Origin of the sequence: Geminicoccus sp. (assembly GCF_036263595.1) — a bacterium.
Classification (GTDB): Bacteria; Pseudomonadota; Alphaproteobacteria; order Geminicoccales; family Geminicoccaceae; genus Geminicoccus.
The window spans coordinates 57,672-103,747 of record NZ_DATAGQ010000129.1; the positions used below are offsets into that span (position 1 = coordinate 57,672).

Below are 46,076 nucleotides of genomic sequence, written 5' to 3' on the forward strand. Positions count from 1 at the left end.
TTGCGGGGCGCGCTCGAGATCGGCTGGAACGGTGCCGACGACTACGGCCTCGTGTCCGTGGCGCTCGAGGTGGAGCCGGTCGATGGCAGCCGCCCGGCAGAGCGGATCGCGCTGAAGTCCTTGCCCGACCAGCCCAGGCAGACCAAGGGCCGCTCCTATCTCGACACGACTCCTCACCCGCTGGCGGGAGCGGAGGTCCGCATGGTGCTGGTCGCGGTCGACGCGCTGGGCCAGGAGGGACGGTCAGAGCCGCTGACGATGGTCCTGCCGGAGCGCTCGTTCGAGCATCCCGTGGCCAAGGCAATCATCGACCAGCGCAAGGATCTCGCCTCCACGCCGGAGGAGCGCGAGACCGTGGCCGACATCCTGGACCAGCTGGCCGGCTCGGAGATGATGGAGGAGCTTCCCTCCTCCGTGCCGCTGTCCCTGAACAGCGCAGCCGAGCGGCTCCGCCGCAACGAGCTTTCCGAGCAGGACATGGCGTCCGTGATGGAGCAGCTCTGGGACACGGCCCTGTTCGTGGAGGAAGGGCGGATGGCGTCCGCGGAGCGCGATATGCGCCGACTGCAGGAGGAACTGGAGCGGGCGCTGGCCGAGGGGCGCGAGGATGCCGAGATCGAGCGGCTGATGGACGAACTCCAGGAGGCCATGAACCGCTACCTGGACGAGCTGAGCCGGCAGGCCCTGGCGGAGGCGATGCGTGACCCGCAGGCCCTGGAGCGGGCCATGCGCCAGCCGCAGCAGCCGGGCCAGCAGAACGAGAACATGGTCGAGCGGCAGGATCTGCAGGAGATGCTCGACAAGGCGCGGGAGATGCTCAAGAGCGGCTCGCGCGACGCGGCCGAGGAGATGCTGGCGCAGCTGCGCCAGATGATGGAGAACCTGCAGGCTCAGCTCCCGACCGAGATGGCGCCGCAGGCCCCAGGCGAGCAGGCGCTGTCCGACCTTCAGGAGGCGATCCGCCGCCAGCAGATGCTGCAGGACGAGGCCTTCAGCATGGAGCGCCGGATGAACGGCATGCCGCAGCAAGGTCAACAAGGCCAGCAGGGGCAACAAGGCCAGCAGGGGCAACAAGGTCAGCAGGGGCAACAAGGTCAGCAGGGTCAGCAGGGCGATCAGCAGCAGATGACGCCCGAGCAGCTGGCGCAGCTCCAGGAGATGCTGCGCCGCCAGCTCGGCGACATCATGGCGGGCCTGGCGGAGCAGGGGATGGAGATTCCGGACCAGCTGGGCCAGGCCGAGCTCCAGATGCGCGGCGCCGAGGGGCAGCTCCAGCAGGGCAGCCCCGGTGCGGCGACCGACCCGCAGGGCCAGGCCATGGCCCTGATGCAGGAAGCCGGGCGCGGCATCATGGACCAGATGCGCCAGCAGATGGGCCAGGAGGAAGGGCAGGGGCCGGGCCGTCCAGGCGGTACCCAGCCCGGCCAGCAGCCCGGCCGCACGCAGACCGGCTGGCAGCGCGATCCCTTGGGTCGCAACCCCGAAGGCATGGGCGGGCCGGATTCCGACAGCACTGCGGTGCCCGACGAGGCGGCGCTCGGGCGGGCGCGGGCGGTGCTGGAGGAACTCTACCGGCGGGCCGGCGATCCGAACCGGCCGCGCATGGAGCTGGACTATTACGACCGACTCCTCGAGCGGTTCTGAGCCCAGCGTCCGTCCGTCGCCGAACCAGGACGATCGCCCGGCCGGCTCGGTCGTCGACACGCTCGTGCTGCACTATACCGGCATGTCCAGCGCCCAGGCGGCGCTGGACCGCCTTCGCGACCCGGAGGCGGCGGTCAGCGCGCATTGGCTGGTCGACGAGGATGGGCAGATGGTGGCGCTGGTGCCGGAGCGGCGGCGTGCCTGGCATGCCGGGGTGAGCGGCTGGCAGGGCAGGATCGGGCTGAATGCATGCTCGATCGGCGTGGAGATCGTGAACCCTGGCCATGAGTGGGGCTACCGGCCGTTTCCGGACGTTCAGCTGCGCTCCGTCGAACGGCTGTGCCAGGGCATCCTGCAAAGGTGGCCGATCCCGGCCACGCGGGTCCTGGGACATGCCGAGATTGCCCCGCACCGCAAGCAGGATCCGGGGGAGCTGTTTCCCTGGCAGCGTCTGGCCCGGGCGGGCATCGGGCTCTGGCCCGACGAGGCCGCCATCGGCCGCGACCCGGAGCATTCCCTGCGCACGATCGGCTACCCACTGGACCTGGACGGTGTCACGCCGGCGCTTGCGGTGACGGCATTCCAGCGCCGCTATCGCTTCTGGAGGGTGGACGGCGTGGTGGACGATGAAACTGCGAGGTTGATCGCGGGAGTCGAAAGGCTTCAAGTCACCGGACGGTCATGATACGGGTTTGCCTGCATCAGGCGACTGGACGGCCGCACTTTCGCCAGCGATGGCGCAGGTGAGGAAAGTCCGGGCTCCACGGAAGCACGGTGCCGGGTAATGCCCGGCGGAGGTGACTCCAGGGAAAGTGCCACAGAGATCGGTCAGCCCGCCCGGGCCCTCTCGGGGGTCTGCGGGTCAAGGTGAAAAGGTGCGGTAAGGGCGCACCGCGTTTCCGGTAACGGAGGCGGCATGGCAAACCCCACCGGGAGCAAGACCAAATAGGGACGACGGCGAGCCTTCATGGCTGGCAGGCCCGTTTCCGGGCTGGTCGTCCGGGTCGGTCGCGCGAGGCGACACGCGAGTGTCGTCCCAGAGGAATGGCCGTCGCCCGTGGCAACACGGGGACAGAACCCGGCTTACAGGCCGCCTGGTGCAACTTCGCCAAATGGTAGAATTGCTTGACCCGTGGAAAAGGTCCGCGTTAAGGGCTTTCCCACGGTTCCTGGAACTTTCCTCAGCTTTGTCCACAGGATGTATGGGGTGGTACGTCAAATCCTTCCACAGTTTGTGGCTGGTTATCCACAAACCTGCTGGGGTTTGCGGCTTGACCGTCCCCAGCGCATCGATCATAAGTTTGAGCTGCGGCACGCGTGTAGGTTGAACCGGTGCTGTCGCTTTCTGGTGGAGAGGTTTCTTCGCCGTATCAGCGTTGACCCGCTGCTCCTGATCGTATCCAAGTAAAATTACAATACCATTCGTGTGTGGTTGTGGTCGACTATTTGCGCCGCAGAGCAAATAGCCGGTATTTTCTTCGCGAAACGATCTTGACGACTGGCGACTGGCTGTGAAAGCCGCAGGACTCTGCTACGCAGGCTCAGAAATGCATTGGTGCGCTACTGGTAGCGTGCTAACCCAGCTGCATCGCCCATCTTCATCGATCGAGGACATCGTGCCTTTGGTCCCGACCGACGCGCCCATGGCCATCACGCCCCCGGCGAGCATGAGTGGGCACGCGCCGGTCATGCTGGCCGAGGTGCTGAAGGCGCTGGCGCCGCAGCCGGACCAGGTCGTGCTCGATGCCACCTTCGGCGGTGGCGGCTATACACGTGCTCTGCTCGATACCGGCCTGCGCCAGGTCCTGGCGCTGGACCGCGATCCCGATGCAGTGGCGCGGGGACAGGCGATCGTTGATCGGGATCCGCGGCTGCGCCTGATCCATGCGCGGTTCGGGGAGCTGGACCGGGTCGTGGCCGATCAGGGCCTGGAATCGGTCGACGCGGTCGTGTTCGACCTGGGCGTGTCGTCCTTCCAGCTGGACCAGGCCGAGCGGGGCTTCTCCTTCCGCTATGACGCGCCCTTGGACATGCGGATGGACAGGGAAGGCCAGACCGCCGCGGAGCTGATCGCGGAGATCGCGGAGATCGATCTCGCCCGCCTCCTGTGGAACTACGGTGACGAGCGAGAGGCGCGGCGGATCGCCCGGTCGGTTGTGGCCGAGCGCCAGAAGGCGCCCATCGAGACGACGCGGCAGCTGGCCGACATCGTCGCGCGTGCCAAGGGCCCGTCGAGGGAGCTGATCGAACCGGCCACGCGGACCTTCCAGGCCTTGCGCATCGCGGTGAACGACGAGCTGGCCGAGCTGCGCGCCGGCCTGGATGCTGCCGAGCGGGTGCTGCGGCCGGGAGGACGGCTCGTCACCGTGGCCTTCCATTCCGGCGAAGATTCGATTGTGAAGGACTTCGTCAACGAGCGGGGCGGCCGTACCCGCCGGGCCAACCGGCACCTGCCGGCGCTGCCCGACGAGGAGCCGCGCTGGGGTTGGCTGATCGACCGCCCGCTCCGGCCGGAGGCGGCCGAGACGGAGCAAAATCCTCGTGCCCGTTCCGCGCGGCTGCGCTGCGCGGTGCGGCTGGGACCGGGCGTGACCTATCGAGGCCCCGTGCGGGGCCTGACCGACATGATGGAGGGCGAGCGATGACCGGGCGCAAGGTCTTGTTTCTCGTGCTGCTGCTCCTGGGCACGGCCTGGGGGACCTTCCACCTCAAATACGAGGTGGTGCAGCTGGAGAACCATGCTCGTGCCCTGGAGCGCCAGATCGTGGCCTCGGTCGACGAGATCCGCACGCTGGAAGCCGATCTGGCCCTGCGCACCCATCCCGACCGGATGGTCGCCGTCGCGCCGAAGCTCGACATGGTGCCGGTCTATGTGACGAGCCTGGCGAGCGTCGGCGACATGCCCGACCATGCGCGCATCGCCTATGCCGACCGCGTGCTGGCCGTGCTTCTCCCATCCGGTGCCGAGGTGCCGACGCGGATGAAGCCACTGGTCCTCGGGGGCATCGCGCGATGAGGACCAGCGGTGGGGAAGGTGGCGTAGCCCTGGCGAGGCGCCGGATCGGCGTTCTGCTCGCCACGTTCGGGCTCCTGTTCTCCACCCTGGCCTTCCGCCTGGTCGACATCACCCAGCTTGCCGGAGCCCAGGAAGAGGCCTCGCGCTACGTGCGGCCCCAGGACGGGATCAGCCGCCGGGATGTGGTCGATCGCCACGGCGTGCCGCTGGCGACCGACGTGACCGTGTCCGGCGTCGGCGCCGATCCTCGCGACGTGCCCAAGGACCAGACGACCATCGGGAGCATCGCGGCGGTGCTCGGCCGCGACCCGAGGATCATCGAGCGGATCTTGGACAGCGACCGCCACTTCGTCTGGCTGGAGCGGCGGATCAGCCCCAGGCAGCAGGCAGCTCTCCTGAGCCTGGGGGTGCCCGGCCTGGAGTTTCGCGAGCAGCCCCGCCGGGTCTATCCGCAGGCAAGCCTCGTCGCGCACCTGATCGGGCAGACTGGGGTCGACAATGGCGGGCTGAGCGGCATCGAGCAGCGCTTCGACCGCACGATCCGCACCGACGTCTCCAGCCGCGACCGCGAGCCCTTCGCCTTGTCGATCGACCTGCGCATCCAGCAGGTGCTGCGCGAGGAGCTGATGGCCGGCATCCGGACCTACGAGGCCCGCGCCGCCAACGGCATGATCATGGACGTGCGCACCGGCGAGATGCTGGCCATGGTCAGCCTGCCGGACTTCGACGCGAACCGCCCGATCGGGCCTGAGGACCTGCGCCGCAGCAACCGCAACACGGAAGGCGTCTACGAGGTCGGCTCACTGTTCAAGACGCTGACTTTGGCCACCTTGATGGATGCCGGCGTCGTCAAGATGAACGACATGTGGGATGCCACCAAGCGCCTGCAGATCGGCCGGCGCTCGATCGGCGACTCCCATCCGCTCAAGCGCTGGGCATCCACCACCGACGTCTTCATCAACAGCTCCAACATCGGCACGGCACGGATGGCGCTGGCCGGCGGGGCGGACCTGCAGCGCGAATATCTGGAGAAGCTCCGCCTCCTGGAGAAGCCGCAGCTCGAAGTGCCCGGCGTCAGCAGCCCGCTCATTCCGAGGCGCTGGCCCGACATCACCGTGGCGGTGGTCTCCTACGGACAGACCCTGGCCATCACGCCGCTCAGCTTCCTCAATGCCTTCTCCGCCGTGGTGAATGGCGGCGTCCTGCGTCCTGCCACCCTGCTGCGCCGCGACTCCTCGCAGCCGCTCCCGGGCGAGCGGGTGATCTCGGAAAAGGCATCCGCGCAGATCCGCGAACTGCTCTGGCTGAATGTCGTCGACGGCACGGGTACGAAGGCGCGGGTGCCCGGGATGATGGTCGGCGGCAAGACCGGCACGGCCGACAAGCCGATCAACGGCCGCTACATCAAGGGCAATGTCATCGCGAGCTTCGTGGCGGCCTTCCCGATGAACGAGCCGCGCTACGCGATCCTGGTCATGCTGGACAACCCGACCGCGAATGCCGCCTCGATGGGCTTTCGCTACGGTAGCTGGAACGCAGCCCCCGTCACCGGCCGGGTCATCAGCCGCACTGCCCCGCTCCTGGGCGTACCGCTGGTGCCGCAGACGGTCGAGGACGAGTTCCTGGCCGCGGCACCGGCGGAGATCCGCGAGAAGGAACTGACGCGCCGCATCAAGGAGGCTCGCGTTGCTGCTCTCGAGCCTATGTGAACCGGCGCAGCTGCTTCGCCCGCTGCCCGATCGCGCCCAGGACATCGAGGTCCTGGGCCTGGCGCTCGATTCGCGCAACGTAAAGCCGGGTGGCCTGTTCGCAGCGTTGCCGGGCTCGAAGCTGGATGGCGCCGCCTTCGCGCCAGCGGCCGTCCGGGCCGGCGCCGTCGCGGTGCTGGGTGGACCCTCCCTCGACGCCGTCGACCTGCCGGTGCCGAAACTGGTCGCCGCCGACCCGAGCGCGCTGCTGGCTCGCATGGCGGCCCGCTTCTTCGGCCGGCAGCCCGCCTGCGTCGCCGCCGTCACCGGCACCAACGGCAAGACCTCCGTCGCCAGTTTCACCCGCCAGCTCTGGGCCATGTCCGGCCTGCCGGCGGCCTCGATCGGCACGCTCGGCGTCCAGTCCACGACCGGCGACCTGCCGGGCAACCTGACCACGCCGGACGTCCTCACGCTGCAGCGCCTGGCCGCCGAACTGGCAGCCAAGGGCGTGGACCACTTGGTGATCGAGGCATCCAGCCACGGCCTGGAGCAAAAGCGGGTCGACGGGCTGCATGTCGCCGCCGCCGCCTTCACCAACCTCACCCGCGACCATCTCGACCACCATGTCACCATGGAGGCCTACTTCGCCGCCAAGGCCCGCCTGTTCGACGAGGTGTTGGCCGAGGACGGCACGGCGGTGCTGAACGCGGACGTGCCGGCGTTCCCGGTCCTGCGCGAGCGCTGCGCCCGTCGCGGCATCCGCGTGCTCGATTTCGGGCGCAGCGCGGAAGCCCTCCGCCTGGTCGAGCAACTGCCGGCACCGGCAGGTCAGACCCTGACGCTGGCCCTGGGCGGCGTCGAGCACCGGATCAGCTCGCCGCTGGTCGGCGCCTTCCAGGCCGAGAACCTGCTGGCGGCACTGGGCCTTTGGCATGCCAGCGGTGGCGAACTGGAGCAGGGGGCACGGCTGCTGGGCCAGGTCCAGGGCGCGCCTGGCCGCATGCAGCTGGCCGGGACGACGCGCAGCGGGGCTGCCGTCTATGTCGACTATGCCCACACGCCGGATGCCCTGGAGAAGGCGCTGCTGGCCGCAAGGCCCCATGCCAGCGGACGGCTCGTCGTCGTGTTCGGGTGCGGCGGCGATCGTGATCCGGGCAAGCGGCCGCTGATGGGCCAGGCCGCGGCGGCGTTCGCCGACCTGGCGATCGTGACCGACGACAATCCACGCAGCGAGGATCCGGCGGCGATCCGCGATGCCGCCCTGGCCGCCATGCCTGAAGGCTCGCGCGAGATCGGCGACCGTGGCCGCGCGATCCGGAGCGCGGTGGCCGAGCTGCGCGGGGGCGACGTGCTGCTGATCGCAGGCAAGGGCCACGAGCGTGGCCAGACGATCGCGGGCGTCGTGCATCCGTTCGACGATGTCGCGGTGGCGGCTGAGGCCTTGGCCGAAGGTGTCGCGGCTTGAAGCCGCTCTGGACGGCTGAGGAGGCTGCTGAGGCCACCGGCGGGACCATCCAGGGTGGTCCCTGGAGCGTCGGCGGCATCGCCATCGACACGCGCGAGCTTGGCCGGGGCGACCTGTTCGTGGCTCTGGCCGGCGAGCACCGGGACGGCCATGCCTTCGTGCCGGATGCGCTGGCCGAGGGGGCGGGAGCGGTGCTGGTGGCACGGGCCGACGCCGTGCCCTACGGCCAGCCGGCCCTGATCGTCACCGACACGCTGCGGGGCCTGGAGGGGCTCGCCACCTACCGGCGCCTGTCCACGAAGGCCAGGATCGTCGGGATTACCGGCAGTGCCGGCAAGACGACGGCGAAGAGCGCCATCGCGACCCTCCTGCAGGGTTCCGGCCTGGTTCATGCCAGTGCGAAGAGCCACAACAACCATTGGGGCGTGCCGCTGAGCCTGGCCCGGATGCCGCACGACGCCGCCTTTGGCGTGTTCGAGCTCGGCATGAACCATGCGGGCGAGATCCGTGCCCTCGTCTCCCAGGTCCGCCCGCATGTGGCCCTGATCACCACGATCGCCCCCGCTCATCTCGGGCATTTTGCCAACGAGGAGGGGATCGCGCGGGCGAAGGCGGAGATCCTGGAGAAGGTCGAGCCGGGCGGCAGCGCGGTGCTGCCGGCGGACAGTCCCTGGCACGACCTCCTGGCGAGCCTCGCCCGGTCCACACCCGGCATCCGCACCTTGAGCTTCGGCCGCGCTGCCGGCGCGGATGTCCGGCTGGTCGGCGAGGAGGGCGATCATCTGGGCAGCGACGTCATCGCCGAGCTTGCCGGCAGGACCGTCGCCTATCGTCTCCACCTGCCGGGCCGGCATCAGGTCGACAACAGCCTGGGTTGGCTGGCGGTGATCCATGCGCTGGGCCTGGACGTCGATCAGGCAGCGCAAGCCATGGCGGCCATTCGGCCGGTCGACGGGCGGGGCGTCCGCCGCGAGCTGACGCTGGCCTCGGGTGGGCGGGTCATGCTGCTCGACGAGAGCTACAACGCCAACCCCGCTTCGATGCGCGCCGCCCTGGACGTGCTGGCCCGCCAGCCGGGCCGCCGGGTGGCCGTGCTCGGTGACATGCTGGAACTGGGCGCGGGCTCGGTCGCACTGCACGAGGCACTGGCGCCCGCGGTGGAAGAAGCCGGGGCAGAGGCCGCCTATCTCTGCGGGCCGGCCATGGCCCGCCTCGCCGACCGGCTGCCCTGCGCCGTCGCCGTCCATCATGCTCCGTCCAGCACGGAGCTCCTCCAGCTGCTGCGCGCCGACCTGAAGGACGGCGACGTGGTGCTCGTAAAAGGGTCGTTGGGAAGCCGCATGCGTGTCATCGTCGACGGGCTCGCCACAGCCGGCACGGGTGGTTCCTGATGCTCTACCACCTGCTCGTGCCGCTCTCGGACGACGTGACCCTGTTCAACGTGTTCCGCTACATCACCTTCCGCGCGGGCGGTGCGGTGATGACGGCCCTGTTCCTGTCGTTCTGGCTGGGCCCCAAGGTCATCCGCTGGCTAAAGAGCAAGCAGCCGGGCGGCCAGCCGATCCGGCTGGACGGGCCAGAAAGCCACCTGCTGACCAAGAAGGGCACGCCCACCATGGGCGGCGTGCTGATCCTCCTGGCCCTGACGCTCTCGACCCTGCTCTGGGCGGATCTCTCCAACGGCTATACCTGGGTCGTCCTGTTCGTGACGCTGGGCTACGGCCTGATCGGCTTCGGCGACGATTATCTCAAGCTCACCAAGCGCAACAGCAAGGGCCTGTCCGGCCGCCTGAAGCTGGCGGCCCAGACTGCGATCGGCCTCCTCGCCGCCTTCTATCTGGTGCTCGCGGTCGACGGACCGCTCGCCACCTCCGTGGCCCTGCCGTTCTTCAAGGACGCGGCGATCCCGCTGGGCTTCATGTTCCCGGTCTTCGCGACGCTGGTCATGATGGGCAGCTCGAACGCGGTCAATCTCACCGATGGCCTGGATGGGCTGGCGATCGTGCCGGTGATGATCGCGGCAGGATGCTTTGGCATGATCGCCTATCTCGGCGGCAACGCGATCTTCGCCAACTATCTGGGCATCCCCCACGTGCCGGGGGCCGGCGAGATCTCGGTGTTCCTGGCGGCCCTGGTCGGCGCGTCGATGGGCTTTCTCTGGTTCAACGCGCCGCCTGCCATGGTGTTCATGGGCGACACCGGCTCGCTCTCCGCGGGCGGTGCGCTCGGCATCACCGCGGTCATCGTCAAGCACGAGCTCGTGCTCATGGTGATCGGCGGGCTGTTCGTGCTGGAGGCGGTCTCGGTGATCGTGCAGGTCGCCAGCTTCAAGATGACCGGCCGGCGGGTCTTCCGGATGGCGCCGCTCCACCACCATTTCGAGAAGCTCGGCTGGCAGGAGTCCACCATCGTGATCCGCTTCTGGATCATCGCCTCCATCCTGGCGCTGGTCGGCCTCTCCACCCTGAAGCTGCGGTGACCGCCATGAACTGGACCGATCGCATCGCCGGCCGCGACCTGGGCGTCCTGGGTCTCGGCCGCACCGGGCTCGCCGTCGTGCGGGCGCTGGCCGGCGGCCGGTCCCGGATCGTCGCGTTCGACGACAAGGAGCAGGCGATCGAACAGGCGCTGGCACTGGGTGCCGTGCGGCCGGATGCGTCGGCCCTGCCGGGGCTGGCGGCCCTCGTCGTGAGCCCTGGCATCCCGCTCACCCACCCGGCGCCGCATCCCGTGATCTCGGCCGCCCGCGCGTCCGGTGTCCCGCTGATCTCCGACCTGGACCTGCTGGCAGGCCGGCTGGGCGAGCGGCGGGTCGTGGGCATCACCGGCACCAACGGCAAGTCGACGACCACCGCCCTTGTTCACCACCTCCTGACGACGTCCGGGCGGCCTGCCGTCATCGGCGGCAATATCGGCATCCCGGTCCTGGACCTGGATCTCGGCCCTGCCGACACGACGCTCGTGCTGGAACTCTCCTCCTACCAGCTGGACCTGCTCCGCGACCTGCCCGTCGACATCGCCGTATGGACCAACCTGTCCCCCGACCATCTGGATCGGCACGGCAACCTGGAGAACTACACGGCGGTCAAGGAGCGGATCTTCCGGCACGGCCGCAGCCATGCCTGCGCGGTGATCGGGGTGGACGATCCGGCCAGCCGGGCGGCGCTGGCGCGGCTGACCGCTCGGGACACCCACCGCATCATCCCGATCTCCGGCACGTCCATGCCCGGCGTCGGCGTCGGCGTGGTGGACGGCCGGCTGATCGACGCCAGCGACAAGACCTCGCGCTTCGTCACGAGCATGGACAACGCGCCAGCCTTGCGCGGCGCCCATAACCATCAGAACGCGGCCGCAGCCTATGCGGCCGTCCGGGCTCTGGGTCTTGCGCCGAAGGCGATCGCGTCGGCCATGGCCAGCTTCCCCGGCCTGCCGCACCGCATGGAACGCGTGGCCGAGCATGACGGGGTTGCCTGGGTCAACGACAGCAAGGCCACCAACCCGGACGCCGCCGCGAAGAGCCTGGCCGCCTTCGACAGGATCGTCTGGATCGCCGGCGGCAAGCCCAAGCCTGGCGGGTTCAAGAGCCTTGTTCCCGTCATGCGCCATGTCTCCCTAGCCCTGCTGATCGGTGAGGCGGCCGAGGAGATCGCGGCCGACCTGGGTGACGTGGTGACGCATCGCAAGGTCGGCACGCTGGAGGCGGCCGTGGCCGAGGCCCGCAAGGCTGCTGTACCCGGGGATACCGTGCTGCTGGCGCCGGCCTGCGCCAGCTTCGACCAGTTCAAGGATTACGAGGCCAGGGGCGACCGGTTTCGCGCCCTCGCATCGACTGGAGGCCAGGCGGCATGATCGTCGTTGCGCGCAGCAACCGCAGCGTCCTCGGCTATTGGTGGTGGACGGTCGACCGGGTCCTGATGGTGGGCCTGGCGATCCTGGCCCTGGTCGGCCTGATCCTGGTGTTCGCGGCGAGCGGGCCGATCGGGATCCGCCAGTACAGCTCGGCCACCTACTTCATCGAGCGTCAGGCGATCTTCCTGGTGATGTCGCTCACCCTGATGCTGTTCACCTCGATGCTGTCGCCGCGCGGGGTGCTCCGGCTCTCGTTCCTGCTGCTGGTCGTCTTCCTGGTGCTGACCGCGCTCACGCCCTACGGCCCGGAAGTGAAGGGTGCGCATCGCTGGCTGGACTTCGGCAGCTTCCGCCTGCAGCCCTCCGAGTTCGTCAAGCCGACGCTTGCCATCGCCATCGCCTGGACTCTGGCGCGCTCGCCGGGCCTGCAGGGGCTGCTGCCGGCCCTGCTGCCGGTCGGCCTGGCCCTGGCGATGCTCGCCCGCCAGCCGGACATCGGCATGGCCTTCGTCGTGGCGGCCGTGTTCGGCATCCAACTCTTCCTGGCCGGGCTCGGCTGGTTCTGGATCGTGGCGGCGGCCGGGGCCGGCATCGGCGGCCTTTGGGGCGCCTACCAGTTCTTCCCGCACTTTACCCAGCGGGTGGACGGCTTCCTCGATCCCTCCAAGGAGGTCTACCAGGTCGACAAGGCCATGAACGCGGTGGCGTCGGGCGGCTTCTTCGGCCGCGGGCCGGGCGAGGGCGAGGTGAAGTTCAAGCTGCCCGATGCCCATTCCGACTTCATCTTCGCGGCCACCGCTGAGGAATTCGGCATCATTACCTGCCTGCTCCTGGTGGCCCTGTTCTTCTTCCTGCTCTACCGGGCGCTCACCCGCGTCTCGAGCCTGTCCGACCGCTTCTGCCTCCTGGCAGCCGGTGGGCTTGCCGCCCAGTTCGGCCTGCAGGCCTTCATCAACATAGCCGTCAACCTGAACCTGATGCCCACCAAGGGCATGACGCTGCCCTTCGTCTCCTATGGCGGCTCGTCCCTGCTCGCCTTCGGCCTGAGCATGGGCCTGCTCCTGGCGCTCACCCGGCGCGGAGCGCGCCTGGACGTCCATCGATGAGCGGACGGGTGGTCATCGCTTCGGGCGGCACCGGCGGGCACATGTTCCCCGCCCTGGCCCTGGCGGACGAGATCATCCGCCGCGGCCATCGCGTCGCCCTGGTGGTGGATGAACGCGGCCGCCGCTGGGTCAAGGGCGACTACGAGGTCCATGTCGTGGCAGCGGCCCGTCCCGGGCTGGGCGTGGTCGGCCGCGGCCTGGGTGTCGTGCAGGGCTTCGTGCAGTGCCTGGGTCTGTTCCGGCGCTGGCAGCCCCAGGTCGCGGCCTGCTTTGGCGGCTATGCCTCCTTCCCGCCGGCCATGGCGGCGCGTGCGCTGGGCCGCCCGGTCGTAGTGCACGAGCAGAACGCGGTGCTGGGCAAGGCGAACCGGGTGCTTGCCGCCTTCGCCCGCAAGCTGGCGCTGAGCTTTGCCCGTACCGACCACGCGCCGCCCCTTTCCGCCGACACGCTCGTCACCGGCAATCCGCTCCGCACCGGCTTCGAAGCCCAGCCGGACCCGCCGCCTGCCGATGGCCCCATCCGCCTGTTCGTCATGGGCGGCTCGCAGGGTGCGCGGATCTTCTCGGCCGTGCTGCCTGAGGCCTTGGCCCTGCTGGCGCCGGAGCTGCGCGGTCGCCTCCATGTGGTCCAGCAGGCGAGGCCGGAAGACGTCGAGCAGCTTCGGGCGCGCTACGAAGCGATGGGCGTTCCCGCCGAGATCGCGTCCTTCTTCGACGACGTGGCCCGAAGGCTTGCCGACTGCCACTTGGTCGTCGCGCGCAGCGGGGCCTCCACCGTCGCCGAGGTGAGCGCCTGCGGACGGCCGGCCCTCTATGTCCCCTATGCCCATGCGGCCGACGACCACCAGTATGCCAACGCCATGCGGGTGGCCGATGCCGGCGCGGGCCACGTGCTGCGCGAGGCGGACGCGACACCAGCGCGTCTGGCCGCCGCCATCGGTGATCTTCTAGGCCATCCGGCAGGGCTCGCCGCCATGGCACAGGCCGCGCGCGGTTTTGCCCGGCCGGATGCCACCGTGGCGCTTGCCGACCTCGTCCTTTCGTTTGCGGAGAAGAACCCTTGAACGTCCTGCCGCTGGATGTCGGCACCATCCACTTCATCGGGATCGGCGGCATCGGCATGTCCGGCATCGCCGAGGTGCTGCACCATCTGGGCTACCGCGTGCAGGGTTCCGACCAGGCCGCCAGCGCCAATGTCCGGCGGCTGCAGGACAAGGGCATCGAGGTGTTCATCGGCCATCGCGCCGAGAACCTGGGCGATGCGCAGGTGGTCGTGTTCAGCTCGGCGGTGAAGGGCGACAACCCGGAGATGGTCGACGCCCGCGCCCGCCGCCTGCCGGTGGTGCGCCGTGCCGAGATGCTGGGGGAGCTGATGCGCCTGAAGTCGTCGATCGCGATCGCGGGTACCCACGGCAAGACCACCACCACCTCGCTGGTGGCAGCCCTGCTCGATGAAGCCGGCTACGATCCGACCGTCGTCAATGGCGGCATCATCAACGCCTACGGCACCAATGCTCGGGTCGGCTCGGGCGACTGGATGGTGGTCGAGAGCGACGAGAGCGACGGCAGCTTCCTGCGCCTGCCCGCGACCGTCGGTGTCGTCACCAACATCGATCCCGAGCACATGGAGCATTACGGCACCTTCGATGCGGTGCGCGACGCCTATTACCGCTTCGTCGAGCGGCTGCCGTTCTACGGCTTCGCCGTGCTCTGCCTCGATCATCCCGAGGTGCAGGCCCTGGTCGCGAGGATCACCGACCGCAAGGTCCTGACCTACGGCTTCAGCCCCCAGGCCGACGTGCGGGCCACCACGCTGCAGATCGACCCGGACAGCTCCACCTTCGACGTGGCGCTGAACCCGCGTGGCGGCGGGGAGCCGATCCTGCTGCAGGGCATCCGCCTGGCCATGCCCGGTCGCCACAACGTGCAGAACGCGCTGGCGGTGATCGCGATCGCCGAGCAGCTGGGTATCGACCATGCCGCAACGCGCAAGGCGCTGGCCTCGTTCGGCGGGGTGAAGCGGCGGTTCACGATTACCGGGAAGGTCGGCGGCGTTACCGTCGTCGACGATTACGGCCACCACCCGGTCGAGATCCGCGCGGTGCTGGCAACGGCCCGGCAGGCGACGAAGGGCAGGGTGGTGGCGGTGGTCCAGCCGCACCGCTTCTCCCGCCTAGCCGATCTGTTCGACGAGTTCTGCGGCTGCTTCCACGATGCCGATACCGTGCTGATCGCACCGGTCTATGCCGCCGGCGAGGCGCCGATCCAGGGGGCCGACCGCGACCGCCTGGTCGAGGGCGTCCGTGCGCGCGGCCATCGCGACTGCCGGCCGATCGAGGGCCAGGAAGGGCTGGCCGCCATCGTCCGGGACTCCACGGCACCGGGCGACCTGGTGGTCTGCCTGGGTGCCGGGACGATCAGCGCCTGGGCGAATGCGCTGCCGGGCGAGATCGAGGCCCTGCGCGGAACCGATCGATGAGCGACTGGCGCGACGATCTGCCGGCCGTTCGCGGGGACCTGCGCCGGGACGTTGCGCTGAACGGCCTGACCTGGCTGAAGGTCGGCGGTCCGGCGGACCTCCTGTTCAACCCGGCCGACGCCCAGGATCTCTCCGACTTCCTGCAGGCCCTGCCGCCCGACCTGCCGGTGCTGCCCATGGGCGTAGGCTCGAACCTGCTGGTCCGCGACGGCGGGCTGCGCGGGGTGGTCGTGCGCCTGGTGGGACCGCTCGCCAAGATCACGGTCGAGGATGACCTGCTGATCGCTGGTGCGGGCGCGCTGGACCAGAACGTCGCGCGGGCCGCCCAGCGAGCCGGGCTTGCCGGGATCGAGTTCATGATTGGCATCCCCGGCACGATCGGCGGGGCCATGAAGATGAACGCGGGCGCCTTCGGCGGCGAGACCCGCGACCGCCTGGTCTGGGCCGAGATCGTGACGCGGGACGGCGTGATCCGCCGCCTGGACAAGGCAGCGTTGGAGTTCGGCTACCGGCGTTCCGCCCTGTCCGAGGGTGCCATCGTGCTCCGTGCCGCATTCGCGCTGGAGCCGGGCGACCCTGCCATCATCCTCCGCCGCATGGACGAGATCCGCGCCGAGCGCGAATCCGCCCAGCCGATCCGGGTCGCGACCGGCGGCAGCACGTTCAAGAACCCGGACGGGCGCCGTGCCTGGCAACTGGTGGATGAGGCCGGCTGCCGGGGGCTCGTCCACGGCCATGCCATGGTGTCGGACAAGCACTGCAACTTCCTGATCAACCGGGGCGGTGCCACGGCACGCGAGATCGAGGAACTGGGCGAGATGGTGCGAGCCAGGGTGCAGGCCCGAAGCGGTGTCAGCCTGGCCTGGGAGATCGTGCGCATCGGCGAGGAGGCAGGCGCATGAGCCGCTGGAAGGGGGCGAAGGTCGCCGTCCTGCTGGGCGGCCGTTCCGCGGAGCGCGAGGTCAGCCTCGTGTCGGGCCATGAGTGCGCCAAGGCGCTGGCCGGGGCCGGCTTCGATGTGGTGCGGATCGATGCGGCCGAGCGCCTGGCAGAGCAGCTGCTCGCGGTGCGGCCCGATGTCTGCTTCAACGCCCTGCACGGCCGGCTGGGCGAGGACGGCCGGGTGCAGGGGCTCTTGGACCTGCTGAACATCCCCTACACCCACTCCGGCGTGCTGGCGTCGGCCCTGGCCATGGACAAGCCCAAGGCCAAGCTGATGTTTATGGCGGCCGGCCTGCGCTGCCCGATCGGGGTGGAGACCAGCTATCACCGGCTGCTGGCGGAAGGCTCGCCGATCGAAGGTGGCGTCGTCGTGAAGCCATCCTGCGAAGGCAGCTCGGTCGGCGTGCTCATCGCGCCGGACGGCAACCTCGCCTCGCTGAGGGAGCGCAACGACGTGGACCCGGGCCAGCGCCTGCTGGTGGAACCCTATATCCGGGGCCGGGAGCTGACCTGCGGCGTGCTGGGCGATGCCCCGTTGGCAGTGACCGAAATCGTGCCGCTCGACGGCTTCTACGACTATCGCGCAAAGTACACCGATGGATTTGCAAAACATGTTGTTCCGGCTGATCTTCCGGAACATGTGTATGCGGCGGTGATGGACTGGTCGATGCGCGCTCACATAACCCTGGGTTGCAGGGGTGCCACACGTTGTGACTTCCGCTGGAATCCGGATCTGCCTGGTGCAGACGGACTTTTCCTGCTGGAGATCAACACCCAGCCGGGCATGACACCTTTGTCGCTGCTGCCCGAGCAGGCCGCTCATCGCGGCATCGATTTTGCAGATCTGGTCCAGCGCCTCCTGGAGACCGCCCGATGCGACGGCTGACCCGGACATCCACGCGGATCCACACCCTGCGAAGGGCGAAGCCGCGTCCACGCTGGGTAAAGCCCGTCGTGACCAGCGGAATGATCCTCCTTCTCGTGGGCGCGATCATCCCCGGCCTGTGGATAAACTTCGGGCACTCGCACGTGCTGCCAATGCTGGCATCCGCGGAACTCGCCTGGCGAGGCGCAACAGGACAGGCAGGGCTGGTTGTGCGGAAACTCTCCAGTGATGGGAGAGTGCGAACTTCTGTGGATGAATTGCGGACAGTTCTTGATGGCCTGAGGGGTGCCAATATACTTACGGTTGATATCGACCACGCACGACGCCGTATCGAGGAGCTCCCTTGGGTGAAGTCTGCGACGATCCAGCGCCGGCTGCCCGACACGCTCCACGTCAGCCTGGTTGAACGGCAACCGCTTGCACTCGCCGAAGCCGATAGTGGCCGGCTCGTGCTGATCGACGAGGACGGACAGGTCGTGAACATGACGGATTTGCGACCGTTCGCCAACCTGCCGACCGTTGCCGGCGAGGGTGCCCAGCGGCATGCTGGCGATCTGCTCGCCCTGATCCGCTCCGAACCCGCCCTCTACGAACGCGTGTCCGGCGCCAGGCGCGTCGGCGACCGGCGCTGGAACGTCTGGATCGATGGCCGGGTCGAGGTGAGGTTGCCTGAAGAGGGGGCTGCCGAAGCCTGGCACAAGCTGGCGCGCATCCAGGCGGGCGACGGCCTGCTGGACAAGGCGGTGGTGGCCCTCGACATGCGCGCGCTGGGCGGGATCGTTGTCCGGCCCGATCCGCGGATCGCCGGCGACGACAAGGAGGGCGCATGAGCGCCGCCACCCTCGTCCAGCGCAAGTCACCGCCGGCCGGGCAGGAGGGAGCGCATTCCGTCCGGGTCCGGGCGGTCGTGGACATCGGCAGCACCAAGTTCGGCTGCTGGATCGTCCGTGCCAGGCGTTCGGGCGGCTTCGAGCTGCGCGGCAAGGGCTACCAGGCCGCCGACGGCGTGCGCAGTGGCGAGATCGTCGATGGCGACGATGCCGAGTTCGGCGTGGCCGCCGTCGTGCACGAGGCGGAACGTGCGGCCGGCGAGGAACTCCGCTCCGTCGTGGCCGTGACCAGCGGCGGCCGGCCCGCCTCCACCCATGCCAGGGTCGAGGTGCCGCTGTTCGGCCGCGCCGTCGACCGTTCCGACATCGAGCGGGGCATGGACGCGGCCCGCGTCCAGATGGGCAGCCCGAACCGTTCGATCGTCCATCTGCTGCCTCTGGAACTTTCGATCGACGATGGGCAGCCCCTGCGCGATCCGCGCGGCATGCGCGGCGAACGCCTGCAGATGCTGGTGCATGCGGTGAGCATGGACAGCCGGCACGTCGCCCAGCTCCGGTCCTGCCTGGATGGCTGCCATCTCGACGTCGACGAGGTGGTGTGCGCCGGCTACGCATCTGGCTGGTCGGTGACCACCCCGGACGAGCGGGAGCGGGGCTGCATGGTCCTGGACCTTGGCGGGGGCGTGTCGAGTGCTGCGCACTTCCATGGTGGCCGCTTGGCGCTGTTGGCGTCGGTCCCCTATGGGGGCGAGCACATTACCGCCGACCTCGCCCATGGACTGGCCACGCAGCGCAGCCACGCCGAGCGGATCAAGTCGCTCTACACCAGCGTGCAGGCGCGACATGGTGACGCCGACCAGCGCATCGCCGTGCCGCATGTGGGCGACCCGGAGAAGTGGCCGTCGGGCGAAGTGGCACGCTCGCGGCTGACCGAGATCGCCCGGCCGAGGGTCGAGGAGATCCTGGAATTGCTCCGCGGCAGGCTGAAGGAGCACGCGGAGCTGTTCCGGACCATGCCGCCGGCCAACCTCGTGCTGACAGGCGGGGCATCGCGGATCGAGGGTCTGGTCGAGCTGGTGGACGAGATGTTCGGCCTGCCCGTCCGCTTTGGTCTGCCGGACCGGATCCAGGTCGGCGACGTCTACGAATGCGAGCCTTGCGCGAGCGCCGCGAACGGTGCACTCGGCCTATGTCGGGGTGAGGACGGTGGACAGCGCTGGCGGAACGAAGCGGCGAGCACGTCGCTGGGGCGCGGCTGGTCCAGGTTCCGCAATTGGCTGCGCGAGAATTTCTGATGTGACGCCGTCCAGGGGGGCGGCTTCGTGGTGGCGGCTGACGGCCCGACGAGAGCGCGAGGTCGGGTGAGGGTGGAGGACAACATGACGATCAACTTGACCATGCCGGTGGCACACGACCTGAAGCCCAGGATCAGTGTGGTTGGTGTCGGTGGTGCTGGCGGCAATGCCGTCAACAACATGATCACCGCACACCTTGAAGGGGTCGAGTTCGTCGCCTGCAACACCGACGCCCAGGCGCTGGACCGCTGCCTGACCGATCGGAAGATCCAGCTCGGCAACACCGTGACCCACGGGCTGGGGGCAGGTGCCCGTCCCGAGATCGGCCGCGCTGCCGCCGAGGAAGCCCGCAACGAGATCATCGACGCGCTCTCCGGCAGCCACATGGTGTTCATCACCGCCGGCATGGGCGGCGGTACCGGCACTGGTGCTGCCCCGGTTATCGCGAAGGCGGTGAAGGAGCAGGGCATCCTGACCGTGGGCGTGGTCACCAAGCCCTTCCAGTTCGAAGGCGGCTATCGTGCCCGCCTGGCCGAGAGCGGCATCGAGGAACTGGAGCAGTGGGTCGACACACTCATCGTGATCCCGAACCAGAACCTGTTCCGGATCGCCAATGAGCGCACGACCTTCACCGAAGCCTTCCAGATGGCCGACCAGGTCCTCCACATGGGCGTGCGCGGCGTCACCGACCTGATCGTCATGCCCGGCCTCGTCAACCTGGACTTCGCCGACATCCGCACCGTCATGGGCGAGATGGGCAAGGCGATGATGGGGACCGGCGAGAGCGAGGGCGAGCGCCGGGCCATCGAGGCCGCGGAGAGCGCTATCTCCAATCCACTCCTCGACGAGGTGTCGATGAAGGGTGCCCGCGGCGTCCTCATCAACATCACCGGCGGCCCGGACATGACCCTGTTCGAGGTCGATGCCGCCGCCAACCGCATCCGTGAGGAAGTCGACCAGGACGCCAACATCATCTTCGGTTCGACCTTCGACGAGTCGATGCACGGCAAGATCCGCGTCTCGGTGGTGGCGACCGGCATCGCCATGCCCGAGCGCTAGCGCCGGGCCCAGGCCGCCGTCGAGCAGACGCCGGCCGCGGCACCGCAGTCAACCCTGCGCTTCCAGCCGCAGATCGCCCGTCCGCTGTCGCAGGCCTATCCGACGCTGCGCCCCGCTTCCCAGATGGCCCCCACGTCCGCCCAGCAGATCGACTCCCATATCCGCAGCGTGGCCGAGCGGAGCGAAGCGCGCGCCGAGGCTCCCGAGGCCGCGCGCGACGATGCCTATGCCGCTGCGTCCCACGAGGCGGCCCCCTCCCAGGACGAGCGGGAGTTCGAGACCGCCGACGCGGAGTTCGGTGCCGACCGCCGCAGCCGGCAGCTGTCCGGCCTTGGCCGCGCCGAGGACCGCCTAAGCAACCTGTTCAGCAAGATGAGCAAGGGCCTGGGCTTTGGCGGGGACGCGCAGCCGATCCAGCCGCGCACCGAGCAGCCCCAGCACCTCCGTTGGGAACAGGCCGGCAACGCTGTTGGCGGTGATCCGGTCGCTGAGATTCCCGCTTTCCTGCGCCGTGATCGTTCAAGGAGTTGAGCACTGAAGCTCTTCTGTCACATGAACAGAAGGCTGTAACAATCGGTAACCAACTGTGAGTAGCGGCTAGTCTTCCCTCTGCCTATCTGAACAGTGCCGGACGCCGGTCCGTCCTGATCGCCCTTTCCAGGGTGGCATGGCCGGGCCGGCTTTCGGTTCGTTTGGAAGCGGAGCGACAAGAAGTGATCAACTCGGGTAGCCAGCTTGGCGAGCACGGAGCTCGGGACCTAGATGTCCGGGCCAGCCGCTCGGGCCGGATGCAGCGTACGATCGCGCACCGGATTGGCTGCGTCGGTATCGGTTTGCACGGTGGCCGCAAGGTCTCCTTGACCCTGTTGCCGGCAGCGCCCGACACCGGGATCATCTTCGTGCGCACCGATCTTCCGGGCCGGCCGGTCATCCCCGCGACCGCGGATCGGGTCGGTGACACCACCATGTGCACGACGCTGGTCGGTCCCGACGATGCCAAGGTCGCGACGATCGAGCATCTGATGGCCGCCTTCGCGCTGGCCGAGATCGACAACGTCACGGTCGAGCTCGACGGGCCGGAAGTGCCGATCATGGACGGCAGCGCCGCACCTTTCCTCTTCCTCCTGGAATGCGCCGGCGTGCGCGAGCAGGATCGGCCGCTCCGCCGGATCGAGGTGATCAAGCCCGTCCTGGTCGAGGCGGCCGGCAAGTTCGCGCGGCTCGACCCCGCACCCTTCGCCAGTTACGGCGCCTCCATCGACTTCGACCATCCGGCGGTCGGCGCCCAGGCGCTGAGCGTGCCGTTCGAGCCGAAGCGGCTGGGGCGGATGCTTGGCTCGGCGCGGACCTTCGGTTTTGCCGCCGACATCGAGCAGCTGCGCGCTCGCGGGCTGGCCCGCGGCGGCTCCCTGGAGAATGCAGTCGTGGTCGGTCCGGAGGGGATCCTCAACCCCGGCGGCCTGCGTTTCCCCGACGAGTTCGTGCGGCACAAGCTGCTGGACGCGATCGGCGACACCTTCCTGGCCGGTGCGCCGGTGGTGGGCCGCTGGACGGGCCATCGGGCCGGCCATGCACTCCATGTGAAGCTGGTCCGGGCCCTGCTCGCCGACCGGACCGCATGGCGGTATGTCGAGGACACGGACGAGGACTTCACTATCGAAGCGCCTTCTGCCCAGGCACGGGTCAAGGTGGCGGCGACGGCCTGAGCGTCGCCGCCAACCTTCGGCCGTGCCGCAAGGTGCGGACCCTTTCGTGACGTGCTAGATCGCGCACGGGCGAGTGTTGCCCTGGGCCTTGTCTCCGTCCGGGAAGGGATTCGTGCTGCGCGGCTTGTTCGTCGACCGCCATTTCTACAGCTATGACGGCACCGGACGCGGTCGCTGGAAGGTTTTCACGCGGGCGGCGCAGATCCGCCTGGCACTGGCAGTGCTGCTGTTGACCATGCTCGTGGCGGTGCTGGGCGGCACCTTCGCCTACGGCTGGCTGCAGTCCCATGCCATGCCGGCCCCGGCCCTTGCCAATGTCCCGGTGGTGCGTGCGCCTGAGCCCCCACCCGTCGCCGTGGACGAGATCCAGGCCCTGCGCACGGCGCTCGACGAGACCCGCCAGAAGCGGGCGGAACTGGCCGCCGAGCTGGAGGGCCTGAAGCGGCGTCCGGTCCAGGCAGGACCGACCCAGGCCGCCTATGATGAACTCCGCGCCAGCTTCGACCGGCTGCAGGCGAGCCACGACGAGGCGGTCCGCCGGGCCGAGGCGGCGGAACAGGCGGCGGCGAGGGCGGCCGAGGCGGCCGAGCTTGCCAGGAGGGAAGCGGCCGCCCGGGGGCAGATCGACGAGGCGACCATCCCCGACCGGATCCGGGCGCTGGAACTGGAGCTGGAAATGGCCAGGACGGCAGCCCTGCCCGACGACGCGACCGCCCTTGAGCAGGACCCGCGTTATGGCGAGGATCCTGTCGACCATGCCTTCACGCCGCAGGAAGAAGAACTGGCCCTGCGCGTCCGGGAGCTGGAGGCGACCGTGGCGGAACTCGAAGCCGAGCGGACTGTCCTGGAGCAGCGGCTGGCGGAAGCCGGCCAGCCAGTCGATCTGCCTGCGCAAGGCGATGCACAACCGTCCGGCGACGAACCCGCCGGGCCAACGGACGAATGACGGAGATGGCGACGTTTCATGCAGATCGATGACCTCGACACACCCTCCGTCCTGGTCGATCTCGACCGGGTCGAAGCCAACCTGAAGCGCTGGCAGGACTATTGCGATCGGCACGGCATCGCCAACCGGCCGCACATCAAGACCCACAAGCTGGTCGAGTTCGCGCGGCTGCAGGTGGCGCTGGGTGCCCACGGCATCGCCTGCCAGAAGCTCGGCGAGGCCGAGGTGATGGCCGATGCCGGCATCGACGACATCCTGATCCCCTTCAACCTGCTGGGCCGCCCCAAGCTCGAGCGTGCCGTGGCACTGGCAAAGCGGATCCGCCTGATCCTCGTCGCCGACCATGCCGAGGTGGCCGACCCGATCGGCAAGGCCTTTGCCGAGGCCGGCATGGACGTCGAGATGCTGGTCGAATGCGACACCGGTGCGAAGCGCAACGGGACGCAGTCGATCGAGGAGACGGTGGCGCTGGCAAGGCACATTGCCGCTACGCCCGGCCTGCGCTTTGCCGGGCTCCTGACCTATCCGCCGCCTGGCGGGCAGCCGAACGTGGCGGCCTACTTTGCGGAGACGGTCGAGCGGTTGAAGGCGCATGGCATCGAGGCGCCGATCCTGTCGTCCGGCGGCAGTCCGGACATGTGGACGGCGCACACCCAGGGATGGGTCACCGAGCACCGCTCGGGCACCTACATCTATGGCGATCGCATGCAGATCCGGGCCGGGTGCATCGCGCTGGAGGATTGTGCGCTGCATGTGCTGGCCACCGTCGTGTCGCGTCCCACCGCCGATCGCGCCATCCTGGATACCGGGTCGAAGGCGCTGACCTCGGATCTGGCCGGCCTGAACGGCTATGGCCGGATCGCCGAGTATCCGGACGCCGTGATCCAGGGCCTGTCCGAGGAGCATGGCCATGTCGACCTGAGCGCCGTGCAGGGGCCGCGACCGAGGATCGGCGAGCGTGTGCGCATCCTGCCGAACCATGCATGCCCGGTGAGCAACCTTTACGACCACGTCGCATTGTGCAGGGGAAGCAACGTGGAAACCCTGGCGAAGGTAGCGGCGCGCGGTAGATTGACCTGAGATTTTCTGCAAGCTTGCCGTCCTGGGTGAATCGATCAGGACGGCGAGATGGGTGTCGAGCGTGAGCTGAAGCTTGAGGGCGATCCGGCGGATCTGCGCAGGCTGCTCCAGGAGCCTATGATCGCCGCGGGCATGCAGGGGAAGCCCAAGCACAAGCAGCTGGTCACGACCTACTACGACACCGAGGACTGCTGGCTCAGGGAGGCCTGCGGCATCAGCCTGCGCGTGCGCCGGGACGGGCGGCGCTGGCTGCAGACCGTGAAACGTGAGCGCCGCTCGGAGGGCGTGCTGTTCGCGCGCGACGAGTGGGAGATGCCGATCGCATCAGAGCTTCCGGACCCGGCCCTGCTGACCGACCCGGAACTCGCCGACGTCGTTTCGGCCATCACGGCTCGCGGCGTCGTCCCAATCGTCCGCTCCGAGATCCGCCGCGACGTCGCGGACCTGCGCTGGACCGACGAACACGGCCGTACCGGCGTGGTCAACCTGGCACTGGACGAGGGGACGATCCATGCCGGGGGCCGCCAGGCCGCCGTGGGCGAGCTGGAGCTCGAACTGGTCGAGGGCGACCCGGCATGCCTGTTCTCCCTGGCCCTGCGCTGCGCCGACCTGGTCCCGGTCCGCTTCGGCACGCTCGCCAAGTGGGAGCGCGGCTTCCGTCTCCATGCCGGCCTGCCGCCCCGGCCCGAGAAGGCCGAGCGCCCGGTCATCACCCCGGACTCCAACATCGAGGAGGTGATGATCGCCTCCATCGCGGCGGCGATGCGTCAATGGCTCGGCAACGAGGCGGCGGTTCAGCACGGCGGTGACCCGGAAGGCGTCCACCAGATGCGGGTGGCCCTTCGGCGCCTGCGCTCGCTGCTGACCCTGTTCAAGGACCTCATCCCGGAGGCCCAGCGGCGCTCGCTGTCGGCGGAGCTGCGGGAGATCGTGCAGGCGCTGGGTGCTGCCCGTGACCTGGACGTGTTCGAGACCGAGCTGCTGCGCCCCGTGGCCGAGGCCAGGCCTCAGGACCCGGCGCCGGCAGCCCTGCGCAGCCTCGTGGAACAGGCCCGTGTGGCCGCCTATGCCAAGGCGCATGCCAAGGTTGGCGAACGCTCCTATGCGCGCGCCGTCCTGCGCCTGTCCGCCTGGCTCGACATGCGCGGCTGGCGCACGGGCTTTGATTCATCCAGCGCCGACCAGCTGGCGATGCCTGCGGCCGAAGCCGCAGCTTCGATCCTGGAAAAGGCGCTGCGCAAGGTCCTGCGGCAGGGGCGTGGGTTTGCCGAGCTGTCCCCGCCCGAGCGCCATGAGGTGCGGATCGCGCTGAAAAAGCTCCGCTACGGCGCGGATGCGTTCGCCGGCCTGTTCGACGAGGACCGGGTGAAGCCCTATCTGCGCCGCCTCTCGCGCCTGCAGGACCACATGGGCCGCTTCAACGACGCGGCGGTGGCCGGTGCCACGGCCGACAGCCTGTTGAGCGACCCAGGCCTTCGGGCGGCCGACCCGGCACTGGCCGCGCGCGGGGGCGGCCTGGTGGTGGGCTGGCATGGCCATGCGGCCTTGGCCGACGAGCCGGAGCTCGTCGCCGCCTGGCGGGCGTTCAAGAATGCCGAGCCCTTTTGGAGGAGCGAGGAGTGATCCGGATCCTGGTGGGCAACGGCAAGGGTGGCGTCGGCAAGTCCACGATCGCGACCACGCTCGCAGCGGCCCTGGCCGCACGTGGCCGCCGCACGGCCCTGGCCGATGCCGACCGCCAGCGCTCCAGCCTGGCCTGGCTCGCCGCCAGGCCCGCCGGCCACCCCGCAATCCGTGCGCTCGACTGGTCGAAGCGTCTGGACCAGGTGCCGCCGGAGATCGAGCGGCTGGTGGTGGACGCCCCCGCCAACCTGGACGGCGACGAGATCGAGGACCTGCTGGACATGGCCGACAAGGTCGTGGTCCCCATGCAGCCCTCTCTGTTCGACCAGGGTGGGACCGAGCGGTTCCTGGGCAAGCTCGCCAGGCAGAAATCGGTGCGCAAGGGCCGCAAGGAGGTCGTGCTGTTGCTCAACAGGCTGCGCCCGCGCACCCGTGCGGCGGCGCGACTGGAAGCCTATGTGCGTGGGCTGGAGCTGCCGGTCGTGGCGCGCATCGCCGATCGTGCCGTGTTCGAGGAACTGGCCTCCGGCGGCCTATCCATCTTCGACGTTGCCGGCGCCCGCCACGAGGCGGCGCGGGCGGAGTGGGTGGATCTGGTCGAGCGGCTAGACACGCCGCGCTGAGCTGCGCCGCTCGACCACGGCCCGAACCAGCCCGCCCAGGGCCGAACGCACGCTGCCCTGGTCGATCTGCGCGAACTGCCGGACCAGGTCGAGCGCGGCTCGCTCCGCCTGGATGGCGGCATCGGGCGTCCGGTCCGCCCAGGCGTCCCGGGTGATCCGCCCGCCGGGAGGCGGGTGGGTATCGCTGGTCCCGCACAGCCAGTCGATGTCGGTGCGCAGGCGCTCGGCGATCAGGATGAGCCTGGCAGCACTCACCCGGTTGGCGCCCCGCTCGAACTTCTGGATCTGCTGGTAGGACACGCCGATGACTTGGCCGACCTGCTCCTGGGTCAGGCCCAGTTCGACCCGCCGGCGGCGCATGCGCTCGCCGATTTTCCGCTCGATGAGCTGTTCACGTTCCATGATCGGCCCTAAGCGCTGCAGGTCGCCGTGGCTGGCTTGCGCGCCAAGGCTCCGCTAAGCTGGCTCCGCCACGCTTGATCATAACCTTTGGTGGAACGGGCTACAAGGAATGCGAGGGATCGACGTCAGTGACGTCAGGTGGAAGAACCCGCTGCGGCGCGGCTTGAGGGCGGCGGCGGTGATGCTGTTCTTTTCGCTTTCCGCGTGCGGCGGCAACTCTGCCGACCAGGTCGACCTGACTCCGGACAAGCCGGCCGAGCAGCTCTACGCCGAAGCGCAGGAGTTCTCGCAGAACGGCCAGTGGCTGCAGGCCGCCGCCGCCTATGAGGAAGTCGAGCGCCAGCACCCCTACTCGGAGCTGGCCAAGCGTGCCCAGGTGGAAGCCGCCTATGCCTATTACGAGGGCGATTCGTACGAGGAAGCCGTGGGTGCGGCCGAGCGCTTCATCGACCTTCATCCGGGCGACGAGGCCACGCCCTATGCCTACTACCTGATCGGGCTTTGCTACTACGAGCAGATCAGCGATGTCGGCCGCGACCAGGACATGACCGAGCGCGCCCTGCAGTCCTTCGACGAGATGGTGCGCCGCTATCCCGAGAGCGACTACGCGCGCGATGCAAGGCTCAAGCTGGACCTGATCCAGGACCATCTGGCCGGCAAGGAAATGGAGATCGGGCGCTACTACGAGACCCGCAAGCAGTATGTCGGCGCGATCAACCGCTTCCGCAACGTGGTCGAGAACTACCAGACGACCTCGCACGTGCCGGAAGCATTGTTCCGCCTGACCGAGACCTATCTGGCGCTGGGCGTGCGCAAGGAAGCACAGTCGGCCGCGGCCGTGCTTGGCTACAACTATCCGGGCTCTATCTGGTACGAGCGGTCCTATGCGCTGCTGGAGGACCAGAACCTGCAACCCGCGGAGGACAGCGGCTCGTGGCTGTCGAACCTGTTCTGACCTCGCACCCTTCATGCTCCAGAGCCTGAACGTCCGCGACCTCCTGCTCCTGGACCGGCTGGACCTGGAGTTCGGGGAGGGACTGACCACGCTGACCGGCGAGACCGGTGCCGGCAAGTCGATCCTGCTGGACTGCCTGGGCTTGGCCACCGGGGCCCGGGCCGAGCGCGGCCAGGTCCGCATCGGCACCACCCAGGGCTCCGTCACCGCCCTGTTCACCCTGCCGCCCGACCATCCGGCGCGCCCGTTCCTGGCAGAGCAGGGCATCGCCTGCGGCGAGGAGATCTCCTTGCGCCGCGTGGTGTTCGCCGATGGTCGCTCGCGCGGGTTCATCGAGGACGAGCCGGTCGCGATCGGCACATTGGAGCGGGTGGGCCGCGACCTCGCGGAGGTCCATGGCCAGTTCGAGCAGCGTGGTCTCGCCGACCCCACCCGCCACCGCGCCCTGCTCGACGCGTTCGGCGGCCATGAGGCGGAGGCCGAGGCCGTCCGCCGGGCTTGGCAGGCCTGGCGCGACATGCGCACGCGACTGGATGAGCGCAAGCGGGCGGCCGACCAGGCGGCCGCGGACGAGGAACGCCTGCGTGCGCACCTGGCCGAGCTCGAAAAGTTCGGCGCGGTGCCGGGCGAGGAAGAGGAGCTGGCCAAGGAGCGCCAGCGCCTGCAGACCCGCGACCGCCAGATCGCCCTGTTCGACGAGGCTGCCAAGGGCCTGGCCGATGCCGCCGAGCGGCTGGCCAACACCCAGCGCAAGCTGGACCGCTCCGGCGTCGACGATCCGAGCCTGGAGCAGATCGTGGACGGGCTGGAACGCGCCTCGTCGGAACTGGCCGACGTGGAGCGCGCCACTGCGGAGCGTCTGCGCGAGCTGATCCACGCCGAAGGCCGTCTGGACGAGGTCGAGGAACGCCTGTTCGCCTTGCGCGCCCTTGCCCGCAAGCACCGCGTCTCTGCCGACCAGCTGGAAGGCCTGCAGGACGAGTTCGTGGCTGCCCTGGCCCAGATCGAGACCGGCGCTGCCGACATCGTCCGCCTGGAAGCCGAAACCAAGGCGTTGCACGAGCGCTTCCTTGACACGGTGAAGGCTCTGTCGGCTGCCCGTGAGCGCGCCGCGCAGACGCTGGGTGCCGCCGTTGCTGCCGAGCTGGCGCCGCTCAAGCTTGAGCGTGCCACCCTCCGTGTGACCCTGACCCCGCTGGAGCCGGAAGCCTACGGCCAGGAGGGTGCCGAGCGGGTCGCCTTCGAGGTTCGCACCAATCCCGGCCAGCCCTTCGGCCCGATCGGCAAGATCGCGTCCGGCGGCGAGCTAGCCCGCTTCATGCTGGCCCTCAAGGTCGTCCTGGCCCGCCTGCAGCCGGTCGGCACGCTCGTGTTCGACGAAATCGACGCCGGCACCGGTGGAGCGACGGCAGACGCGATCGGCGAGCGGCTGGCGCGCCTGGCCGCCGACCGCCAGGTCCTGGTCGTCACCCACGCGCCCCAGGTCGCCGCCCGCGCCCAGAGCCATCTGCGGGTGGTGAAGGTGCAGGAAGAGGACCGTACCCGGGTCACGGTGGAGCGGCTGGAAGGGGAGGAGCGTCGCGACGAGGTCGCCCGCATGCTGGCCGGCGCCCAGATCACCGCCGCGGCCCGTGCTGCCGCCGACAGCCTTCTCCAGGATGCGGTAGGCTAGATGAAGGAACTCCCGGTCGACGAACTGGACGAGGATGCTGCGCGCACCGAGCTGGAGCGCCTGGCCCTGCGCATCGCTGACGCCGACCGGCGCTACTACCAGGAAGACAAGCCCGACCTGACCGATGCGCAGTACGACGAGCTGCGCCGCCGCAACAACGCCATCGAGCAGCGATTCCCGCATCTGGTGCGGCCGGACAGCCCAAACCACCGGGTCGGCGCCCCGCCCGTCTCCGCCTTCGGCAAGGTGGTCCATGCCGTGCCGATGCTCTCGCTCGACAATGCGATGACGGCGGAGGACATCCACGAGTTCGTGGCCAGGGTGAACCGCTATCTGCGCCGACCCGAGGACGCTGCCAACGACTATGTGGCCGAGCCCAAGATCGACGGCCTGTCCTGCTCGCTGCGCTACGAGGACGGCATCCTGGTCCGCGGCGCCACCCGCGGCGACGGTACGACCGGCGAGGACGTGACCAACAACGTCCGCACCATCAAGGACGTGCCCACCCGCCTGCATGGCGAGGCCCCGTCGGTGATCGAGGTGCGCGGCGAGGTCTACATGGAGCGCTCCGCCTTCCTGCGCATCAACGAGGAGCAGGAAGAGGCCGGCCAGGAGCGTTTCGCCAATCCGCGCAATGCCGCTGCCGGCTCGCTTCGCCAGCTTGACAGCCGGATCACCGCCAGGCGCCCCTTGCGCTTCTTCGCCTATGGCTGGGGCGAGGCGGACCCGCCGATCCGCAGCGGCCGCTATGCCGACTTCCTCCAGCGCCTGCGCGACTGGGGCTTCGTCGTGAACCCGCTGACCAGGCTCTGCCACACCGCGGATGAGCTGGTGGAGCATCAGGCCGAGATCGGTCGGCAGCGGGCGGAGCTGGGCTACGAGATCGACGGCGTGGTCGACAAGGTCGATGACATCGCGCTGCAGGAAAGGCTGGGCTTCGTCGGCCGCGCCCCGCGCTGGGCGATCGCGCACAAGTTCCCGGCCGAGCAGGCCCGCACGAAGGTGAACGACATCACCATCCAGGTCGGCCGCACCGGTGCCTTGACCCCGGTCGCCGAGCTGGAGCCGGTGATCGTCGGCGGTGTCACCGTCGCGCGGGCGACCCTGCACAACGAGGACTTCATCAGGTCCAAGGACATCCGGATCGGCGACACGGTCCTGATCCAGCGCGCTGGCGACGTGATCCCCCAGGTCGTGGAGGTGATCCAGGCCGAGCGGCCGCAAGGTACCAGCGAGTATGTTTTTCCCGACACCTGCCCCGTCTGCGGCAGTCATGCCGTGCGGCTGGAAGGCGAGGCGGTCCGGCGCTGCACGGGTGGCCTGATCTGCCGGGCGCAGGTCGCCGGCAGGCTGCAGCTCATGGTCGGCCGCGATGCCTTCGACATCGAGGGCCTGGGCAAGAAGCAGGTGCCGCAGCTGATCGAGGCGGGCCTGCTTCACGAGCCGGCCGACCTGTTCCTGCTTTCCCGCGACGAAGAGCGCCTGAACCGCCTGCGCACCCTGGAAGGCTGGGGCAAGCGCAAGGTCGAGAACCTGGTGGCCTCGATCGAGGCGCACCGCACGGTCCCGCTGGCCCGCTTCATCCTGGCGCTCGGCATCCGTTTCACGGGCGAGGTCAATGCCAGGCTACTTGCCCGCGCCTATGGCAGCTATGACCGGTGGCGCGAGGGGATGCTGAAGCTGGGGGCAGGCGACCCCGAGGAACTGGCGCGGCTCGACGATGTCGATCGGATCGGCAGCGCGCTGATCGATGCCTTGCGCGCCTTTTTCGGCGAGCCGCACAACGTCGAGGCAGTCGACCGTCTGGCGGCCCAGCTGACCATCCAGGACGCGGTTGCCCCGGACGTGGCGACGAACAGCCCGCTGGCAGCCAAGTCGATCGTCTTTACCGGCACGCTCGAAACCATGAGCCGCTCGGAGGCCAAAGCACGGGCCGAGCGCTTCGGCGCGAAGGTCGGCTCTTCCGTCTCGAAGAATACGGACTATCTGGTGGTAGGCTCGGACGCTGGTTCCAAGGCTGCCAAGGCGCAAGCGCTGGGCGTGCAGACCATGACCGAGCAGGAGTTCCTCGAACTGACGGACCGCCGATGACCCGTATCGTGACGCTCGTCCTGGGCTACAGCTTCCTGGTCCTGGGCGTGCTCGGCCTGGTTCTGCCGTTCCTGCAAGGCTTCCTGTTCATCTTCATCGGACTGATCCTGCTCAGCAAGCACGCTTCCTGGGCCAACCGCTCACTCGGCTATATCCGCGGGCGCTGGCCGGCCATGGGCCGGATGATCGAGCAGGCCGAGGGCATGGCCGAACGCTGGATCGACAAGTGCACGAACGGCGTCCGATGGCTGGTCGGGCGGGCTTGAGAAAGGGGCCGGCAGGTTCCGTCAGGCGCCGTAAAGCTCGATCGGGGCGTCGTAGCCCTTGAGCCGGTAGACATGGACGGGGCTGTCCTCGAACTCTGATGCCGCACGGTCGTGCACGGATCGGGTGACCAGGATCTGCCCGGCCTCCGCGACCGATTGGGTCCGCGACGCGGTGTTCACGACGGTCCCGATGGCCGTCAGGTCGCGGTGCGAGCGGCCAAACTCGCCAAAGCTGAGCTCGCCCGTATCGATCCCGATACCGACTCCGAAATCGCTGGCGCCCAGGCCGAACGTCCGGACGAGTTCGTCGCGCTTGTCACGACAGCGCCGCTGGATCTCGCGGGCAGCGAGCACAGCCTGCCTGACATGATCGGGCTGCCGGATCGGGAAGTTGAAGACTGCCATGATGGCGTCTCCCAGGGTCTTGTTCAGGAGCCCATCATGATCCCAGATCGCCTCCGCGCACTCGTCATAGAACGTGTCGAGCAGGCCTGAGACGGCGTCGGGCGACTGCGACCGGGAAAGGTTGGTGTAGCCTCTCAGGTCGATGAACATGACGGTCGCGTCGATCGTGATCTTGCGTGCCTTCATCAGTGTCTTGAACATCAGCTCGCAGGCGGTGCACGTGTTCGGGTTCATCCGGCTCGGGCGGATGCCGAACAGGCGGAATGGCACCGAGAGGACGCCGTACAATGGCACCGGCACGCGCAGCTGCTGCCAGCATCCTTGCAGCTCTTTGCCCTTGGCATCGTCTTGGGACCTGCGTGTCACTGGCCAGTATTCGGCCAGGAGAGAGACTATCGATTCAGCCTGTTCCCAAAGGACGATCGTATCAAGCAGGCTTTCGCTGGCAGGCTGGTTGTTGATGCCCCGAAGCGAACCTGGTGAGCCGCCGGCCGCCATGACTGCTTGCGACCGGGATGTTCGCTCTTGGACCGTGCATGCGTATACCTGCACCCGTTCAAGGAACGGGGCTGGCGAACCGGGCTGAGCGGAAGCCCCTTCAGCATTAGGATCATAAGCCTACATCGTGCTATCCTGAAGTCCAGTCTTACACTCGGGCGAAGGACAGGAGCATGCAGCCGCACGATCATCGTTTTTGCACGAACGAACCCGACGGACGCAGGACCCGGGCCGTCGTCAAGAATGCACGAACGAACCCGAGCCGGCTTTGTCGTCGCCGGTCCGGGCCCTCATGCATCTACACGAACGAACCCGAGGATCAGATCGGAGCGCAGGCCCGCTGCAGCCATGCCAGCGTTCGCTCGTCGACCAGCGGCCCGACCTCGGCCAGGACCCGGGCATGGTAGGCATCCAGCCAGGCTCGCTCGTCCGCGCTCAGCATGGCTGCGACGATCATGGTCCGGTCGATCGGCACCAGGGTCAGCGTACCGAAGCGCAGCAGCTTGCGCTCGCCGCCCGGCGGGGTCGGCGCCTCCTGGACCACGAGCAGGTTTTCGGTCCGGATGCCGTGACTGCCCGGCACGTACTGGCCGGGCTCGTTCGACAGGATCATGCCGGGCTGGAGCTTGACGAGGCTCTGTCCCTTGGCGATGCGGGCCGGCCCTTCGTGCACGCACAGATAGCTGCCGACCCCGTGCCCGGTGCCATGGTCGAAGTCGAACCCCTGACGCCAGAGCGGCGCCCTGGCCAGCGTGTCGAGCTGAGCACCGCTGGTACCTTCGGGAAACACGGCCTGGGAAAGGGCGATCATGCCCTGCAGGACGAGCGTGAACTGTACCCGCACATACGCCGGCACCTGGCCCAGCCCGATGGTGCGGGTGATGTCGGTGGTGCCGTCCAGGTACTGGCCACCGCTGTCGATCAGGTAGACGCTGCCCGTCTCCAGCCGCCGGTTGGTGTCGATGCTGGTGCGATAGTGCGGCTGGGCAGCGTTCGGCCCGTGCGCGCTGATCGAATCGAAGCTGAGGCCACGGAACAACGCGTCCTCGGCGCGCAGGCTGGCGAGCTTGGTGGCCGCCTCGATCTCATCGGTGCCGGCCGGTACCGCTTCCTCCGTCAGCCAGCAAAGAAAGTGCGACATCGCCGCCCCGTCCCGCCGCTGCGCCGCATAGGCGCCTGCTACCTCCACGTGGTTCTTCATGGCACGGGCCAGCGGGATCGGGTCCTCCCCGTCGATCACCGTGCCACCCGCCCTGGCGAACCGGTCGGCGAAACCGACCGCCGAATAGGCAGGATCGACGAGCAGCCGCAGCCGACGTCCGCCCAGTTCGTCGAGGGCCGGCTCGAACGCCTCGTAATCCTCGACCGTGACGCGGTTGCCGAGGTCGAGTCCGGCGAGCTTGGTACGATCGGTGAACAGCCGGACATGACCATCGGTCCCCAGCAGGGCGAAGCCGAGCGGGAGCGGGTTGAACGGCACGTCGGCGCCGCGCACGTTCAAGAGCCAGGCGATCGATTCCGGCGCTGTGATCAGCAACTGGTCTGCCCCGGCCTTGGCCAAGGCAACGCCCATGCGCTCGGTCTTCGCCGCCGCCTCTTCCCCGGCATATTCCTTCGGATGGGAGTGCACTGGTTCCGCCGGCCGGGCCGGGCGGTCGTGCCAGATCAGGTCGATCGGGTTGCGGTCCAGCGCGACCAGGGTCGCGCCTGCGGCTGTCAGCTTCTTCGCCATCGCCTCCCGCTCGGGCTTGCGAACCAGGCGGGGGTCATAGCCGATCCTGGCGCCCTGACGGACATGCTCGGCGAGCCAGGCGGATGGCGGTGTCAGCGTGCTGTTGGCCCGCTGGAACAGGGCAGGATCCAGTTCCCGTTCCAGCTGCACGGTATAGCGTCCATCACTCATCACAGCCGCCATGTCCGGCAGCACCAACACCACGCCGGCCGAGCCTGTGAAGCCTGTGAGCCACGCCACGCGCTCGGCATGCGGCGGCAGGTATTCGGAGCCGTGTTCGTCCGTGCGGGGCATCCAGAACCCGTCGACTTCCATCTTCGCGAGCTCCGCGCGCAGTGCTGCCAGCCGTTCGGCAATGTTCATCGACGGTTCCCATTTGAGACGACACGGCACCTGCATAGCGGCTGGAGGCCATGCCGGGCGAGGGGCCTCGTGCCGTACCGCCGCTCATTCCTGCCGGTGCCGAAGCTCGTAATGGCGGGAGCGGTCGTCGAAATGCTGGAGGACCGCCCGGGCGGCCGCCGGGACATAGGCTGCCTCGCCGTTGCCGTGCGTGAACCGGTCCAGCGCCGCCTGGTCCGCGAACCACATGATCGTCATGAACTCGACCTCTTCCCCGTCCGGTCGCCGCAGGAGGTCGATCCTCGTCAGGCCTTGCCCGGTCCGCGCCGCGATCGCGGGAAAGACCTCGCGCCGGAGCAGGTTTTCATAGGCATCCGCCTTCGCAGGCGAGGTCCAGCCATGCCAGGTACGGGCCAGCATCCGAAATCTCCCTTGCCTATGTCCCCAGACAAGGAATGTCACACGGAGCCAAGGCATGTCCTTGCTCTTTATGCCCGGTCTTCATCATTTTGGGCAACGATGTTGTGCAGAACCCCCGAGGAGAGGCAGACAATGCCGGAGATTGACATGATGGACCTGCGCATTCTGGCGCTGCTCCAGAAGGATGGGCGGATCAGCAATGTCGATCTGGCAGACCAGGTCGCCTTGTCCCCATCACCTTGCCTTCGAAGGGTGAAGCGGCTGGAGAACGAGGGCGTCGTGCTCGGCTACCGCGCCATCCTCGCCCGCGAAGCCGTCGGGCTCGGGCTCACCGTCTTTGCCGCCATCAAGGTCGCCCGCCATTCCCGCGAAGCCGCAGCCGCCTTGCAGGAGGCGCTGGCAGCCCTGCCGGAAGTAGTGAGCTGCCACATGGTCTCCGGCGAGGCCGACTTCCTCGCCGAGATCGTCGTGCCGGACCTGGTTGCCTACGAGCGCCTGCTGACGGATCGTCTCCTGACGCTGCCGATGATCAGCGACATCCGCTCGAACTTCTCCTTGCGGCGCGTGAAGTCCGAGGCGCCGCTGCCGATCCGGGCCGCTGCGTCCCTCGGCCCACAAACAAAACCGGCCGGGGAGGACCCCGGCCAGCTTCGTGATCAGCAATAACGAAAGCTCACTTCAAGGGAGCCATCACCATGACCATCTGGCGGCCTTCCAGGCGCGGCATCTGCTCGACCTTGCCGAGGTCGAGCACTTCGTCGCGGACCTTGGTGAGCACGTCCATGCCCAGATGCTGGTGTGCCATCTCGCGGCCGCGGAAGCGCATGGTCACCTTGACCTTGTCGCCCTCGGTCAGGAATTCCCGCACCTTGCGCATCTTGATGCTGTAGTCGTTGTCATCGATGCCGGGCCGGAGCTTGATCTCCTTGACCTCGATGACCTTCTGCTTCTTGCGCGCCTCGGCGGCCTTCTTCTGCGCCTCGTACTTGAACTTGCCGTAGTCGAGGATCTTGCAGACCGGAGGCCGCGCGGTGGGCGACACTTCTACCAGATCGAGACCGGCTTCTTCTGCACGGGCAAGTGCCTCGCGCAACGACACGACGCCGACCATCTCCCCGTCCTCGCCGACCAGGCGAACCTCACGGGCTTCGATGTGGTAGTTGATCGCGTACTCTTCCCGAGCGTTGCTCATCCGGTTCTTGCAGCTCCGTAGTTCATGACCCTATCCTCCGATCATCCCGCATTTGTTGTGCGCGCGATGTCCGGCGGCATCGACTCTCGCTGGCACAACGCCACCGCTTCGTCAAGCGGAAGGGTGGCTTGTGCCTGCGAGCCCAGGCGACGCAGACTGACGCTGCGCCCCTCCGCCTCCTTGGCACCGACCGCGATGATCCACGGCACCTTGCGCAATGAGTGCTGGCGGATCTTGTAGCCGATCTTCTCGGCTCCCTTGTCCACCTCGACATCGATCCCGGCCGCGCGGAACGCGGCCCCCACCTCGTCGGCATAGCCATCCGCCTCGTTCGTGATCGTCGCGACCACGACCTGCAGCGGGGCCAGCCACATCGGCAGCTTGCCGGCATGCTCCTCAATCAGGATGCCGAGGAAGCGCTCCATCGAGCCCAGGATGGCCCGATGCAGCATGACCGGCCGGTGCTTCTGCCCGTCCTTCCCAATATAGGAAGCGTCCAGTCGTTCCGGAAGGATGAAGTCCACCTGAAGCGTCCCGCACTGCCAGTCACGGCCGATGGCGTCACGCAGCACGAATTCTAGCTTCGGCCCATAGAAGGCGCCTTCGCCAGGGTTGGGCGTCGATTCCAGCCCGGCCGCATCGACCGCCTCCTGCAGCGCCTGCTCGGCCCGGTCCCAAACCTCGTCGGAGCCGGCCCGCAGCGGCGGCCGGTCGCTGAACTTCACCTTGACGTCGGTAAAGCCGAAATCAGCATAGATCGAGCTCAGCAGCTCCAGGAAGGTCTGCGTCTCCACGTTGATCTGGGATGGCTCGCAGAAGATGTGCGCATCGTCCTGCGTGAAGGCCCGCACCCGCATGATGCCGTGCAGCGCACCCGATGGCTCGTTGCGGTGGCAGGCGCCGAACTCGGCCATGCGCAGCGGCAGGTCGCGGTAGCTGTGCTGCTGCTGGCGGAAGATCTGCACGTGGCCCGGGCAGTTCATCGGCTTGAGCGCCAGGACCCGGTCCTCGTTCTCGACCGTGAACATGTTCTTGCCGAACTTGTCCCAATGGCCGGACGCCTCCCACAGCACCCGGTCGATCAGCTGCGGCGTCCGTACCTCACGATAGTTGGCCGCCTCCAGCCGCCGGCGCATGTAGTTCTCGACCGTGCGCCACAGCTTCCAGCCCAGCGGGTGCCAGAAGACCGAGCCCACTGCCTCTTCCTGGATATGGAAGAGATCCATCTCCCGGCTGAGCCGGCGATGGTCGCGCTTCTCCGCCTCCTCCAGCTGGTGCAGATGGGCATCCAGCGCCTCCTTCGTCGGAAAGGCGACGCCGTAGATCCGCTGCAGCTGCGGGTTCTTGGCATCGCCGCGCCAGTAGGCACCGGCGACCTTGGTCAGCTTGAACGCGCCGATCCGCCCCGTGGACGGCCCATGCGGGCCTCGGCACAGGTCGAACCAGTCACCCTGCCCATAAAGCGTCACCGGCTGGTCGGCGGGAATAGCGTCGAGCAGCTCCAGCTTGAACTTCTCGCCCAACGCCGTGAACCGCGCGCGCGCCTCCTCTCGGCTCACTTCCTCCCGCGTGAACTTGCGGTCAGCCTTGGCGATCTCGCCCATCCGCTTCTCGATCGCGGCCAGATCGTCCGTCGTAAACGGCTGCTCGCGATGAAAGTCGTAATAGAAGCCGTTCTCGATCGAAGGTCCGATCGTCACCTGCGTGCCGGGAAACAGGCTCTGCACCGCTTCCGCCATGACATGCGCCGTGTCGTGGCGCAGCAAGGCGGCCGCCTCTGGATCCTCGGCCGTGATGATCCGGATCTTCGCGTCGCGGTCGATCCGGCGGGACAGGTCGCGCAGTTCGCCATCGACCTCGATGGCCAGGGCCTTCTTGCCAAGGCTCTTGGCAATTCCCGTCGCCACCTCGAAGCCGGTCGGCGGCGTCTCGAAAGTGCGCGTCGCTCCGTCCGGCAGGGTCACCGCAACCCCGTGGTGCTCCGCATGCATCTTCGAATCCGCCATCATGCTCATGAGTTCGACCTTGTCTTCCGCTCCGGCAACTCGTTGCCATCCATCCCGGGCTGCGGCCAGCAGTCTGGGCGCAACGGGATGGAGACATGCTTATATGGCTGTCAAGCCGTCACCGCGCGAGGTAAGGCCGCCAGAACTTCATCGATTCCCAGGGCCGAGAGCGGCTCGCGCTGTAGCCAGGGCTCGTCGGGCCAGCCTGGCGCGCTCCTCGCTGGGGTGGAAGCGCCGGAGAAGAGGGTGAGGACGGGGCAGGGCGCTGCAGCCACCAGATGCATGGGTCCAGTGTCGTTGCCGACAGCGAAGGCGGCCCGGCGAGCCAGGGACGCGATCTGCCCAAAGCTGGTCCTGCCGCCGAGATCCAAGGCATCGGGACACTCCTCCTTGATGGCCTTCAGCGCGTCCGCCTCGGCTGCCGTACCGATCAGCACCGGCCGGATGCCGCAGGCGACCAGATAGACCGCCAGTTGGGCATAGTGGGTCGCCGGCCAGCGCTTGTCGGGCCGGTGCGGCGCGCATCCTGGTACGAGCAGGGCGAATGGTCCGGCCGGAGCCAGGCCCGTGACATCGCCCTGGAGGAAATCCACCCGCGGCGGCGGTACGTCGACGATGCCCATCTGGGCCAATTGCCCCTTCAGACGGGGCACCGTGTGGATAAGCTCCCGTTCCGGCTGCAGATCCGGATCCGAGCAACCCTTGGCAATCCCCGACCAGCGCGGCTTGGGCTTGGGCCACAAGGAAAAGTACAGCGAGGTCCGGCGCGAGGTCTGCAGGTCATAGACCACCGCAAAGCGCTTGGCGGCCAGGCGGCGGATCAGGCCGAACAACCGGATCGGCGTCCACAAGCTCGGCCGGTCGTCGACGATGATGTCGGCGAACCACCCGGTCGACTGGAGCAGCTTTGCGTAAGGCGCGGTCGTGAGCAGGGTCATTCGATCATCCGGATGGTGCCGGACGATCGCCTGCATGGCCCCTGTCGCAAGCACCACGTCACCGAGGGCGCCATGCTTGATGACCAGGATGTCCGCCATCAGCGCGTCTCTTCCAGAACCTCGCCGTAGACGTCGAGCGTCTGGCGGCACATCCGCTCTGCGGTGAAGTGGTCCACCACCCAGGCGCGTGCCCGCTGAGCCAGCCGATCGCGCACCTCCGGCGACATCGACAAGGCAAGATCGAGAGCTTCGGCAAGGCCAGCCGGATCGTCGGGCTGCACCAGCCAGCCGGTCGCCGCGACCATCAGAGTCTCGCCCAGACCGCCGACATCAGTGACGACGACAGGCCTGCCCATCGCCTGCGCTTCCACGGACACGCGCCCGAATGCCTCCGGCCCAATCGAAGGCACGGCCACCACATCTGATAGCGCCACGGCTGCCGGCATGTCGTGGCAAGGCCCGGTGAACCGGACACGGTTCTTCAGGCCAGATCCCTCGACCCGCTCGTGAAGTTCCCGGGAGTAGGAGCTTCCGGGCGTGTCAGGGCCAATGAAGGCGACGAGGAAGTCGTCGCGGCAAAGGCGCTGCACTGCGTCCAGGAGCAGGAGATGGCCCTTGATACGGGTGATGCGGCCGGGAAGGCTTACCACCTTCATGCCCGACTCGATCCCGAACTGCTGCCGCAGGGCCTCCACGCGCGCAGCCGACACCTTCTCCGGATCGAACTGCTCGGTGTCTACACCCCGGTAGACCGTCCGCAGCCGCTCAGGCGGGACCTGGTAGATCCGCCGCACATGCTCGGCCACATAGTCGGAGATCGCGATCACCCGTCGGCCAGCTGCCATCACCGAGTTGTAGCGGCGCTTGGGCCGGCTTTCATGGCCACCATAGACGGCGTGGAAGGTTGTAACGAAGGGAACCCGGGTCCGCTCGGCCGCCCAACGGGCACTCCAGGCCGGTGCACGGGAACGGGCGTGGACCAGCTGGACGTCATGGCTGCGGATCAGCGACGCCAGGCGGCCAACATTCCGCATGATGCCAAGCGGGTTCTTGGTCGACAGCGGCAGGGTCACATGGATGCCGCCGGCTTCCTCGAGCTCCTCGACCAAGCTGCCGCCCTCGCTCGCAACGACAGCGCGGTGCCCTTCGCGGACCAGAAACTTGGCAAGGTCTACGGTCCCGCGCTCGACACCACCTTTGTCCAGGGCAGGCACGACCTGCAGCAACGTCGCCATGGATCGTCCGGCTGTTAAATGAAGAAACAAAGGGAGGCGCTTCGACCGCCTCCGTCGGCGCTGCTACCCTGACAGCGCACCAGGACGAAGCGGAGCATGAACCAGACATGATGATTTCCGACGCACTGACGCGCGATGACGACACCCGTATCCGCTTCTGCCGCACCCCCGGTAGCGGCGTGGAGGTCATGTTCCTGTCAGGCTTCCGGTCCGACATGGAAGGCAGCAAGGCTGTCGCCATGGAAGCTCATGTCACCCGCCAGGGCCGGACCTATACCCGGTTCGACTATCGCGGCCATGGCAGTTCCGACGGCCGGTTCGAGGAACTCTGCCTGTCCGACTGGCTGGACGACACGTTGCTCGTGATCGACCAGCTCGTGACCGGCCGGGCCGTGCTGATTGGCTCCAGCATGGGTGGCTGGCTGATGCTCCTGGCCGCCCTGGCACGGCCGGAGAAAGTGGCGGGGCTGGTCGGCATTGCGGCTGCCCCGGACTTCACGGAAGACCTCATCCGGCCTTCCCTGACGCATGAGCAGAAGAGCGCCCTGGAGCAGAACGGTGCCTTCTTCGAGCCGTCTCCTTACGGCGACCCGTTGCCGATCACTGAGTGGCTGCTGGCCGATGGCGAGCGCCACCTCCTGATGCGGCAGCCCATCCCGTTCGCCGGTCCGGTCCACCTGCTCCAGGGGCAGGAGGACCCGGACGTGCCCTGGATGACCGCCATCAACCTGGCGGCCAATCTCACCAGCCCGAGCGTGACCGTCGAACTCGTCAAGGACGGCGACCATCGCCTGTCCCGCCCCGAGGACCTGCGCCGGATCGCGGCAGCCTGCGACAGGATCCTCGCTCAGGTTGAGGGGCGGCCGTTCCTTTGAGCGGTCTCGACCGGCAACAGCGCTGCCAGTCCCTCTCGAAAGGTCGGATATGCCAGCCGCACGTCGAGCTCTTCCTTGATCCTCGTGTTCCGGACCCGCCGGTTGTCAGCGTAAAAGGTGCGCGCCATCGGCGACAGTTCCGCTGTCGCGTAGTCCAGGGCCGGGGGCGGCTCCACGCCAAGAAGTGCCGCCGCAAAAGCGACGACGTTCTGCGGCGGGGACGGCTCGTCGTCGCAGACATTGTAGATCGCGCCGGGCCGGGGACGTGCGATCGACGCCTCCAGCGTCGTCGCAATGTCGTCGACGTGGATGCGCGAGAAGACCTGACCCGGCTTCACGATCCGCCGAGCATTGCCGTCCAGCACGTCGCGCAACTGGTTGCGGCCAGGCCCGTAGATGCCTGCCAGCCGGAACAGGTGCACGGGCAGTCCACTTGCGAGCCAGGTCTGTTCGGCCTCCGACCGCCGCCATGCGCGATCAACGGACGGGATGAGGACGGTATCCTCGTCCACCCACGCGCCTTGGCGGTCGCCATACACGGCAGTGGTGCCGAGCCACCCGAGCCATACCAGTCCTTCGACGGCGCGCAGATCGCCCAGATGGTGATCCGCCACCGGGTCGCCATCCGTGTCGGGGATGATGGAATGCAGGATGTGGGTAACCCCCTGGAGGGCGAGCCTGGCATCCGTGAGCGGTCGGCCGCGGCGAAACAAGTGCATGTTCCAGCCTTGTTCGGCCAGGGCTGCTGCCTTGCCGGGGTCACGCGTGGTGCCTGCGATGGACCAGCCTCGCGCGGCAAGACGATGGGCCAGGAACGTTGCCGTGTATCCCAGGCCGAAGCAGAACAGCCGCCCGCTCAAGCCATCTCCTCCGTCCACTCGCACAGCACCTCCGGATCGATCTCGATCGCCAGCCTAGCCTCGCGCGCCTTGTCCACCGTTGCCGCATCGCCGAGCCGCCGCAATGTCCAGATCGCGGTGCCACGCACTACGGGTGCCTGATCCGCGAGGCGGTCGAGCACGACATCGAGCAGGCTCGGGTCGCCGCTATTGCCGATGGCGATGAGTACGTTGCGGACGAACCGATCGCGGCCGATCCGCTTGATCGGCGAGCCCGAGAACAGCGTCCGGAAGGACGGTTCATCCAACTGCGCGAGGTCGCGGAGCTTGGGCGACTTCAGGTCGGCCCGTGCCTGCAGCCGTGCTTCGCGTGCGACCTGGGCGAACCGGTTCCAGGGACAGGCCGCCAAACAGTCGTCGCAGCCGTAGATGCGGTTGCCCATCCGGGCGCGAAGGTCGCGCCGGATCGGCCCGGCATGCTCGATGGTCAGGTAACTGATGCAGCGGCGCGCATCCAACTGATACGGACGAGGGAAGGCATCGGTAGGACAGGCATCAAGGCAGCGCCGGCACGTCCCGCAGTGATCGATATCCGGCTCGTCCGCCGGCAGATCCAGCGTGGTGAAGATCTCGCCCAGGAACAGCCAGGAACCGAACGAACGGCTCACCAGATTGGTATGCTTGCCCTGCCAACCCAACCCGGCCTGCTGGGCCAGCGGCTTCTCCAGGATCGGTGCCGTGTCGACGAATACCTTCACCTCGACGCCGTAGCGGTGCGCCATCCACTGGCCGATCCGTTTCAGGGCTCCCTTGAACACGTCGTGATAGTCGCGGTGGCGGGCATAGACGGAGATGGTGCCAGTGTCTGGCTCGGTCAGCGTAGCTCGCGGATCGCTATCCGGGCCATAGTTCAGGCCGCAGACCAGGATCGTTCGGGCTTCTGGCCAGATGGCTTTGGGGCTTCGTCGCCGGTCTGCCTTGTCGGCGAGCCAAGCCATGCTCCCGTGGCTCCCTGTGGCGATGGCCTCATCGAAGCGCGCTGCATGCACGCCGGGCAGTTCTGCCGCAGTGAACCGTACAATTGACAGACCCTCCGCAACCGCCCGGGCGGCGATCTCCGCACGCGCGGCCGAGCCGTTTAGAAGTCCAGGTCGTCGTAGTGCAGCGGCGGGCGCATGGCCGGCAGCCGGTCGGCGAGGATCGGCCGGAAGCTCGGCCGCGACTTCATCTTCCCGTACCATTCCTTGGCCAGTGGAAAATTGTGCCAGGGCACATCGCCCAGATAGTCCAGGACCGACAAATGTGCCGCCGCAGCCATGTCCGCCAGGGTGAGATCGTCGCCAGCCAGCCAGCGGCGCTCGGAAAACAGCTCGCTGAGGTAAGCGAGATGCGCCTTCAGGTTCGCCGAGCCGGCCCGCATATTGTCGGAGTTGGGCGTACCGACTCGTTTCAATCGCTTGATCAGCTTCTCCCGCCAGAGAAGATCGGTAACCTCGTGGGCGAACTTGTCGTCGAACCAGGCAACCAGCCGGCGCGTTTCATTGCGCCGCTCCAGCGTGTTGCCGAGGAAGTTCTGCTCCGGCCTCGATTCTTCCAGGAAGTCCGCGATCGTCCGGCTGTCGCACACGACCAGGTCGTCATCCTGAAGGACCGGCACTTCCAGAGCCGGGTTGAGCTCCGCCAGCATGTCGACTTGCTTCCAGGGCTCGATCTCGACTTGCTCAAACCGGAGATTTTTTTCGCGGAGCAGGATCCTGATCTTGCGAGAATAGGGACAAAGCGGGAAATGATGCAGTCGAAGCATTCGCCAAGCCGAGTGGTGCGAGGCGCCAGGGATCAAGCCTCACCGACAGCTATGGACTAACGCCTAGCATCCTCCACCATCAAGCCGCTTCACGCTGATCAGCCAGCTTTGCCGGCATCGGCCCGCCGGTAGCCCAGTCGAGCAACTCGACCGTATGGACGATCGGGATCCTGGTGCCGCTGCCGATCTGCGTCATGCAGCCGATGTTGCCGGTGGCCACCATGGCCGGTGCCAGCCGCTCGAGGTTGCTGACCTTGCGCTCCTTCAGCCGGTCGGCGAGTTCCGGCTGCAGCAGGTTGTAGGTCCCGGCCGAGCCACAGCAGATATGGCTCTCCGCCGGTTCGACGACCTCGTAGCCGGCCGCCCGAAGCAGCTTCTGCGGCAGCGACTTGATCTTCTGGCCATGCTGCATCGAGCAAGCCGAATGATAGGCGACGCGCTGGCCGGTCACGATCTCCGGCTCTGGCAGGCCAAGCCGGTCGACCAGTTCGGTTACGTCGAGCGCCATGGCCGCGATCTTTTGTGCCCGCTCCACCATCTCCGGCTCGTGCTGGAACAGATGGCCGTAGTCCTTGACGGTGGTGCCGCAGCCGGACGCGTTGATCACGACTGCATCGAGGCCCTGGCCCTCCACTTCCCTGATCCAGGCGCCGATGGTCCGTCTCGCCGCTGCCTTGCCCTCGTCGTCCTTGCCCATGTGCAGGGTCAAGGCGCCGCAACAGACCGCATCCTTCGCGAGCACTACCTCGCAGCCCAGCCTGGTCAGGAGCCGAATCGTCGCTTCGTTGATCGACGGATCGAGGACCCGCTGCGCACAGCCCTGCAGCAAGGCCACCCGCATCCGCTTCTGACCGCGCGCCGGCACGACGCCAGGTCGGTCCATGGCAGAGGGACCATGCAGGTTGCGCGGCGCCATCTTCAGCATTGTCTGCAGGCGCTTGGGCATCATCCTGCCGAACGGCCGGCCGAGCGTGGCGCCCAGAAGCGCCAGCCGGAACAGGTCGGGTCGCGGCAGCACCTTGGCCAGCATCCAGCGCTGCCAGCGGTCGGCCGGCGGACGCTCATAGGTCTTCTCGATATGCGACCGGGCATGGTCGACGAGATGCATGTAGTCGACGCCGGACGGGCAGGTCGTCGTGCAGGACAGGCAGGAGAGGCACCGGTCGATATGGCGGGTGACCCGCTCGTCGGCCTTGCGGTCGTTCTCCAGCATGTCCTTGATCAGGTAGATCCGGCCACGCGGCGAATCGAGCTCGTCGCCGAGAAGGACATAGGTCGGGCAGGTGGCCGTGCAGAACCCGCAATGGACGCAGGTACGGAGGATCTTCTCCGCTTCCTGGGTCTTCGGGTCGGCCAACTGCGCCAGGCTGAAGTTGGTTTGCACGTGCTGAAGCTTTCCTCAGGCGACCGGCGCCATGCGGCCCGGCTCCAGGATGTTCTCGGGGTCGAAGGCCTGCTTTACCCGTTTGGCCAGGGCTGCCAGGGCGGGAGGCTGCGGCTGGAAGACGGCAATGTCGCGGCGGGCTTCATCTGGTGCCCGTACCAACGTGGCGTGCCCACCATCCGCGACGAGCGCACGAACCCGGTCCGTCCAGGTTTCGTCCATGGTTGCCCAGACCTGTCCTCCGACCTGGTCCAGGAACAGGTCGGCGCCAAGTTCCATCAGGCGGCGCGCGACCGGAAGCCCCGCGGTGGGTGCCACCGAAAGCCGCCATAGTACCCGGCGGGGCGGAAGCACGGCGAGGTCACGGATGGCCCGCCACAAAGCCAGGCTCTCCTCCCCGACCACTACATGCGGCACGTCTGCGGCAATCTCGCGGATGAGCGACGTCATCCGGTCGTGCACCGAAGGTCCCACACCCTCGATCCGCATCAGGGCGGCGGCACTGCCCGCACCCTGGAGCGCAGGTACACCACAGCCGGCCAAAGCCGCTGGTGGCAGCAATGCCGCGCCGGAGACTTCATAGGCCGTGCCGGCCGCCCGCCGAAGCCTCGCGGCCAGATCGTCCAGGTCGTCGCTCAGCAGGGCGAGGGTCGTCGTCCGTTCTGGCGCTGGCAGCACCTTGAACGTCACGTGACCCATGACGGCAAGAGTGCCGAACGAGCCGGCCAGCAGCTTGCAGAGGTCATAGCCGGTCACGTTCTTCACGACGCGGCCGCCGGC

The 46,076-nt window shown here is 68.0% G+C and carries 41 protein-coding genes, 1 other RNA gene and 1 pseudogene (1 of these 43 only partly in view); 30 read left to right on the top strand and 13 right to left on the bottom strand.

The genetic code is table 11. The features are described from left to right. The 24 genes from VHL31_RS12090 to VHL31_RS12205 all read left to right on the top strand — a co-directional run. Positions 1–1,644, top strand: partial view of a TIGR02302 family protein gene (locus VHL31_RS12090; RefSeq protein WP_329661467.1) — the 3' portion only. The gene continues 930 nt to the left of window position 1, outside the view; the window shows 1,644 of its 2,574 coding nt (coding positions 931–2,574); its start codon lies off the left edge, out of view; its stop codon occupies positions 1,642–1,644. After that, positions 1,616–2,329, top strand: coding sequence for an N-acetylmuramoyl-L-alanine amidase (locus VHL31_RS12095; RefSeq protein WP_329661509.1), 714 nt, complete (start codon positions 1,616–1,618; stop codon positions 2,327–2,329). The genes VHL31_RS12090 and VHL31_RS12095 overlap by 29 nt, the downstream gene beginning before the upstream one ends. A 16-nt stretch (positions 2,330–2,345) precedes the next feature. Further along, positions 2,346–2,746, top strand: an RNA gene (gene rnpB / locus VHL31_RS12100) — RNase P RNA component class A. 514 nt (positions 2,747–3,260) lie between these two features. Then, complete coding sequence (gene rsmH, locus VHL31_RS12105; protein WP_329661468.1) at positions 3,261–4,289, top strand: 16S rRNA (cytosine(1402)-N(4))-methyltransferase RsmH; 1,029 nt, start codon at positions 3,261–3,263, stop codon at positions 4,287–4,289. Continuing rightward, positions 4,286–4,660, top strand: coding sequence for a cell division protein FtsL (gene ftsL, locus VHL31_RS12110; protein ID WP_329661469.1), 375 nt, complete (start codon positions 4,286–4,288; stop codon positions 4,658–4,660). The genes rsmH and ftsL overlap by 4 nt, the downstream gene beginning before the upstream one ends. Beyond that, positions 4,657–6,369: a penicillin-binding protein 2 gene (locus VHL31_RS12115; protein WP_329661470.1), complete on the top strand. Its 1,713-nt coding sequence runs from the start codon at positions 4,657–4,659 to the stop codon at positions 6,367–6,369. The genes ftsL and VHL31_RS12115 overlap by 4 nt, the downstream gene beginning before the upstream one ends. Further along, positions 6,347–7,816, top strand: coding sequence for a UDP-N-acetylmuramoyl-L-alanyl-D-glutamate--2,6-diaminopimelate ligase (locus tag VHL31_RS12120; RefSeq protein ID WP_329661471.1), 1,470 nt, complete (start codon positions 6,347–6,349; stop codon positions 7,814–7,816). The genes VHL31_RS12115 and VHL31_RS12120 overlap by 23 nt, the downstream gene beginning before the upstream one ends. Continuing rightward, positions 7,813–9,207: a UDP-N-acetylmuramoyl-tripeptide--D-alanyl-D-alanine ligase gene (locus tag VHL31_RS12125; protein WP_329661472.1), complete on the top strand. Its 1,395-nt coding sequence runs from the start codon at positions 7,813–7,815 to the stop codon at positions 9,205–9,207. The genes VHL31_RS12120 and VHL31_RS12125 overlap by 4 nt, the downstream gene beginning before the upstream one ends. Continuing rightward, positions 9,207–10,295 carry a phospho-N-acetylmuramoyl-pentapeptide-transferase gene (gene mraY / locus VHL31_RS12130; RefSeq protein WP_329661473.1) on the top strand — a complete coding sequence of 363 codons (1,089 nt, stop codon included), beginning with the start codon at positions 9,207–9,209 and terminating at the stop codon, positions 10,293–10,295. The genes VHL31_RS12125 and mraY overlap by 1 nt, the downstream gene beginning before the upstream one ends. A 5-nt stretch (positions 10,296–10,300) precedes the next feature. Beyond that, entirely contained in the window at positions 10,301–11,665 is a 1,365-nt protein-coding gene (gene murD, locus VHL31_RS12135) for a UDP-N-acetylmuramoyl-L-alanine--D-glutamate ligase (protein ID WP_329661474.1), read from the top strand. Further along, complete coding sequence (locus VHL31_RS12140) at positions 11,662–12,771, top strand: putative peptidoglycan glycosyltransferase FtsW (RefSeq protein WP_329661475.1); 1,110 nt, start codon at positions 11,662–11,664, stop codon at positions 12,769–12,771. Before murD ends, VHL31_RS12140 begins: the two co-directional genes overlap by 4 nt. Next, a complete protein-coding gene (locus VHL31_RS12145; RefSeq protein ID WP_329661476.1) occupies positions 12,768–13,835 on the top strand; it encodes a UDP-N-acetylglucosamine--N-acetylmuramyl-(pentapeptide) pyrophosphoryl-undecaprenol N-acetylglucosamine transferase in 1,068 nt (355 codons plus the stop codon). Before VHL31_RS12140 ends, VHL31_RS12145 begins: the two co-directional genes overlap by 4 nt. Continuing rightward, positions 13,832–15,250, top strand: a complete 1,419-nt coding sequence (murC, locus tag VHL31_RS12150) for a UDP-N-acetylmuramate--L-alanine ligase (protein WP_329661477.1) — start codon at positions 13,832–13,834, stop codon at positions 15,248–15,250. The genes VHL31_RS12145 and murC overlap by 4 nt, the downstream gene beginning before the upstream one ends. Beyond that, on the top strand, positions 15,247–16,152 hold the full coding sequence (gene murB / locus VHL31_RS12155) for a UDP-N-acetylmuramate dehydrogenase (protein WP_329661478.1): 906 nt from the start codon (positions 15,247–15,249) through the stop codon (positions 16,150–16,152). The genes murC and murB overlap by 4 nt, the downstream gene beginning before the upstream one ends. Continuing rightward, positions 16,149–17,078: a D-alanine--D-alanine ligase gene (locus VHL31_RS12160; RefSeq protein ID WP_329661479.1), complete on the top strand. Its 930-nt coding sequence runs from the start codon at positions 16,149–16,151 to the stop codon at positions 17,076–17,078. Before murB ends, VHL31_RS12160 begins: the two co-directional genes overlap by 4 nt. Before the next feature lie 152 nt (positions 17,079–17,230). Then, complete coding sequence (locus VHL31_RS12165) at positions 17,231–17,908, top strand: cell division protein FtsQ/DivIB (protein ID WP_329661510.1); 678 nt, start codon at positions 17,231–17,233, stop codon at positions 17,906–17,908. Further along, the gene (ftsA, locus tag VHL31_RS12170) at positions 17,905–19,203 is read left to right on the top strand and encodes a cell division protein FtsA (RefSeq protein ID WP_329661480.1); all 1,299 of its coding nucleotides are present in this window, start codon (positions 17,905–17,907) and stop codon (positions 19,201–19,203) included. The genes VHL31_RS12165 and ftsA overlap by 4 nt, the downstream gene beginning before the upstream one ends. Positions 19,204–19,287: 84 nt before the next feature. After that, on the top strand, positions 19,288–20,262 hold the full coding sequence (gene ftsZ, locus VHL31_RS12175) for a cell division protein FtsZ (RefSeq protein ID WP_329661481.1): 975 nt from the start codon (positions 19,288–19,290) through the stop codon (positions 20,260–20,262). 123 nt (positions 20,263–20,385) lie between these two features. Further along, positions 20,386–20,793 (top strand): hypothetical protein, encoded by a 408-nt coding sequence (locus tag VHL31_RS12180; protein ID WP_329661482.1) that lies wholly within the window; start codon positions 20,386–20,388, stop codon positions 20,791–20,793. A gap of 257 nt (positions 20,794–21,050) precedes the next feature. Further along, a complete protein-coding gene (gene lpxC, locus VHL31_RS12185) occupies positions 21,051–21,968 on the top strand; it encodes a UDP-3-O-acyl-N-acetylglucosamine deacetylase (protein WP_329661483.1) in 918 nt (305 codons plus the stop codon). A gap of 112 nt (positions 21,969–22,080) precedes the next feature. Then, positions 22,081–22,914 carry a hypothetical protein gene (locus VHL31_RS12190; RefSeq protein ID WP_329661484.1) on the top strand — a complete coding sequence of 278 codons (834 nt, stop codon included), beginning with the start codon at positions 22,081–22,083 and terminating at the stop codon, positions 22,912–22,914. A gap of 18 nt (positions 22,915–22,932) precedes the next feature. Further along, positions 22,933–23,994 (top strand): D-TA family PLP-dependent enzyme, encoded by a 1,062-nt coding sequence (locus VHL31_RS12195; protein WP_329661485.1) that lies wholly within the window; start codon positions 22,933–22,935, stop codon positions 23,992–23,994. A 48-nt stretch (positions 23,995–24,042) separates the two neighbouring features. After that, positions 24,043–25,617 (top strand): CYTH and CHAD domain-containing protein, encoded by a 1,575-nt coding sequence (locus VHL31_RS12200; RefSeq protein ID WP_329661486.1) that lies wholly within the window; start codon positions 24,043–24,045, stop codon positions 25,615–25,617. Next, positions 25,614–26,240, top strand: coding sequence for a division plane positioning ATPase MipZ (locus VHL31_RS12205; protein ID WP_329661487.1), 627 nt, complete (start codon positions 25,614–25,616; stop codon positions 26,238–26,240). The genes VHL31_RS12200 and VHL31_RS12205 overlap by 4 nt, the downstream gene beginning before the upstream one ends. Here VHL31_RS12205 and VHL31_RS12210 read toward each other — a convergent pair. Continuing rightward, on the bottom strand, positions 26,223–26,642 hold the full coding sequence (locus VHL31_RS12210) for a helix-turn-helix transcriptional regulator (protein WP_329661488.1): 420 nt from the start codon (positions 26,640–26,642) through the stop codon (positions 26,223–26,225). The two genes, VHL31_RS12205 and VHL31_RS12210, sit on opposite strands and share 18 nt — an antisense overlap. 109 nt (positions 26,643–26,751) lie before the next feature. On the opposite strand from VHL31_RS12210, the gene VHL31_RS12215 reads away from it, so the two are divergent. The 4 genes from VHL31_RS12215 to VHL31_RS12230 are packed head-to-tail and all read left to right on the top strand — an operon-like array spanning position 26,752 to position 31,626. Next, the gene (locus tag VHL31_RS12215; RefSeq protein WP_329661489.1) at positions 26,752–27,597 is read left to right on the top strand and encodes an outer membrane protein assembly factor BamD; all 846 of its coding nucleotides are present in this window, start codon (positions 26,752–26,754) and stop codon (positions 27,595–27,597) included. Positions 27,598–27,610: 13 nt separating this feature from the next. Then, positions 27,611–29,269: a DNA repair protein RecN gene (recN, locus tag VHL31_RS12220; RefSeq protein ID WP_329661490.1), complete on the top strand. Its 1,659-nt coding sequence runs from the start codon at positions 27,611–27,613 to the stop codon at positions 29,267–29,269. After that, positions 29,270–31,360 carry an NAD-dependent DNA ligase LigA gene (ligA, locus tag VHL31_RS12225; protein ID WP_329661491.1) on the top strand — a complete coding sequence of 697 codons (2,091 nt, stop codon included), beginning with the start codon at positions 29,270–29,272 and terminating at the stop codon, positions 31,358–31,360. Further along, on the top strand, positions 31,357–31,626 hold the full coding sequence (locus tag VHL31_RS12230; RefSeq protein WP_329661492.1) for a PGPGW domain-containing protein: 270 nt from the start codon (positions 31,357–31,359) through the stop codon (positions 31,624–31,626). The genes ligA and VHL31_RS12230 overlap by 4 nt, the downstream gene beginning before the upstream one ends. 21 nt (positions 31,627–31,647) lie before the next feature. On the opposite strand, the gene VHL31_RS12235 is transcribed toward VHL31_RS12230, so the two are convergent. The 3 genes from VHL31_RS12235 to VHL31_RS12245 form a co-directional block, all read right to left on the bottom strand. Next, positions 31,648–32,337, bottom strand: a complete 690-nt coding sequence (locus tag VHL31_RS12235) for an adenylate/guanylate cyclase domain-containing protein (RefSeq protein WP_349262421.1) — start codon at positions 32,335–32,337, stop codon at positions 31,648–31,650. 511 nt (positions 32,338–32,848) lie between these two features. Beyond that, the gene (locus VHL31_RS12240; RefSeq protein ID WP_329661494.1) at positions 32,849–34,624 is read right to left on the bottom strand and encodes an aminopeptidase P family protein; all 1,776 of its coding nucleotides are present in this window, start codon (positions 34,622–34,624) and stop codon (positions 32,849–32,851) included. Positions 34,625–34,708: 84 nt separating this feature from the next. Then, entirely contained in the window at positions 34,709–35,023 is a 315-nt protein-coding gene (locus tag VHL31_RS12245; RefSeq protein ID WP_329661495.1) for a hypothetical protein, read from the bottom strand. A gap of 132 nt (positions 35,024–35,155) precedes the next feature. On the opposite strand from VHL31_RS12245, the gene VHL31_RS12250 reads away from it, so the two are divergent. After that, entirely contained in the window at positions 35,156–35,689 is a 534-nt protein-coding gene (locus VHL31_RS12250) for an Lrp/AsnC family transcriptional regulator (protein ID WP_329661496.1), read from the top strand. Positions 35,690–35,696: 7 nt separating this feature from the next. Here the strand turns inward: VHL31_RS12250 and infC are convergent, their stop codons facing one another. The 4 genes from infC to VHL31_RS12270 all read right to left on the bottom strand — a co-directional run bounded on the left by infC (position 35,697) and on the right by VHL31_RS12270 (position 40,394). Next, on the bottom strand, positions 35,697–36,215 hold the full coding sequence (gene infC, locus VHL31_RS12255; protein WP_329661497.1) for a translation initiation factor IF-3: 519 nt from the start codon (positions 36,213–36,215) through the stop codon (positions 35,697–35,699). A 41-nt stretch (positions 36,216–36,256) separates the two neighbouring features. After that, on the bottom strand, positions 36,257–38,221 hold the full coding sequence (thrS, locus tag VHL31_RS12260; protein ID WP_349262422.1) for a threonine--tRNA ligase: 1,965 nt from the start codon (positions 38,219–38,221) through the stop codon (positions 36,257–36,259). Positions 38,222–38,331: 110 nt separating this feature from the next. After that, positions 38,332–39,258, bottom strand: coding sequence for a glycosyltransferase family 9 protein (locus tag VHL31_RS12265; RefSeq protein ID WP_329661499.1), 927 nt, complete (start codon positions 39,256–39,258; stop codon positions 38,332–38,334). Further along, entirely contained in the window at positions 39,258–40,394 is a 1,137-nt protein-coding gene (locus VHL31_RS12270; RefSeq protein ID WP_329661500.1) for a glycosyltransferase family 4 protein, read from the bottom strand. The genes VHL31_RS12265 and VHL31_RS12270 overlap by 1 nt, the downstream gene beginning before the upstream one ends. A gap of 107 nt (positions 40,395–40,501) precedes the next feature. On the opposite strand from VHL31_RS12270, the gene VHL31_RS12275 reads away from it, so the two are divergent. Then, positions 40,502–41,269, top strand: coding sequence for an alpha/beta hydrolase (locus tag VHL31_RS12275; RefSeq protein ID WP_329661501.1), 768 nt, complete (start codon positions 40,502–40,504; stop codon positions 41,267–41,269). Here VHL31_RS12275 and VHL31_RS12280 read toward each other — a convergent pair. From VHL31_RS12280 to VHL31_RS12300, 5 genes and pseudogenes are all read right to left on the bottom strand, one after another. Further along, positions 41,242–42,129 (bottom strand): SDR family oxidoreductase, encoded by an 888-nt coding sequence (locus tag VHL31_RS12280; RefSeq protein WP_329661502.1) that lies wholly within the window; start codon positions 42,127–42,129, stop codon positions 41,242–41,244. The two genes, VHL31_RS12275 and VHL31_RS12280, sit on opposite strands and share 28 nt — an antisense overlap. After that, positions 42,126–43,349, bottom strand: a complete 1,224-nt coding sequence (gene queG / locus VHL31_RS12285; RefSeq protein ID WP_329661503.1) for a tRNA epoxyqueuosine(34) reductase QueG — start codon at positions 43,347–43,349, stop codon at positions 42,126–42,128. The genes VHL31_RS12280 and queG overlap by 4 nt, the downstream gene beginning before the upstream one ends. Further along, complete coding sequence (locus VHL31_RS12290; protein ID WP_329661504.1) at positions 43,247–43,912, bottom strand: glutathione S-transferase family protein; 666 nt, start codon at positions 43,910–43,912, stop codon at positions 43,247–43,249. The genes queG and VHL31_RS12290 overlap by 103 nt, the downstream gene beginning before the upstream one ends. A 79-nt stretch (positions 43,913–43,991) precedes the next feature. Continuing rightward, positions 43,992–45,296 carry a glycolate oxidase subunit GlcF gene (gene glcF, locus VHL31_RS12295; protein WP_329661505.1) on the bottom strand — a complete coding sequence of 435 codons (1,305 nt, stop codon included), beginning with the start codon at positions 45,294–45,296 and terminating at the stop codon, positions 43,992–43,994. 15 nt (positions 45,297–45,311) lie between these two features. Continuing rightward, positions 45,312–46,076 (bottom strand): annotated as a pseudogene (locus VHL31_RS12300) (2-hydroxy-acid oxidase); the annotation flags it as partial.

Excerpts from the sequence above, each read along its gene's own strand:
- VHL31_RS12290 (WP_329661504.1), bottom strand. The coding sequence starts at position 43,912 with ATGCTTCGACTGCATCATTTCCCGCTTTGTCCCTATTCTCGCAAGATC.
- murB (WP_329661478.1), top strand. The coding sequence starts at position 15,247 with ATGAGCGACTGGCGCGACGATCTGCCGGCCGTTCGCGGGGACCTGCGC.
- VHL31_RS12240 (WP_329661494.1), bottom strand. The coding sequence starts at position 34,624 with ATGAACATTGCCGAACGGCTGGCAGCACTGCGCGCGGAGCTCGCGAAG.
- VHL31_RS12265 (WP_329661499.1), bottom strand. The coding sequence starts at position 39,258 with ATGGCGGACATCCTGGTCATCAAGCATGGCGCCCTCGGTGACGTGGTG.
- thrS (WP_349262422.1), bottom strand. The coding sequence starts at position 38,221 with ATGGCGGATTCGAAGATGCATGCGGAGCACCACGGGGTTGCGGTGACC.
- VHL31_RS12275 (WP_329661501.1), top strand. The coding sequence starts at position 40,502 with ATGATGATTTCCGACGCACTGACGCGCGATGACGACACCCGTATCCGC.
- VHL31_RS12165 (WP_329661510.1), top strand. The coding sequence starts at position 17,231 with ATGCTGGCATCCGCGGAACTCGCCTGGCGAGGCGCAACAGGACAGGCA.
- VHL31_RS12160 (WP_329661479.1), top strand. The coding sequence starts at position 16,149 with ATGAGCCGCTGGAAGGGGGCGAAGGTCGCCGTCCTGCTGGGCGGCCGT.
- ftsL (WP_329661469.1), top strand. The coding sequence starts at position 4,286 with ATGACCGGGCGCAAGGTCTTGTTTCTCGTGCTGCTGCTCCTGGGCACG.
- queG (WP_329661503.1), bottom strand. The coding sequence starts at position 43,349 with ATGGTACGGGAAGATGAAGTCGCGGCCGAGCTTCCGGCCGATCCTCGC.
- ftsZ (WP_329661481.1), top strand. The coding sequence starts at position 19,288 with ATGACGATCAACTTGACCATGCCGGTGGCACACGACCTGAAGCCCAGG.
- VHL31_RS12115 (WP_329661470.1), top strand. The coding sequence starts at position 4,657 with ATGAGGACCAGCGGTGGGGAAGGTGGCGTAGCCCTGGCGAGGCGCCGG.
- ftsA (WP_329661480.1), top strand. The coding sequence starts at position 17,905 with ATGAGCGCCGCCACCCTCGTCCAGCGCAAGTCACCGCCGGCCGGGCAG.
- ligA (WP_329661491.1), top strand. The coding sequence starts at position 29,270 with ATGAAGGAACTCCCGGTCGACGAACTGGACGAGGATGCTGCGCGCACC.
- VHL31_RS12215 (WP_329661489.1), top strand. The coding sequence starts at position 26,752 with ATGCGAGGGATCGACGTCAGTGACGTCAGGTGGAAGAACCCGCTGCGG.
- VHL31_RS12195 (WP_329661485.1), top strand. The coding sequence starts at position 22,933 with ATGCAGATCGATGACCTCGACACACCCTCCGTCCTGGTCGATCTCGAC.
- VHL31_RS12270 (WP_329661500.1), bottom strand. The coding sequence starts at position 40,394 with ATGGCGACGTTGCTGCAGGTCGTGCCTGCCCTGGACAAAGGTGGTGTC.
- infC (WP_329661497.1), bottom strand. The coding sequence starts at position 36,215 with ATGAGCAACGCTCGGGAAGAGTACGCGATCAACTACCACATCGAAGCC.
- VHL31_RS12210 (WP_329661488.1), bottom strand. The coding sequence starts at position 26,642 with ATGGAACGTGAACAGCTCATCGAGCGGAAAATCGGCGAGCGCATGCGC.
- VHL31_RS12180 (WP_329661482.1), top strand. The coding sequence starts at position 20,386 with ATGGCCCCCACGTCCGCCCAGCAGATCGACTCCCATATCCGCAGCGTG.
- VHL31_RS12230 (WP_329661492.1), top strand. The coding sequence starts at position 31,357 with ATGACCCGTATCGTGACGCTCGTCCTGGGCTACAGCTTCCTGGTCCTG.
- VHL31_RS12200 (WP_329661486.1), top strand. The coding sequence starts at position 24,043 with ATGGGTGTCGAGCGTGAGCTGAAGCTTGAGGGCGATCCGGCGGATCTG.
- recN (WP_329661490.1), top strand. The coding sequence starts at position 27,611 with ATGCTCCAGAGCCTGAACGTCCGCGACCTCCTGCTCCTGGACCGGCTG.
- VHL31_RS12250 (WP_329661496.1), top strand. The coding sequence starts at position 35,156 with ATGCCGGAGATTGACATGATGGACCTGCGCATTCTGGCGCTGCTCCAG.
- VHL31_RS12145 (WP_329661476.1), top strand. The coding sequence starts at position 12,768 with ATGAGCGGACGGGTGGTCATCGCTTCGGGCGGCACCGGCGGGCACATG.
- VHL31_RS12245 (WP_329661495.1), bottom strand. The coding sequence starts at position 35,023 with ATGCTGGCCCGTACCTGGCATGGCTGGACCTCGCCTGCGAAGGCGGAT.
- mraY (WP_329661473.1), top strand. The coding sequence starts at position 9,207 with ATGCTCTACCACCTGCTCGTGCCGCTCTCGGACGACGTGACCCTGTTC.
- VHL31_RS12140 (WP_329661475.1), top strand. The coding sequence starts at position 11,662 with ATGATCGTCGTTGCGCGCAGCAACCGCAGCGTCCTCGGCTATTGGTGG.
- murD (WP_329661474.1), top strand. The coding sequence starts at position 10,301 with ATGAACTGGACCGATCGCATCGCCGGCCGCGACCTGGGCGTCCTGGGT.
- lpxC (WP_329661483.1), top strand. The coding sequence starts at position 21,051 with ATGCAGCGTACGATCGCGCACCGGATTGGCTGCGTCGGTATCGGTTTG.